The following is a 56528-nucleotide window of genomic DNA, read 5'->3' as shown; positions in this document are numbered from 1 at the left end:
GCGGCTATGGCAACAACGGCTACGGCAGCACCGGCTACGGCGGCGGCACCACCATCAGCGGTTACCCGGCGCAGCAGGGCTATCCGCAACAGGGTTACCCGCAGCAAGGCTATCCGCAGCAGGACTACCCGCAGTCTTCGTATCCGCAGCAGCCGTATCCCCAGCCGTCGTACCAGGACGGCAGCTATGGCAACGGCTACGGCAACCAGGCCTACGGCGTGCGCTACGGCTGGGTCGAGGGCATCGAGGTGGTGCCGGGCCAGCCGCCATCGACCAGCGGCGCGGGCGCCGTGGTCGGCGGCATCGTCGGCGGGCTGCTGGGCCACCAGGTGGGCGGCGGGCGCGGCAATACCGTGGCAACGATCGGCGGCGCCGTGGTGGGGGCGGTGGCCGGCAACGAGGTCGAGAAGCGCACCGGCAGCAGTGCCCCGGCCTACCGCGTGCGCGTGCGCACCAGCGACAACGCCTACCTGACGCTGACCCAGTCCAACGCCTACCAGATGCGCATCGGCGATCGCGTCAGGATCGAGAACGGCGTGGCCGTGCCGTACTGAAGGCGTCAGTCTCTGCTGAACAGCTGCGCGTATTCCTCGCGCAGCTGGCGCTTGAGCAACTTGCCCGCGGTATTGCGCGGCAGGTCCGCGACGAACACGATGCGCTTGGGCACCTTGAACGGCGCCAGCGCCTGGCGCGCATGCGCGATCAGTGCCTCCTCGGTTGCGTCGTCGTGGCCGCGCTTGCGCACCACGCACGCCGTCACCGCCTCGACCCACTTCGGGTGCGGCAGCGCGAACACCGCTGCCTCGGCCACCGCGCCATGGGTGTACAGGCACTCTTCCACTTCGCGGCTCGACACCAGCACGCCGCCCGAGTTGATCACGTCCTTGATCCGGTCCACCACATACAGGTAGCCCTCGGCATCCATGTAGCCGAGGTCGCCCGAATGGAACCAGCCGCCGGCGAAGGCTTCGGCGGTCTGCTCCGGCTTGTCCCAGTAGTGCGTCAGCAACTGCGGCGAGCGATGCACGATCTCGCCCAGCTCGCCGGGCGGCACGTCCTGCAGGGTTTCATCGACGATGCGGGTCTCGACATTCAATACCGGGCGCCCTGCCGAGGCCGGCCGTGCGGCGTGCTCGTCGGGTCCCAGCACCGTGGCCAGCGGCCCGATCTCGCTTTGCCCGTAGCAGTTGTAGAAGCGCAGCGCCGGCAGTTTCTCCTGCAGCTCCAGCAGCACCGGCACCGGCATGATCGAGGCACCGTAGTAGGCCTTGGTCAGCATACCCAGCCGGGCCGGTTCGAACTCCGCATGGCGCAGCAGCGCGATCCAGACCGTCGGCGGCGCAAAGAAGCTGGTGATGCGCTCGGCGTGGATGGTGCGCAGGCAATAGCCGGCTTCCGGGCTGTCGGCGATCAGCGTGGTGCCGCCGCACAGCAGCAGCGGCATCAGGAACACATGCATCTGCGCCGAGTGGTACAGCGGTAGCGCCGCCAGCGAATAGTCCGACGCGCGGATATCGCAGGCGGCGATGGTGCTGAAGTATTCGGCCAGCAGCGCGCGATGCGTCAGCACGGCACCCTTGGGCGCGGAGGTGGTGCCGGAGGTGTACAGGATCTGCGCGGGCGTGGACTCAGCGAGAGTGTCGGACACCGGCACCGTGGGGCCGTCGGCGGCCGCGGCGAGAATATCGGTGCGACGATCGCCGCCATGCAGCGTGCCGCGGACCTTGCACGGCAGGCCGTCGACGCGCTCGGCCAGCGCCGGGTCGGAAAAGATCGCGCTGGCGCCCGATTGCGTGACGATGTACTCGGCCTCGGCTCGCGTCATCGAGAAATTCACCGGCACATGGATCAGGCCGCTGCGCAGGCAGGCCAGCCACAACAGCACATAGGCGTCGGAGTTCTTGCCGAAGGCGGCGACGCGGTCGCCGGGACGCAGGCCCCACTGGGCCAGCGCGCCGGCTACGCGCGCGGTGGCGTCATCGAGCTGGCGAAAGCTCCAGGACCGCTCGCCGAAACGGATCGCGGTCTTGTCCGGGCTGCGCCGCACCGCGCGGGCCATGGCGTCGGGGATGGTGTTGCGCAGGGCGCGCTGCTGCTCTGACTGCATGGTGGTCTCCATTGTTATGGTTGGGGTCCAGCAAGTCTTGAAGCCAAGCGCCGAGGATAAGGTGTGCCGGCTCGCCATGGCAAGCCGGCGGTTCCTTGTGGCGGAGGGCAGACTACAACGAGGCCGACAGGAACACCAGCGCGCGCCCGTGCGCCAGGGCGGCGCTGGGCTGGTGGTAGGAGCCGCGCGCCCAGCAATTGAAGCCGTGGTCGGCCTGCGGGTAGACGTGGATCTCGGTGGCGGGTTTGCCGGCCATCGCGTCGCGCACGGCCTGCACGGCGTCGGGCGGGATATGCGCGTCGAGCGCGCCGTAGTGGAACTGCACCGGCACGCGGATGTTGGCGGCTTCCTGAAGCTGGTTCTGGATGCCGCCGCCGTAAAAGGGCACGGCCGCATCGACCAGTCCGCGCGCCGCGCTCAGGTACGACAGCAGCCCGCCGAAGCAGTAGCCCACCGCGGCCACCTTGCCGGCGCCGGTATGCTGGCGCAGCACCTGCACCGTGGCGGCGATATCGTCGAGTGCGGCGGCCACGTCCACCGCCTTGCGCAAGGCCATCGCGCGCGCCATGTCGTCGCCCTCGTAGCCGAGCTGCACGCGCGGCGCCTGGCGCCAGAACACGTCCGGCGCCAGCACGGCATAGCCGTCGGCGGCGTACTGGTCGGCCACCGCGCGGATATGCTCGTTCACGCCGAAGATTTCCTGCAGCAGCACGATGCCCGGCGCGCCGGGCTGCACGCCCGCCGGCGGCAGGCTCAGGTAGGCATCGAAGCTGCCCGCGGCGGTATCGACGCGGATCCACTGGCTGTCGGGAATGGCTGTCATGGCGAAGGGTTCTCCGGAAAGGACTTGGCAGGGTTGCCGCAATATCAGCCCGCCAGTGTGCCACCGCATGCCGCTTCGTGCAGGCGGGGGCCGCGCCGATGCCGCCTTCAGTACGCGCGCGACTGCCGGTAGCGCTTGTGCCAGTTGTCGGTATAGGCCTTGACCACCGCCGCGTCGCCGCGGATCAGCATGCCGTTCTCGGCGTTGCGCTCCTGCGCCGACTTGGTGAAGTTGAATGATCCCGTGAAGACCGCCTGGTCGTCGAACACCATCACCTTGTTATGGGCGATCGCGGGCTTGTTGTCGATCACCACCGGCACGCCGGCGTGCTTGAGGAAGGTGGCGCTGGTATAGCGCTCGCTCTGCTGGCTCTTGTCGAGGATCACGCGCACGTCGACGCCGCGCCGGTGCGCCTGCGCCACGGCCTCGGCAATCGGCGCGCTGGTGAACGAATAGGCCTGGATCAGCAGGCGCTGGCGCGTGCTGCGGATCGCATTGATCAGCAGCGCCTGGCAACTCGCGCCGTCGGGAACGAAGCACAGCGTGTAGCCGCTGCCATCGGCAAAGGGTTTGGTCGGCAGCGGCCTGGCATCGGGCGGCTGCGCCGGTTGCGCGGGCTTGCCGGTGCGGGAAGGGAAGTGATTGGCGATGGCCTCGTTGAAGGTCTCGCTGATGCTGTCGGCGATGGTCTCGGAGACCTGGTCGAAGGTCGATGCCGAACGGGCATGCGCCAGCAGCGCGAAGGGACTGAACGAGGTGAAGGCCGACAACACGGCGGCCAGGCCCAGGCCCAGCACGGCCCGGCGAAGGAAGCGATAAGTCACGGCGGATCTTGGCGTCGGTGAAGGACAGCGTGCGCGCGCCGCGCGCCGCACCTGTCCGGGGCGGGAACGCAGCGTAGCAGCCGCATACGCCACTGGCAAAGGGGGATTGTGTAACAGGATCTGTGGCGCGCACGGCGTTCCGCCGCGGCCTTGGGGCTATGCGCGGGCGGCGCCTATGATGGATGCAACCGCCTGCGGCGGCGGCCGCCAAGGAGAAACAATGACGAACCACACCTACAAGCTGGTCGAGATCGTCGGCTCTTCGCCCGACGGCTGCGACCAGGCCATCCAGAGCGCCATCGCCAAGGCCGGCGAAACCATCAAGAACATCGACTGGTTCGAAGTGGTGGAAACGCGCGGCCATATCCAGAATGGTAAGATCGCGCACTACCAGGTCACGTTGAAGGTGGGCTTCCGCGTGACCTGAGCCCTCGCGGCGTTCAGGCTGCGGCGACGGCTTCCGGCTGCGGCTGCGCGGTCTGCGCGGCTTGTGCGGCCTGGCGGGCATGCGGGTACAGGCGCTGCAGCGCCGGCTGCGGCGCGTCGCGCAGGAAGGCCAGCATCTTGTCGATGAAGGGCGCGGTGGCGGTCTGCGGCACCAGCCCGATCCATTGCTGCGCTTCAGCCTCGCGCCCTGCCAGCGCCAGCATGCGCGCATGGTTGAACTGGCCGCGGAAATCGCCGCCTTCGGCCGCCTGGCGGTAGTACGCGGCCGCGCGCACCGGGTCGGGTGCCACCTCCCAGCCGTCTTCATAAAAGCCGCCGACGATATTGAGCGACTTGGCATGGCCAAGCGCCGCGGCGCGCTGGTACCAGCCGAGCGCGGCGCGCCGGTCCGCGGCGATGCCCTGTCCCAGCACCAGCGCCGTGGCCAGGTTGTACATGCCCCAGTCCGAGCCGCGCTCGGCTGCCAGCGTGTACCAGTGCGCGGCGGCGCGCGCATCCGGTGCGGTGCCCCAGCCGTTCTCGTAGCATCGGCCCGCCAGGTTGGCCGCGCCCGCGTGGCCCGCGTGCGCCGCATGCTTGAACCAGGTGAAGGCGCGCACCGGGTCGCGCGTGACGCCATGGCCGGCCAGGAACCACTGGCCCAGCACCATCTGCGCGTCGAGGTGGCCCGCCACCGCGGCGCCGCCCAGCCAGGGCAGTGCCAGGTGGGGCGGGCCGGCCAGCTTGTCGCGCAGCGCGGCGGGACCGAGCTGGTCGAGTTCGACCGGCGTGGCAACGCGGAAGGGCAGGGTATCCATACGAAGGGCTTCGGTTGAATGGCAAAGCGGCACGCGGCCGCTGCCGGCCGCGTGCCGCGTGGTTTGGCCTTGCGGCCGCCGCGCTCAGTAGCGCAGGTTCAGGTTCAGCACCGCGGTGCGGCCCGGTGCCACCGTCGCATAGTGCGAGGTATAGGCCTGGCTGTAGTAGGTCTTGTCGGTCAGGTTCTGCACGTTCAGCTGCAGCGCCACGTTCTTGTTGATGCGGTATGCGGCCATCGCATCGAAGCGCCAGTACGGCGCCACCCACTTGTTGGTGCCCTGGTTGCCCCAGATCTTCGACACGTAGTACGCGCCGCCGCCGATGGTCAGGTTAGGCAGCAGCTGGTACGTGGTCCACAGGCTGAAGCTGTCTTCCGGCGTATTCGGGAACGCCTGGCCGTTGGTCTGGCCGAAGGCCGCGCCGGCGCCGCCGTTGTTGCGCAGCTCGCTCTTCAGGTGGGTGTAGCCGCCGAACATGGCCCACTTGTCGGTCAGGTTGCCGGAGAAGCCCAGCTCGAAGCCGTCCACGCGCTTGTTGCCGGCCATCGCCGCGGTGCCGTCCTGCTGCACGATGCGGGCGTTGGTGGTCTCGATGCGGAAGATCGCCGCGGTCAGTGCCAGGCGATTCTTCAGCACGTCCCACTTGGTGCCCAGTTCGAACGAGCGGTTCTTTTCCGGCGCCAGCTGGTCGCCGCGGTTGCCGCTGCGGTCCGGGGCCAGCCCGTTGGGATCCGAGCCCTGTGCCAGGAACGCGCCCGCGGGGGTCGACGAGGTGCCGTACGACATGTAGAAGCTGGCGTTTTCCACCGGTTTGTACACCACGCCCAGCTGGTAGTTGAACAGGTTGTCGTCGCGCGAGTATTCGGCACGCGAGCCGTTGGCCGCGCGCGCCGCGGTGAAGCTGGTGCGGTAGCTGTCGAAGCGCACGCCGCCGTTGACGATCCACTGCTTGTTCAGCTCGACCGAGTCGAACAGGTACACCGACGCCGTGTTGGTCTTGGCGTTGGTCGGGTTGTTGGTGCGCGCGATGCTGCCGCGCCACGGGTCGTTGGGGTTGGGGTTGAGCAGCGTGGTGCAGTTGTAGCCGCCGGCCGCGCCCGCGCCGTTCGGGCAGCTGCTGTTGCCGGTGTCGACGGTGTAGGTGTCGTTCTCGCTCTTCTCCTGCGAGAACTCGACGCCGAAGACGTACTTGTGCTTGATCGCGCCGGTCAGGAACTCGCCCGACAGGTCGGTCTGGTTGGCCACCGTGCGCGCGGTGGAATAGCGCGTGTTGACGCGGCGCCAGAGCAGGTCGTAATAGATGTTGCCCTTGCTGTCGTCAGGCTGCGTGTAGATGTAGTCCTGGTTGGTGCGCGAGAAGCGGGTCTGGTTGCGGAACTTCAGCGCCGGCGAAAAATCGTGCTCGAAGCGGATCGTGCCCATGTCGGCCTGGTCCTTGCGGAAGTCGCGGTCGAGCAGGCCGTAGTAGGTGCTGCGCGGCACGTTGACCGGCGAGCCGTCGCCGGTCTGGCGCGTGCGCGGACGGCCGTCGCGGCGCGCGGTGAAGGCGGGGTTGTTGTAGGGGATGCCGACATCGGGGATGTCGTCGGTCTGCATGTGGTAGTACGACAGCGTCAGGCGCGTGTCGGTGCCCAGCCCGAACGCCACCGACGGCGCCACGCCCCAGCGCTTCTGGTGCACGGCATCGCGGCCGGCGACGTCCTGGTCGTGGAACATCGCATTGAGGCGGAACGCCGCGTGGTCGGCGAACTGCCAGTTGCCGTCGGCGGTGCCGCGGACATATTGCGCATTGCCGACGCCGATATTGCCTTCGGCAAAGTTGGCCAGCTTCGGCGCCTTGCTGGTGATATTGATGCTGCCGCCGGCCGAGCCGCGCCCGTCGTAGGCGCCGGCCGGGCCCTTGGTCACTTCGACGTTCTCGACGTTGAACAGCTCGCGCGACTGCGCGCCGATATCGCGGAAACCGTCGAGGAAGGTGCTCGCCTGCGCGTCATAGCCGCGGATAAACGGACGGTCGCCAACCGGGTTGCCGCCCTCGCCCGCACCGAACGCAATGCCCGGCACCGTGCGCAGCACGTCGGTCAGCGTGGTCGAGCCGGTGCTCTGGATGATTTCCTGCGGAATCACCGTGATCGAGCGCGGCGTATCGCGCAGCGGCTCGGGATTCTTGATCGACGACGAGCTTTCCGCCTTGAAGCCGCTGTCGCCGGTGACCGTGACCTGCGGCAGCTCGACCGGCTTGGGCGCCTGCTGGGCGGCAACCGGCGCCGCTGCAACGGCTGCGCCGACCATGCTGGTCAAACGTGGAATGGCACCCGACTTCCCGTGGCTCTTTTTTGTTATGACTGCCGAATACTGCACTTTGCGCCTCTAATGTATTAGCAAAACGAAACAATAATGAGAAGGATTATCATTTGGTGATGGTTGACAGGTCAAGGCTGGCGTGCGGAGTCAGGGGCAGTTCCGCCCAAAGTGTTGCGAAATTGCGGCGCCGGCTGCGCTGCGGCCGGGATGTCGGCCCAAAAAAAATCGGCCGGCGCTGAACTGCCGCCGGCCGTGCAGGGAACCTTGGAAAAGCCAGGACTCAGTCGAACTGGTAGGAATAAATCATGTTGATGCGCGGCGAGCGGCGGCTGGCATTGGTCGGCTTGTCGCCGACCGGCTGCGCCAGCGACAGGTCCAGCGTGTAGTAGCGCCGGTCCGAGAAGCGCGCGCCGAGGGCCACCGACGACAGGCTGCGGTGCGACAGCGACACGCTGTTGGAATACACGCGCGCCACGTCGGCGGAGACATAAGGCTGGATCGTGCGCAGGTAGGTAAGGTCCGGCAGGAACAGCCGGCTGATTTCCGCCGACGCGCCCCAGCCCTTGTCGCCGGCAACTTCCCCGGCGGGATAGCCCAGGCCGAAGAAGCGTCCGCCAAAGCTGATCTGCTCGCCGGATGCCAGCCGGTCGCCGCTGTACTGGCCGGCCGCGGCCACGGTCAGGCCAAAGCCCGCGGGCAGGTCTTTCGATTGCGACAGCAGCAGCCGCGTGCGGAAGAAGCTCAGGTCGTTGCTGTTGTTCTGGCGGCTCGCGCCCATCGCATCGAAACCCTTGTACAGGCCCAGCGTGGCATTGCGGCTGACGCCTTCGCCGCGTTGCACGTAGGTCAGCTCGGCGGTGGCCACGCGCACATTGGTGCCGAGCGTGACGCGCGTGCCGGTCGCGGCATGGGTATAGCGCTCGAACTGGTCGGCACCGTAGACGCCGCCGGTCAGCGTGAGCGTATGCGCGTTGGACAGCAGCAGCGGATAGCTCAGGGTGCCGCCGATGCGCTTGGTGTCGTTGACATAGCGGGGGTTGAAGCCGATCGGCGGCAGCGTCGCGTTCTGCGGCACGCCGCGGTAGTGCGAGGCATTGAGCCGCGCCACCATGCCTTCGGTGCCGATCGGCTGCGCATAGCTGGCGGCGTAGTACTCCTCGCTGTCGCGGCCCTTCGGAAACAGCGCCGACACCGAGATCTGCTCGCCCAGCGGGGTCAGGCTGTTGGTGGTCGCCGTGGCGATGGCGCGCAGGCCCGGCGACATGTATTCGATGCCGGTGCCGAAGGTGAAGGGCTTGCGCTTGACCTCGAGCACCATCTCGCAGGCGCCGTCGGTGGTGGTCGGCGGCTGCACCGTGGCCGCCACCTGCAGGCCCGGCTGCAGCGCCAGCGCGTTGACGTAGTGCTCGAAGCGGTCCTGGCGCAGGGGGCGGTCCTGCTGCAGTTTCTCGGCGATGGCGCGCAGGCGGCGCTCGGCCGGGCCCGCCTTGCCGGTCACGGTCACCTTGGCCACGTAACCTTCGACCACCGTCACCAGCACATCGCCGTTGGCGAAGTCCTGCGCCGGCACGAAGGCGAACGACAGCGGGTAGCCGCGCTCCTTGTACATCTGCGTCACCGCATTGGCGGCTTCCAGCAGCTGCGCCACCGTGATCTCGCGGTTGGCCAGCGGCTTGAACTGCGCGGCCACTTCGTCGAACGGCAGCGTCTTGGCGCCCTCGATGCGAAAGCGCCGCGGCGTCAGGCGCGCGTTGAGCAGGTCCTGCATCGCGGGCTGCGGCCGCTCGACCTGCACGGTCACGCGGCTGTCGGGCCGGGCCGGTGCAATCTTGGGAAGCGTCTGGGTCGGATCGCCCTGGACCGGGCTGCGCGGATCGGCCTGGACCAGGCCGTGATGGAACGCGCCGACGCCGACCAGCAGCGCGGCAACGCGATGACGTGCACGCATGGCAAAACCCCTGTAAGAAACACTGCGGCTATTGACGTCGCGTGCCACCGGCGTGGGGATTGCCGCTACCCCCTGGCGCCTGCTGTCCGATGCTGCCGGTCCAGCGCGTGGCCGCTACGTTGAATCAGGTGAGCACCGCTGCCCGCGATCACGCGATCGCCGGGCAGCGGCCAAGGCAGGATTACTTCTGGCCGAGCGCGCCGCTCAGGCCGCCGAGCAAGCCGCCGACCAGGCCACCGACGGGGCCGGTGACCGAACCCTTGGTGGTGGTGCTGCCCGCGGTGGTGGTGGCGCCGCCGGTCACGGCGGAGACGACATTGGTGACCGGAGCCAGCGGGCTGGTGGTGCCGGTGCCGGCGGTTGCGCCGCCAACGCTGCCGACCACGCCACCGACGACGCCACCGACGACGCCATTCACCACGCCGCTCACCGCGCCGGTGACCGGTGCCAGCGGTGTGCTGGCCGTGGCGGAGGTCAGGCCGCCGGTGACGGCGCCGACCAGGCCGGTGACCGGCGCCAGCGGCGAAGCGCTGCTGCCGCCGGTGGTGCTGCCGAGGCCGCCCACCGCGCCGCTGACCAGCGTCGTGACCGGTGCCAGCGGCGTGTTGGCGGTGGCGGCAGTCAGGCCGCCGGTGACGCTGCCGACCAGGCCGGTGACAGGCGCCAGCGGCGAACCGGTGCCGCCAGCGCCCCCACCCCCCGTCAGCCCCCCGGCCAGCGAAGTTACCGGTGCCAGGACCGGGCTCAGCGCGCCCAGCCCGCCGCCGCCGGCCGGGCCGTTCACCGCGCCGCCGAGCGCGGCCACGGTGGTGCCGGTGGCATTCACCACGCCGCCGACGCCTGAAACCACCGGCGTGTTGGTCTGCTGCAGCTTGCTGCCCGCGGTGGCCAGCGCGCCGCCCACCGTCGCCAGCAGGCCGGCGGTCGGGGTGCCCAGCCCGGTCGCGGCGCCCAGCGATTGCGTGGTGCTGGTCAGCTGCGAGGTGATCGGCACGATCAGCTTGCTGGTGGTGATGGTGACCTGCTCGACCGCACCGCTCGACAGCACCGAGGTCAGCGTCCCGCCGGTGTTGCTCACGGTATTGCCCAGCGTGCCGACCACCGTGCCCAGCGGCGAAGTCAGCGGCGCCAGCGGTGCCAGCTGGCCGGTGCCCAGGCCGCTCACGGCCGTGCCGGCGCTCGACACCGCCTTGCCCAGTTCGGTCACCACGTTGCCGGTGCTGGCGACGGTGGTGCCGACCGGGTTAGTCGAATTGGGCATGCTGCCCAGGCCCGATTGCAGACCCGTGGCCAGCGCGCCGACGGCATCGCCGGTCGACGCCACCACGCCGCCCAGCCCGCTCTGGGTCTGGCCCGGCAGCAGCGGCAGGTTGGCGTTGCCAAGCTGGTTGCCGAGATCGCTGACGGTGCTGCCCGTATTGCCCAGCACCGTGCCGGCGTTGTTGATCACCGTGGCGGTCGGGGTCTTTGCGGCGGGCGTCTCGCCACCGCCGGTATTGCCTCCATTGCCACCGCCCGTGCCGCCGCTGCCGCCACCGGTCCCACCACCCGTGCCCCCGGTACCGCCACCGGCCACGTCAGTGCCACCCGTCCCACCGGTGCTGCCGGTGCCCCCGTTGGTGTCGCCATTGGTACCGCCGCTCGTACCGCCGTTGGTGCCGCCGTTGGTGCCGCCATTGGTCCCCGCGGTATCGCTGGTGCCCATCGACGTCGAACCGCTGCCGCTGGCGCAGCCACCCAGGGCCAGCAGGGTTGCGAGGAGTGCCGTGATGGCGAGTTGTTGTTTGCGCATGATCTGTTCCTTCATTCCCGTCGTTTCAATCGCTCGGCCGCGCAACGCGTTCGTCTTCTGCGTGCTGCGGTGACGGTGATGGCGCAATCGGTATGCCAGCGTTTCAGCGCGCTACCGCACAGACCCCGCCGAAGTCGGGTATGGCCCCCGCAAAGCCTTGCGGCATGCGGCCTGCACGCCGGTCGGGGAAAACGCCGCGAGCGTTGCGCGAGCGTTTGCGTAAAGGGGTTGGCGCGTTACGCGTTACGTAACGTGTGTCGTGGGCGGGGAACAAAACAGCGTGGGCGATGGGGTGCGTCGGCGGCCGGCGCGCGCTGCCCGCGCCGCCACTGCGTGTTCCCGCCTGCGCGGAACACGTTACGTAGCACGTAACACGTTCTGACCCGGCCGCGGCGCCGCCAGCGTGGGTGGCGCCGCTACCCCGATTCGCCTTGCAACCCGCGCCGCGCAAGGCATGCAACCGCCCGCCCGGTCTGCGCGCCAGCGCACCTTGCAGCGCTGGCACGCGCCTTGCCATTTGCTATCCCGACGCGCCGACGATTTCGCGTTCCACCGTGTTGCCATGACTGATGGGGATGGCAGGCAGGTGGAACAAAGCGGGACAACCGGGGGGGCTCGTCGGCATTCCATGCGGTTCACAAGAAAAGACGGCCCGGCAGCGCCGTGGCCAACCAGACAGGAGAAGGACAATGAAGACCAAGCATCCCGCACCGCTTTCCATGACCTCGCTGGCCGCGGCCGGCATGGCCGCCCTTGCCTTGCTGATGTCGGGCTGCTCGTCGAGCGGCGGCGGCAGCGGCGCCAATCCGCAGCCCAGCGGCGGCGGCTCCGACACGCCGGTCACGCCGCCGCCGCCGGCCGCCGCGCAAACCACGCCGACCGCCAAGGTCGCCGAAGGCGCCGGCAATACCGTGGTGGCAGCGGGCAATGCCGTCAGCGAGATCGGCAAGTCGATCCAGGACGCGCCGCTGCCGCTGCTGCCCACCGACGCGCGCAAGGGCGCGGGCGGGGTGGTGGTCAATGCGGGCGAAGCGGTCGGCGCGCTCGGCGCCGGCGTGCGCGACGGGCTCGGGCAGATGGGCTCGGTCGATAACCCGCTCGGCGTGACCGTGTCCAGCACCGGCAACGTCGTGCGCGAAGTGGGCGATGCCGTGGTCAGCGGCGGTGCGCTGGTGAAGGGCCTGGGCACCGAGAAGCTGGCGCCGCTGGCACCGCTGACCACGCCGGTGGGCGGCCTGGTCACAAAGGTCGGCACGGTGGTGCAAGGCGGCGGCGACAAGCTGCAGACGGTGCTGTCCGATGGCGCCGTCGCGCAGGTCACCAACTCGCTCAGCAAGGTCATCGTGCCGCTGACCAGCAAGGTCACCGACGGCACGCAGACGCTGGGCGCGGCCACGCGCCTGGGCGGACCGGTCGACGGCCTGCTCTACAAGGTGGGCAATACGGTGGCCACCGGCGGCAGCATGCTCAGCCACACGCAGGCACCGGTGGTCGCGCCGCTCGGCGGCGTGGTGACCGAGGCCGGCAAGACCGTTGCCGCGGTCGGCGTGCTGGTCAACGGCAACGGCCAGACCGGCGGCAACCCGCTGGGCGGCCTGTTGAACAACCTGCCGCTGGCCGGTGCCGGCAACGGCCACGGCGGCGATGGCGGCCACGGCGGCAATGCGCTCGGCGGGCTGCTCGGCAACCTGCCGCTGGTCAAGCCGGGCAGCGGCGACGGCGGTGCCAGCGGCGGCGGTGCACTGGGTCCGGTCGGCGCGCTGCTGGCACCGGTCACCGGCCTGGTCGGCGGCATCAAGAGCGGCGTCGGCGGCAGCGCCGGGGGCGGCTCGGGCGGCGGCGACAGCAAGCCGCAACTGCCGATCCTGGGCGGACTGCTTCACCACTGAAATGTCTCAACCCGCATAGGTGTTTTCACGGTGCGCTGTCGCTCATCACCCCGTCGCAGCGCATCTTTTTATTCCACCTGGCCGCGCGGCTGAAAAGCCTGCATGGCCAGGCTGCGGGCCGGCTTGCGCCGGCCCGCCTGCTCTTTAACAAGCTATGAGCCGGCGCGTGCCGGTCGTTTCAAACGGGTGCATTAACCCCTTCGGGTCATTACTATCACCCGAGGGAGGGGTATGGTTGAGACATACCATGTCTTATAAAAAAAGCGCAGCAAGCGTGAAAAGTCGATAAAAGAGCGGGCCGTCAGAGCACCGTGATAATCGAACGGGGGAAAGCGTGATCGCGGCATCAGATCACCTTGGGAGTGTCAAATCATGAAACGACTCATTGCACGCTTTATCAAAGATGAGCGCGGGGCGACGGCTATTGAATATGGGCTGATCGTGGGGCTCGTCGCTTTAGCTATTACCGTTGGCGCCGGAAAGCTTGGCACTGAGCTCGACGCGAGCTTTGAGCGGCTCTCCGTCAAGGTCAAGGGCTGGTTCACTACATAATGAGAAACCGGCTTCTCCAACGAGACTAGTGTGATTGCCGCGCTCCTCTGCGCGGCGACCCTCTACACAGACTTCGCTTACCGGCGGGTTCCGAACCTCCTGCTGGCGATCGCCGTGCTGGCCCTCGGGCTGGCGCTGGTTGCCGGACAGGCCGCGGAGCCGCCGCTGGCCGCGCGCCTGATCGGCGCGGGGCTGGGTCTTGCCGTCACCTTGCCGGTCTACGCCCTCGGGCGCATGGCCGCGGGCGACGTCAAGTTCCTGACGGTGGCGGGGTTGTTCACCGGTCCGCAAGGGCTGGTGGTGGCATGGGTCGTCGGCAGCCTGCTCGGGCTGGTGCACGCGCTGCTGGCGCTGGCACTGGCACGCCGCACGCCGGCCGCGGATCACGCTTTGCATTCCCAGGACCCAACACTTCCTACGGCGCAGTTTTCGCTGGCGCGCGGCATCCCGTATGCGGCGTACCTGGCCGTGGGCGTGCTGGCCTGGATGGCTGCGGGCCGATAGCCGGAAAGGCTTGACGCCAGCAGGCCGCGCCGCCGGTCGGCGCGGCAGGACACCAAGAGACCGGGGTTTCGGATGTTGCTGCACGCAAGGGTCAACAGGACAATCAGCCGGCGCCGCCACGGTGCCGGCAGCGCCGCGATCGAGTTCGCGATCGTGGCGCCGGTGCTGATCACCATCGTGATCGGCATCGTCTATTACGGCGTGATGCTGGCGCTGCAGCAGGTGCTGACGCTGGCCGCCGAAGAAGGCGCGCGCGCCGCGCTGCGCTATCCCGCAGGAGTTTCCGGCACCGGCCTCGCGGCTACGCAGCAGGCCCGTGTCAATGCCGCCGCCGCGATGGCGCGCGGCACCCTTCCCGCATCCCTGCGTGACCTGATTCCCGCCGCCGGCGTTGCCGCGGCGGTGCCATGCGCGACCGGCTCGACCGACGTCTGCGTACAGGTCACGCTGTCCCTGCCCACGACCAGCATCATGCCCGCGGTACCGATGGTGCCGCTGCCGGCGGCGCTGTCGGGCTCCGCCATGGTCCAGCTCTCTCCTGACATCTGATGCGCATGACCAACCGCCCCATGCCCGAACCAAGGATTTCCGCATGACCAGCAAGCAGATCCGATTACTGGCCATAGTGCTGCTTGGCCTGGCCATGCTGCTGGCGCTGCTGGCGTGGCAGGTGGGACGCCAGCCGGCCCAGCCCGCGGCATCGGCGGGCGCGAGGCCGCTGCATCCGGTGGTGGTGACCACGCGCCCGGCCGAAGCCGGCAAGCCGCTCGATGCCGACGCGCTCAAGGTCGAGATGCTGCCGATCGATCCCGCCGGCGCCTACCGCGAGGTGGCGCGCGTGACCGGGCAGGTGCCGCTGGTGGCGCTCGGCGCCAACGTGCCGGTGCTGGAAAGCCAGTTGCTGTCCGGCCTGGCCGCGCAAGTGCCGGATGGCGAGCGCGCAGTCGCGGTGTCGGTCGATGAAGTCATCGGCGTCGGCAACCAGGTGCAGCCGGGCGACTATGTCGATGTGTTCCTGGTGCTGCGGCGCGACCAGCAGGAAATCCCCGACAGCCAGGCGCGCATGCTGCTGTCGCGCCTGCGTGTGCTGGCCTATGGCGTGGCCTCGGTCAACCGGCCGCACGCGGCCAAGCCGGAACAGATGATGGCGCGCCAGGAAGGCGCCAAGACCGCGGTGCTGTCGGTGCCGCTGGAACAGGTCAGCCGGCTGGCGATGGCGCAGCACTCCGGGCGCCTGATGCTGGCGCTGCGCAATCCGCAGGATGAGGCCATGCCGAGCGACGGCATGTTTGCCGAGCCTCCGCCCGCGCTGGCCGCACGCGCCGGCGTGCCCGCCGATGCACCGCGCGCCGCCACCGACAAGGCCACGGCCGGCGTGCTGTTGTCCGGACTGGCCGCCACCAACGGCGCGCCAGCTGCGCGCGCACCGGCGGCAGCGCCGGCGCCGCGGCCGCTGCAGGTCGCAGTGCCACCGGCGCCGGCACAACTGAGAGAACGCGCTGGCGTGGAAGTGATCCGCGCCGGCAAGCGCGACATCGAATAAGAACGTGGGCGCCCATCGCATGCCAATCCAGAACACATCCGCCCATGCCGTGACGCTGCGCCGCCGGCTGATGCAGCTCACGCTTGCCGCCATGCTGGCCACCACCGCATGGTGCGCGCTGGCGCCCCGTGCGCAGGCGCAGGACGCCGCCACCGCGCGGCAGTTGCGCCTGATGGCCGGCGCACAGAAAGAGCTGCGCAGCGCGCAGCCGGTGGAGCGCGTCGCCGTGGGCAACCCCGCGGTCGCCGATGCGCTGATCCTGCGCACCCGCGGCGCGCCCAGCGTGCTGCTGGTGGCCAAGCAGCCCGGCGTGACCGACGTGATGGTGTGGACCCGCGGCGGCGCCGAGCCGCAGACCTACAGCGTGCAGGTGGATGCCATCGCGCCCGATGCCAACGGCGCGCAGCTGGGCTACTCGGCAGCCGGCGCCACCATCACCGGGCAGTCGCCCGACGCCTATGGCGCCGCGCGCGCGCAAGCTGCGGCGCGCGCGGCCACGGCCGGCAGGACCGACGGCAAGCCGGGCCTGGTGGTGGACCGTTCCACCGTGCCGCTGTCCGGCACCGTGCAGGTCGATGTCAAGGTGGTGGAAATCAGCAAGACCGTGCTCAAGGAAGTCGGCATCAACTTCTTCCGCAACAACTCGGGCTTTGCCTTCGGAACGTTTTCGCCGTCGACGCTGAACAAGTTCACCTTCACGCCGGGCAGCGGCGGCGCGCCCGGCAGCTTCAGCGCCGACATTGCGCAGCCGATGAGCAATGCCTTCAACCTGGTGGCCGCGTCGCTCACGCACGGCATCTTCGCCAACATCAGCCTGCTCGAGGCCAACGGCCTGGCGCGCGTGCTGGCCGAGCCCAGCCTGGTGGCGCTGTCGGGCCAGAGCGCCAGCTTCCTGGCCGGCGGCGAGATCCCGATCCCGGTGCCGCAGGCGCTGGGCACCACCACGATCCAGTTCAAGCCGTTCGGCATCGGGCTGACGGTGTCGCCCACGGTGCTGTCGGCCGACCGCATTGCGCTCAAGGTGGCGCCCGAGGCGAGCGATCTGGACCCGTCGCGCGGCATCTCGATCAACGGCGCGGTGGTGCCGGCCATCGTCACGCGGCGCGCCGACACCACGGTCGAGCTGGGCGACGGCGAGAGCTTCGTGATCGGCGGGCTGGTCAGCCGCAACACCGTCAGCAACGTCAACAAGGTGCCGGTGCTGGGCGACCTGCCGGTGATCGGCGTGTTCTTCAAGAACCTGAACTTCCACCAGGAAGACCGCGAGCTGATGATCGTCGTCACGCCGCGCCTGGTGAAGCCGATGGCCAGGAACTCGCCGGCGGCGCAGGCCGTCGGCGCCGACGGCCGGACCAGTGCCAGCCCCAATGTGTGGGGGTGGTACATGCTGGGTGAATACGCGGACCCGACTTTGCCGGGTTTCTCGAAATAGCCGCCGGCCATGCCGGCTGGCATGGCCAACAGCTTTGAGGCGGAGAGATGGATTATTTTCTGTTGCACGCAACGCAGGGCGAAGTCAGGGACTGGCTGGGCCGGGTCATTGGCGCGCTGGGCACGCTGGTGGCCGATGGCGGCGCCCAGGAAGGCTTTATCGAGCGCGTCTCCGAGCTGCGCCCGGGCCTGGTGTTCCTGCATTTTTCGGAGGAACTCGCGGCGCCGTCGGCGCGGCTGGCCGAGCAGCTGCAGCGGCTGTTCCCCGGCCTGCCGCTGGTGGCCGTGGGCCAGGCCGGCGAGCCCGGCGTGATGCTGGCCGCGCTGCGCGCAGGCGTAAAGGACTTCATCGATCTGCGCGATGCGCCGGCCGAGGCCGAGGCCGTGGTCAAGCGCCTGGCCGTGCCGAGCGAACAGGTGCGCCCGGCCGAGGCCGCGCGCCAGGGCAGGATCGTGGCGCTGCTCGGTGCGCGCGCGGGCGTGGGCGTGACCAGCCTGGCGGTGAACCTGGCCGCGGCGGCGCGACGCCACCTGCCGCGCCACGCCAAGACCGATGCCCGCGCCGAAGTGCTGCTGACCGACCTGGGCCTGCCGGCGCGCGACGGCGCGCTCTACCTGAACCTGAGCCCGGGCTTCCATTTCGTCGAGGCGGTGCGCAACCTGCGCCGCTTCGACCAGGTCTTCGTGCAGACCGCGCTGACGCGCCACGCCAACGGCGTGTGCGTGCTGCCGCTGCCGGCCGCGCTGAGCGAGCTGCGCGACATCTCGTACGCCGATGCGATCGGCCTGCTCGAGCGCCTGCGCGCGTTCTTCGACCTGCAGATCGTCGACCTGGGCGGTTTCGGCAATGCCGAATTCACCGCGCAGATCGTCAAGGCGGCCGACAGCGTGGTGCTGGTGGCGGACCAGAGCGTGGGCGCGATCGTCTCCGCGGCGGAGCTGGTGCATGAACTGCGCGCGCGCGAGGTGGAGCGCGACGACCTGCACCTGCTGGTGTCGCGCTTCGATGCGCGGCTGGGCGTGGATGCCGCGCAGATCGCGCGGCGCGTGGGCGTGGAGTCGGTGGCGACGCTGCCGGACAGCCGCGAGGCGTTGGTGCTGGCGATGAACCGCGGCGCGGTGCTGGCCGACGATGACCCGCACTGCCCCTATGTGCGCGCGCTGGCCGAGCTGCTGGGTCGGCTGGGCTATCGCACCGCCGCCGCCCGGGACACCACGCTGCTGGCGCGGATCAAGGACAAACTGCCCGGCGCGCTGCGCTCGGCGCTGGTAGCGCGCGGCGTGCGCGCGGCACGCACTGGAAGCTGACATGACGCAAGCGATCGAATTCTCGGACAACGCCCCCGCACCGTTCCCGGTGTCGCAGGAGTTCCACAACATCAAGGAAGCCGCGCACGAGCACCTGCTGACGCGCATCGAAGAGCTGGGCGCCGAGTTCGGGCGCTGGTCGCGCACCGCGATCCAGCGCTTTGTCGACCTCGAGCTCGAGAGCTTTACGCGGCTGCGGCGCATTCCCATCAACGAGGCCGAGCTGCGCCAGATTGCCGAGGCGCTGACCAAGGAGCTGGCCGGCTTCGGCCCGATCGAGGACCTGCTCAACGATCCCGCGGTCGAAGACATCCTGGTCAACGGCCACCTCGACGTGTACGTGTCGCGCCATGGCGTGCTCGAGCGCATCCCGGTGCGCTTTGCCGACAGCGGCCACCTGCTGCGCATCGTGCGCCGCATCCTGGCGCCGATCGGCCGGCGCCTGGACGAGTCCAACCCGATGGTCGACGCGCGCCTGCCCGACGGCGGCCGCATCAACGTGGTGATCCCGCCGCTGGCACTGGAAGGCCCGGTGGTGTCGATCCGCAAGTTCCGCAAGGACCCGATGACGCCCGCCGACCTGCAGGCGCTGGGCACCATGAGCCCCGAGATCTGCGACCTGCTGCAGGCCGCGGTGCAGGCGCGTTGCAATATCCTGGTGAGCGGCGGCACCAGCTCCGGCAAGACCTCGCTGCTCAATGCGCTGGCCACCTTCGTGCCGCCCACCGAGCGCGTCATCACCATCGAGGATACCGCCGAGCTGGCGCTGAACCACCCGCATGTGGTGCGGCTGGAAAGCCGCCCTGGCGGCTTCGAGGGCACCGGCGTGGTGTCGATCCGCGACCTGCTGCGCAACAGCCTGCGCATGCGCCCGGACCGCATCATCGTCGGCGAAGTGCGCGGCGGCGAGGTGCTGGAGATGCTGCAGGCCATGAGCACCGGCCACGACGGCTCGATGGGCACCATCCACGCCAGCAGCCCGCGCGAGTGCCTGTACCGGCTGGAGATGCTGGCCGGCTTCGCCGGCTTCCAGGGCAGCGAGATGAGCCTGCGCCGCCAGATCGCCAACGCGATCGACTTCATCGTGCAGATCGCGCGGCTGTCCAACGGCAAGCGCCGCATCGTGTCGATCACCGAGGTCACCGGCCTGGGCGACAACATCATCTCGACCCAGGAGCTGTACCGGCACGAGCCGTTCGTGAACCCCGACGGCACCGAGACCGACCGCTGGCTGTCGCTGGGCCTGCTGCCGCATTCGCCCAAGCTGGCACGCATGCGTGGCCCGGGCTTCATGCTGGACGACCGCTTCGATGTCTAGCGCCACGCTGCTGCTTGCCGCGCTCGCCCTGGTCATCACCGGGCTGGGGCTGCTGCTGCTCGCCGGCGCGCAGGCACGCGCGCGCCGCGAACAGCAGCAGGCCTTCCTGCAGGCGCAGACCGAGCAGGTGCGGATGCGCTACACGCAGGCGCCGGACCCGTCGCTGCAGCTGCCCGCGCGCGACCTGCGCCGCCGCTGGGACGACTTCCTGCGCCGCGCCGACCTGGCGCCGACGCGCCGCACCGCGCTGGTCTGGCTGTCTCCGCTGGTGCTGTGCACGCTGGCCGGCGCGGCCGCGGGGCAATGGCTGGGCGCGGTGTCGGCGCTGGTGGTGGCGCTGGCGGTGACGGCGTGCGCGGCCTGGCACCGGGTGCGTCGGCTGCACAAGAAGCTGCTGTCGCAATTGCCCGGCTTCCTCGATGGCGTGGTGCGGCTGATGACCATCGGCAGCAGCGTGCCCGCCGCATTCCAGAATTCCATCGCCAATACCGAGGCGCCGCTGCGCCAGTGCCTGGTGCAGGCGGTGCACCTGCAGCGCGCCGGCAAGGAGCTGGACCAGGCGGTGCTGCAGGTGGGGCGCGCCTACAAGGTCGAGGAACTGGTGCTGGTGGCTTCCGTGCTGCGCCTGTCGGTGCGCTACGGCGGCCGCGCCGACGTGGTGATGGAGCGCACCGCCGCCTTCATGCGCGACCGCGAGCAGGCGCAGCGCGAGCTGATGGCGCTGTCGGCCGAGACCCGGCTGTCGGCATGGGTGCTGGGCCTGCTGCCGCTGGTGGTGGCCGGCGGCCTGTTCACGCTGAATGCGGGCTACATCCTGATGATGTGGAAAGACCCCACCGGCAAGACCATGCTGCTGTCGGCCGCGGCGCTGGAAGTCGCCGGCGCGCTGATGCTGTACCGGCTGGCCAAGTCGATCTGAAGGCAACCATGACATCGCCACCATGGACCGCCTGACGCTGATCTCGCTGAGCCTGCTGCTCGCCGCATGCGGCGTCGGCGTACTGGCGTTGCCGCTGCTGCGCGACTGGCGCCAGCGCCGGCTGTCGGCACGCACCATCGACGCCGCGCTGGCGCGCCAGCAGCGCACGACGGAAGTGGCGCAGGCAGCCAGGGCCGCGCCCGCTGCCGCGCCGGGCGTGCCCGGTACGCCGGGTGCGCGCCCCGCGAGCAACGCTGCGGCCGGCGCGGCAACGTCAGGCGTCGCCACCGCGCTCGGCGCCCAGCTGGGTGCGCGCGTGGGCGAGCGCTTCGATGCCCACTGGCTGGAATCGCGCCTCGGCCGCGCGGTGGTGACGCCGGAAGACCAGCAGTTGCTCGAGCAATGCGGCTGGTATGGCGTGCAGGCGCGCGTGGTGTTCGGCGTGCTGCGGCTGGGCCTGCCGCTGGCCTTGTCGGTGCTGGCGATGCTGTGGCATCTCGGCGCCAGTGCCTTCATGGTGATGGCATGGGGCTTCGGCACCTTCGCCGTGGCCTACCTGGCGCCCAAGTGGTTCCTGCGCAGGCGCGCCGCCGCGCGCCTGCGCCTGGTCGACGACGAGCTGCCGGTGCTGATCGACATGCTGCGGCTGCTGCAGGGCGTGGGCTTGTCGATCGACCAGAGCCTGCAGGTGATCGTGGCCGAGTTCGGCAGCATGCTGCGCGTGCTCGGGCCGGAGCTGGCGCGCGCCAACCAGCAGTTCGCGTCGGGCCGCTCGCGCGAGCAGACGCTGCTGCGCATTGGCCGGCTGTTCGACAGCGAAGACCTGAAGAGCCTGATCACGCTGCTGACGCAGGTCGACAAGCATGGCGGCGCGGTGCAGGAGCCGCTGCGCCAGTTCGGGCTGCGCCTGCAGGAGGCGCGCAAGTCGCGCATGAAGGACGAGATCGGCCGCCTCACGGTCAAGATGACCGCGGTGATGGTGGTCAGCCTGTTGCCGGTGCTGCTGATCCTGACCGCGGGCCCCGGCTTTCTCGGGGTGATCCGCATGCTGGCAAACATGGGAGGAACGCGATGATGGGTTTCATGGCGCACGCAGCCGCGGTGGCGACGGGCCGGATCCGGGCCGCGGCCGCGTGCGCGCTGGTGGCCGCACTGTCGGGCTGCGCCGCCGGCAACAATGGCGCCTCGGCCATGCGCGAGCAGGCCGAGGCCCAGGTGGAACTGGCCAAGCTGCGCGACAAGACCGCGCGCGCGGAATACAGCGAGCAGGCGGTCTACCTGGGCCTGATCCGCAAGATGCAGCAGGACGGGCTCTACTTTGCCTCGCTCGCGCATATCGAGGTCTATGTGCAGCGCTTCGGCGCCGGCCCCGAGATCCAGGTCATGCGCGCCGATGCCTTGCGCGAAACCGGGCAGGACCAGGCCGCGATCGAGGCGTACCAGACGCTGGCCGCCACCGCGAAGGGCGCGGAGGCCGCGCATGCGCACCACGGCCTTGGCCTGCTGGCGGGGCGCCAGGATGACTTTGCGCGCGCGGTCACGGAACTGCGCGCCGCCGCCGCGCTGGACCCGGTCAACGCGCGCATCGCCAGCGACCTGGGCTATGCGCTGATGCGCGCCGGCGCGCTGCAGGACGCGCGCGTGCCGGTGATGCAGGCGCTCGAACTGGACGCGCGCAATCCGCGCGTGATCAGCAATGCCGTGGTGTGGCTGATGGCCGATGGCAAGCGCGCCCAGGCCAACGCCATGATGCAGAAGGCCGCATTGCCCGAGCCCACCCGCAGCGCGATCCGCAAGGAAGCCGACCGCATTGCCCGCGCCGCCTCGGCGCGTGACCGCGCTACGGCGCGCCAGGGCCAGAAACCGATCTCCGCGCCCGCTGCCGCCGTGGCGGTCGTGGCCAAGCCAATCGCCATCGCCGCGCAAACCGGCGCTACACCATGACAGCCAAGCTACTTGTTGCGATCCCAAAGCGCGCCGCATGCGTGGCGCTCGGCCTGTGTGCGCTGGCCCCGCTCGCGCACGCACAAGGCGACGCTGCGATGCCGGACGCGGTCGCCGCATCCGCCGGCATGCCGGCGGCGCGGGCCGCGCAGCGCGAGATCGGCGCCGACACGCGCGCGATCCTGGCGATCCAGCGCGAGGGCACGCAGGCCGGGCCGATGCTGCCGATGCACGGCGAGCAGGCCGCGCTGGGCTATGAGCGCTACCTGAACAGCTTCCGCTTTGCGCTGCCCGAGTTTTACACGGGCCAGGCCAACGCCAGTACCGCGCGCGCCGGCTCGGCCGGGCAGACGCTGGGCGGCAAATGAGCCTGCGCCAGCCGCCGGTGCACCGCACCCGTCGAACCGCGCGCGGCGCCGTCAGCGTGATGGCGGCGCTGCTGCTCGCCACCGTGGCGATCGCCGCGCTGGTGTCGATCGACGTCGGCCATGTGTTCATGCGCCAGCGGCAGCTGCAGAACATGGTGGACCTGGCGGCGATGTCGGCGGCGCAGCAGCTCAAGCGGGCGGATAGTCCAACCACGGCTACCCCCGACCAGACGCAACTGAACAATGCAGTACTCGGTACCGTTGCCAACATCAGTGCGAAGAACGGATACCCCTCGGGCAGCGCGTTGGGTTGCAGCGAAGCCACGGGTGGCAAGGCCGATGCAATGACGGCTTGCCTGGGCATGTGGGATCCGGCTGCCAATGCCGCACCTCGTTATTTCACTGCGACCTACGCCCCCGAAAAAGAGTCGCCCAACGCTGTGCGGGTGCAGGCTACACAGACGGTGCCAATATTGTTTGTGTTACCAGGCGGTGCCGGGCGACAGTTGTATGCCGAAGCCGTCGCCAGTGGCAGCCCGCCGGTGGCCTCATTTACGCTCGGCTCCGGTGTGCTGACTGCCGACACGGCGAAGAGCCTGCTGGCCCCACTGTTAGGCAATGCCCTAGCTGCAAGTATCGATTGGAATGGGTTGCTGAATACGACGGTGACGGTAGACCAATTGCGGCTCCAGGCTAAGGCTGGCACCGTTCAGGGTCTGCTTGGCATGACCATGGCATTGGGTGATTTTTATGCCTTGGTTCTTGACGCAGCGAGCCGGAATCGAGTCCTGGACGCGTGGGTGCAAGGTGTGCCGGCGGCGCTCGGCGTTTCTGCTGCCACGGCGACTGTGAGGCTTAACCAGCTGCTTGACTTGGATCTTCTAGCGCCGACGGGTTCATCCGCCGCGCAAGTCGGTCTGAATGTGGCACAGCTGATTCTTGCGGGCGCACAAGTTGCCAGTGCAAATGCCGCACTATCTGCCGCGGTGCCCATACCGGCGTTACCGCTCGGGCTGGGCGGCGCCACGGCCAGCCTGAAGGTAATCTCGCCGCCCGTGACCGCGGTTGGGCCTGCACGACAGCTTTCCGACGGATCCTGGCAAACGTCTGCACAAACCTCGCAAGTCAGCCTGAAGGTGAGTGCGGAGATCAATGTCGGAGCGCTTGCGCCGCTAGCCAATATCAAGCTGACCTTGCCCTTGCATATCAGCGTAGGCAAAGCGCGAGCCAATCTGAAAGCGTTGCAGTGCGCTGCCAGGCCCGAGGACCGCCTGGCAATCCTGGAGGTCAAGCCCAGCGTGCTCACCGTTTGCCTGACCGATCAATGCACCGCTTCCAAGGTTTCTATCGGTCATGCCTCGGCGCTGACCTTACCGTTGCTCGACCTCGTCGTCGTTGATGATCCCCAGACGCGCAGTATTGGCCAGGAAGTAAAGGATGTTGCACTGGCGCCAGGCGGACACAAACCGCTGCAGTCGGACACGCCGCTCACGGGAATACTAACGCAGGTGCTGGCACTGAAAGTCGCTCCAGAGGTAATGGGGATGCAAGTGTTGCCGACGATGGACTTCAGTGCGATTCTCCTGCCCGTCATCGCTCCGCTAGACACGCTGCTGACTTCGTTGTTGTTGAGCCTCGGCATCCAGCTCGGCACCGCCGACCTCTGGCTCCACAGCATCGATTGCAACAACGCTGAACTGGTGTACTGAGCCATGATCGCGCCAAACCGCCTGATGGCAGAAACAGAATGAAGACAGACCGCTGGGCCTACGAAAACCTTGAAGTGTACGTGTGGGAAGGCAAGTACGAGATTGCCGACCGCGTCACGCGTTTCCTCGCGCCGCTGGGCGTGGACGTGATTCGGGCCGGCGCGCTCGAGGCCTTGCCGGCCGAGCCGCGCCTGAAGCCGTGCATCGCGGTGATCAGCGTGTCGGTGATCGGCGCCGCGCGCTTTTCGCTGGACTGGGAGGCCGCGCATGGCATGCCGGTGATCTGGGTGGCGGGACCGGGGCGCGAGACCGATCCCGGACGCTTCCCGCCGGAGTACGCGCATATCCTGGCGGATGACTTTACCGGCGCCGACCTGCGCAGCCAGATCGGCAAGCTGCTGCCGCAGCTGCTCGCGGCCGACGCGCCAGGCGAGCGCGAGGCTGACCTGGTGGCTGGCTCCGCGGCGATGCGCCAGCTGCTGCAGCATGTGGAAACCTTTGCCGACTTCGGCAGCAACGTGATGCTGTACGGCGAAACCGGTGCCGGCAAGGAGCGCATCGCGCGCCTGTTCCATGAGCGCAACAGCACCTACGGCAAGGGCCCGTTCGTCGCGGTCAACTGCGGCGCGATTCCCGACGGACTGTTCGAGTCACAGTTCTTCGGCCACGCCAAGGGCGCGTTCACGGGCGCTTCGTTCGCGCATCGCGGGTATTTCGAGCAGGCCAACGGCGGCACGCTGTTTCTCGATGAAATCGGCGACCTGCCGCTGTTCCAGCAGGTCAAGCTGCTGCGCGTGCTGGAAGAGAACGTGATCACCCGGCTGGGCTCGACGCTGGCGGTCAAGCTGGATTTCCGGCTGGTCGCGGCGACCAACAAGGACTTGCGCGACGCGGTGCGGCAGGGGCGCTTCCGCGCCGACCTGTTCTTCCGCCTGGCGGTGATCGAGATGCGCATTCCCAGCCTGGAAGAGCGTGGTCCGGCCGACAAGGTGGCGCTGCTGCAGTCGTTCCTGCGCCATATGTTGGGCGCGTCCGGTTATGACGCGTTGCCGCCGATGCCGGACTGGCTCAAGGGCGCGGTCGGCACCGCCTACTTCACCGGCAACGTGCGCGAGCTGCGCAACCTCGCCGAGCGCGTCGGCATCACCGTGCAGCAGACCGGGCATTGGGACGAGGAGCGGATCCGGCCGCTGTTCCGCGCGCTGCATCCGGGCGCGTTCGATGGCGGCGAGCGCGCCGACCTGCGCGGCGACATGGAAGAACGCCGCCGCATCCTGGCCGCGCTCGACGCCAACGGCTGGCGGCGGCAGGACACGGCGGCCAGCCTGGGCATCAGCCGCAAGGTGCTGTGGGAAAAAATGCGCAAATACCAGATCGCCGACAGCGAGGCCGAGCCGGTCTGAGCGCCATCGTTATCAGGGCCGTGCCCGCCTGAACCGGTGCTGGACCGGCGCCGGGGCTGCGACGCATTATGATGCGGGTTTCGCCGATTCTCCAACGGACCCCGGATTGCGTTTCCTCCACACCGCCGACTGGCATCTTGGCCGCCTCTTCCATGCGCGCAGCCTGCTGGAAGACCAGGCCCATCTCCTCGACCAGTTTGTCGCACTGGTCCGCACCGAGCGCCCGGATGCGGTGCTGATTGCCGGCGACGTCTATGACCGCGCCGTGCCGCCGCCCGAGGCGGTGGCCTTGCTCGACGACGTGCTCGGCCGCATCGTGGTCGACGCCGGCGTGCCGGTGGTGATGATCGCCGGCAACCACGACAGCGCGCAGCGGCTGGAATTCGGCGCACGCCTGATGCGCGCGCAGGGGCTGCACGTGGCCGGCCGCACGCTGCCCGAGGCCAGTTGCGTGCACCTGCACGATGCCCACGGCGAAGTCCGCGTCTATGCGCTGCCGTATGCCGAGCCCGCGGTGGTGCGCGATGCGATCGGCGCCGACATGCCATCGCATGAAGCCGCCTTGCGCGCGCAGCTCGATGCCATCCGCGCGGTGCATCCGCCGGGCGTGCGCGCGGTGGTGGTGGGCCATGCCTTCGTGGTGGGCGGCGCGGCCAGCGAATCCGAACGGCCGCTGTCGGTCGGTGGCAGCGGCGCCGTGGCCGCGGAGCTGTTCGCCGGCTTCGACCTGGTCGCGCTGGGCCACCTGCACCGGCCCCAGACGCTGGGCGGCGGACGCATCTACTATGCGGGCTCGCTGCTGAAATACTCGCTGTCGGAATGCGCGCACCAGAAGTCGGTGTCGTGCATCGAACTGGATGCGGACGGGGCCGTCACCATCACGCCGTTGACGCTGCAGCCGCTGCGCGACGTGCGCGTGCTCGAGGGCGAACTGGCACAGTTGCTGGCCGCCGGCGCCGACGACCCGCAATGCGACGACTACATCCACGCGCGCCTCACGGATACCGGCGCGCTGCTGGATCCGATGGCGCGGCTGCGCCAGGTCTATCCCAACGCGCTGGCGATCGAGCGCACGGTGCTGGCGCGCAGTGGCATCGCGTCCGAGGCGGGCCGCAAGCTGCGGCAACTGGGCACGGGCGAGCTGTTCGCCAGCTTCTTCCGCGAAGTGGCCGATGCCGAGCTGGACCCGGACCAGCGCGCCGCGCTCGACCAGGTGCTGGCCGGCATCGCCGCGGCCGAGCGGGAGTCGGCATGAGACCGCTGCATCTGACGCTGCAGGCGTTCGGCCCCTTTGCCGCGACCGAGGCGATCGACTTCACGCGGCTGGGCGAGCAGGCCTTCGTGCTGATCCATGGCCCCACCGGCGCGGGCAAGACCACGCTGCTCGATGCCATCTGCTTCGCGCTGTATGGCGATACCTCCGGCGGCGAGCGCAGCGCGCAGGCCATGCGCAGCGCCAATGCCGCCGCGGGTTTGCGCACCGAGGTGACGCTGGAATTCAGCCTTGGCGCGCAGCGCTGGCGCGTGGTGCGCTCGCCCATGCAGGACCGGCCCAAACAGCGCGGCGAGGGCTGGGTGACCGAGCCTGCCAGGGCGCAGCTGGATCTGCACGACGGCGATGGCTGGGTCAGCAAGGCCAGCCAGCCGGGCAAGGTCACCGATGCCGTGCGTGACCTGCTGGGGTTCGACAGCGCGCAGTTCCGGCAGGTGATCGTGTTGCCGCAGGGGCGCTTCCGCGAACTGCTGACCGCCAGCTCGCAGGCGCGGCAGGCGATCCTGGAGCGGCTGTTCCGCACCGAGCTGTACCGCCGCGTGGAAGAGCTGCTGAAGACCGAGGCCGCGGGCATCCGGCGCGGCGCCGAGCGCATCGCCATCCAGCGCGAGGAAGCGTTGCGGCAGGCCGGGGTGGAGTCGGCACAAGCGTTGTCGGACAGCATCGCGACCATGCAGGCCGAACTGCAGGCGCTGCAAGGCCAGGAGCAAGGCGCACGCGCCGCGCAAGCCGCCGCGCAGGCGGCGCTGGCGGCCGGCGAGCAGGTGGCGGCGCGCTTGCAGGAGCGCGCGCAGGCGCAGGCCGCCCATGCCGCGCTGCTGGCGCGGCAGGCCGCCATGGATGACCAGCGCAGCCGCTTGCATGCGGCCCAGCGCGCCGCGCGCGTGATGCCGGTGGTGCTGGCCGCACAGGCCGCGCAGCGCGATCACAGCGCTGGTGCGGCGGCATTGGCGCAGGCGACCGAGCACGCCGCGCATGCCGGGCAACGGGCCACGCTGGCTGCCGCGGCCTTGCAGGCGCAGGTGCAGCAGGCCGACGCACGCCAGGCCGCGCAGCGCCGCGTAGCGCAACTCGAGGCGATGCTGCCGCGCGCGCAGCGGATGGGTGCCTTGCATCGCGCGTTGCAGGAGGCCGAAGCCAGGCAGGCCGCCGCCGCCGCCGCGCGCGATCGCGCCGCGGCGCAGCTGGACACCAGCCGTGCTGCCGCGGTGGCCGCCGAATCGGCACTGGCGCAGGCGCAGCTCGCCGCGGCGCAGGCACAGACCACTGCCTTGCAGCTGGCCGCGCTGCAGGATCGCGCGCGGCAATTCGAACGGTACCGGCAAGCGGCGCGTTCGCTGGACGCCGCGAATACGCACGCCGCCGGGCATGTGCAAGCCGAACAGCAGGCGTTGCATCAGCGCGACCGCTGCCGCACCGCGCTGGCCGAAGCTGAAGCCGCGTGGCGCGCCGGCCAGGCCGCCCGCCTGGCGCAGAGCCTGGCGGCCGGCGATGCCTGCCCGGTCTGCGGCAGCACCGCGCATCCCGAGCCGGCCCGGCACGTGGCGCAGCCGCTGTCGGACGTGGCGCTGGAGGCCGCGCGTCACGCCCTGCTGGAAGCGGAAGCCGAAGCGGTGCGCTGTACCGCCCAGCACCAGGCCGCGCAGCTGGCGATCGCGCAGGCACGCGAGCGGGTGGAAGAACTGGCCGCGGAACTGGGCGATGCCAGCGAGGAGGCGGCCGCCAGCCTTAACGCCGAGATCCAGTCGCGGCAAGCGGCACTCGCGCAGCAGCGGCAGGCGTCGGCCAGCCTGGCGCAGCGCGAGGCCGCGATCGCGACCGCGCGCGCGGCGCGCGACAGCGCCGAAGCCGCGCACCGCGATGCCGTTGCGCTGGCCGATGCCGCCGCGCAGGCGCTGGCGCATCGCCGCGGCGAATGGCAAGCCGAAAGCGCGCAAATGCCTGAGGATTCGCGCGATCCGGTGGCCCTGGGCGAGGCACTGCGCCAGGCGCAGGTCGCGCTGGCCGGGCTTGAGCAAGCGCTGGCGACGGCGCAGGCGGCCGAGCGGCAGGCCGCTGCAGAAGCTGCCGCTGCGCAGGCCGCGCTGGTGTCGGCACGGCAGGCCCAGGCGCAGACCGCTGAACGCCTGGCCAACGCCGACGCGGCATTGGCGCAGGCGCTCGTCCAGCACGGTTTTGGCGATGCCCGCGCGCATGCCGAGGCGTGTCTCGATGACGACGCGATGCAGGCGCTCGACGCCACGCTGCGCACGTTCGACAGCCAACTGGCCGCCGCCGCGGACCGGCGCGAACGCGCCGAAGCTGCCGCGCAAGCGCTCGATGCGCCCGACCTCGACGGGCTGCGCGCAGCGCTGGGGGCTGCCGCGGCGAAGGTGGAGGACCTGGTGCGGCAACAGGCCGAGCGCGGCCGTTCGCGCGACGCGCTGGTGCAATGCCAGCAGCGGCTGCAGCAGCTGGACCAGGAAGGCCGCGACATCGAAGCCCGCTTTGCCGTGCTGGGCCGGCTGGCCGAAGTGGCCAACGGCAACAACCCGCGCCGCATGACGTTCCAGCGCTTCGTGCTGGCCACGCTGCTCGACGAGGTGCTGGAAGCCGCGTCCATGCGCCTGCTGGCGATGAGCCGCGGCCGTTATGTGCTGCAGCGCGTGCGCGAGCAGGCCGACCAGCGCAGCGCCGGCGGGCTCGATATCGAAGTGTTCGACCATGATACCGGCGCGGCGCGGCCGGCCAATACGCTCTCGGGCGGCGAAGGCTTTCTCGCGTCGCTATCGTTGGCGCTGGGCCTGGCCGACGTGGTGCAGTCGCGCTCGGGCGGCATCCAGCTCGACACGCTGTTCGTCGACGAAGGCTTCGGCACGCTCGATCCCGAAAGCCTGGACTTCGCCCTGCGCACCTTGCTCGACCTGCAGCAGGCCGGGCGCCTGGTCGGCATCATCTCGCACGTGACCGAGCTGCGCGAACGTATCGATGTACGGCTGGAAGTGCGCCCCGGCACGGGCGGCAGCCGCGTGCTGCTGACTGGTGTGCCGGTAGCGGCCTAGGCGGGGGCGGAAAGGGTCAGGCGACGACGGCCTGGCGGCAGCGGATCGCCATCACCTGCGCCTCGAAGGCGCGGGCGGCCGAGCGGGCCAGGCGGGCGCGGCGCGAAAGCGCCGGCGTGGCTTGCAGCGGGTGATTGTCCATCGCCCAGGCATGGCGGGTGACATGCAGGATGCGGGCGAGCGCTGCTGCATGGGGTGTGGAAGAAAACGGGACGTTGGCGGTGGCCATGATGACGGGCTCCTCGTTCTTGTGTGTTGCCAGGCAGGCCTGCTGAGCCGGGTGGTCCGGTGGCTGCTGTACGGCGCTGCCTTGTTCTGTTTCAACGATAGGCCTGGCCGGCATCGCGCCCTATCCCGTGCGAGCCGATTGTGATGTCGGCTCTGTCCTACACACGGGCTGTGCGCGTCACCCGTGCGCGGTGATCGCACAAACCGGTTGGCCGACCGCCCGGTCGGCTTGACCGTCGGCGACGCCGGGGTGTAATCTGTTCATTCTGCGAATTCAAGTTCGTATATCGAACATTTCGGTATATCCCGGTTTTTTCCCGGCTTGTCCGAAGGTTCGATCGACGAGTGCCTGGTCCACTTCAACCAAAGCAGAGCACGCGCAGACTGCTGGACTCGTTCACCGGGCAGGCCACGCCGCCCGCCGCAACGAACATCCTTCCGGCAGGATTACCGGAGACCGTCTTTCATGCGCCGCGGCTTGCGGCCCGCTCCGGTAGCCTGTCGGATCTTCCGACCTGGAACGCAAGTGATCAACAAGCTATACGACTCGGTGGAAGCGGCGGTTGCCGGCATCCACGACGGCGCCACCATCCTGACCGGCGGCTTCGGCCTGGCAGGCATGCCCGCGGAACTGATCGACGCGCTGATCGCGCAGGGCGCGCGCGACCTCACCATCGTCAACAACAACGCCGGCAACGGCGACACCGGGCTGGCCGCGCTGCTCAAGACCAGGCGCGTGCGCAAGATCATCTGCTCGTTCCCGCGCCAGGCGGATTCCTACGTGTTCGATTCGCTCTACCACGCCGGCGAGATCGAGCTGGAGCTGGTGCCGCAGGGCAACCTGGCCGAGCGCATCCGCGCCGCCGGCGCCGGCATCGGCGGCTTCTTCACCCGCACCGCCTACGGCACGCCGCTGGCCGAGGGCAAGGAAACCCGCATCATCGACGGCCAGGGCTATGTGTTCGAAACCCCGATCCACGCCGACTTTGCGCTGATCAAGGCCGACACCGCCGACCGCTGGGGCAACCTGACCTACCGCAAGACCGCGCGCAACTTCGGCCCGATCATGGCGATGGCCGCCAAATGCGCGATCGTGCAGGTCACCCGCGTGGTCGAGCTGGGCGAGATGGATCCCGAGCACATCGTCACGCCGGGCCTGTTCGTCAAGCGTGTCGTCAAGGTCGCCTGAGCGCGAATACAGGAGAAACAGCATGCAACGCCTGACCCGCGATCAGATGGCCGCCCGCGTGGCCAAAGACATTCCCGACGGTGCCGTGGTCAACCTCGGCATCGGCCTGCCCACCCTGGTCGGCAACCACCTGCCGGCGGACAAGGAAATCCTGCTGCACAGCGAGAACGGCCTGCTCGGCATGGGCCCGGCGCCCGCGCCCGGCGAGGAAGACGGCGACCTGATCAACGCCGGCAAGCAGCCGGTGACGATCAAGCCGGGTGGCTCGTACTTCCACCACGCCGATTCGTTCGCGATGATGCGTGGCGGCCATCTCGACTTCTGCGTGCTGGGCGCGTTCCAGGTGTCGCAGCAGGGCGACCTGGCCAACTGGCACACCGGCGCACCGGGCGCCATCCCCGCCGTGGGCGGCGCGATGGACCTGGCGATCGGCGCCAAGCAGGTGTTCGTGATGATGGAGCACCTGACCAAGCAGGGCGAAAGCAAGATCGTGGCGCAATGCACCTATCCGCTCACCGGCATCGGCTGCGTGACGCGCATCTACACTGACCTTGCCACGCTCGACGTCACCGCCGACGGCCTGGTTGCGCGCGACCTGGTGGAGGGCCTGAGCTTTGACGAACTGCAGCGCCTGACCGGCGTGCCCCTGAAGCAGGCCTGAGCGCCCGCATCGATATCCATCACAACGAGAGAGACGCACCATGACCGAAGCCTTTATCTGCGACGCCATCCGCACCCCCATCGGCCGCTACGGCGGCAGCCTGTCCGCGGTGCGCGCGGACGACCTCGGCGCGGTGCCGCTGAAGGCGCTGATGGCCCGCAATGCCAACGTCGACTGGAAGGCCATCGATGACGTGATCTACGGCAACGCCAACCAGGCCGGCGAAGACAACCGCAACGTGGCGCGCATGTCGTCGCTGCTGGCGGGCCTGCCGCAGGACGTGCCGGGCGCCACCATCAACCGCCTGTGCGGTTCCGGCATGGACGCCACCGGCACCGCCGCGCGCGCGATCAAGGCGGGCGAAGCCCACCTGATGATCGCCGGCGGCGTGGAAAGCATGAGCCGCGCCCCGTTCGTGATGGGCAAGGCCACCAGCGCGTTCTCGCGCGATGCGCAGATCTTCGATACCACCATCGGCTGGCGCTTCATCAATCCGGCGATGCGCGCCGCCTACGGCGTGGACTCGATGCCCGAGACCGCCGAGAACGTCGCCACCGACTACAAGATCAGCCGCGAAGACCAGGACCTGATGGCGCTGCGCAGCCAGGAAAAGGCCTCGCGCGCGCAGGCCGACGGCACGCTCGCGCAGGAAATCACCGCCGTCACGATCCCGCAGAAGAAGGGCGATGCCATCGTGGTCGAGCGCGACGAGCACCCGCGCGCCACCAGCATGGAAGCGCTGGCCAAGCTGCGCGGCGTGGTCCGTCCTGACGGCACCGTGACCGCCGGCAATGCCTCGGGCGTGAATGACGGCGCCTGCGCGCTGCTGCTGGCGAGCGAAGCCGGCATCAAGCAACACGGCCTGACCCCGCGCGCGCGCATCGTCGGCATGGCCACCGCCGGCGTGGCGCCGCGCGTGATGGGCATCGGCCCGGCGCCGGCGACGCAGAAGCTGCTCAAGCAACTCGGCATGACGCTGGACCAGATCGACGTGATCGAGCTGAACGAAGCGTTTGCCGCACAGGGCCTGGCCGTGCTGCGCGAACTCGGCGTTGCCGACGACGACCAGCGTGTCAACCCCAACGGCGGCGCGATCGCGCTGGGCCACCCGCTCGGCATGAGCGGCGCGCGCCTGGTGACCACCGCGATGTACCAGCTGCACCGCACCGGCGGCCGCTTCGCGCTGTGCACGATGTGCATCGGCGTGGGGCAGGGCATTGCGATGGTGATCGAGCGGGTTTGAGCGCGGCTGTCAGTACTACCGCTTGTTTGCTCCCTCTCCCGCTTGCGGGAGAGGGTTGGGGTGAGGGCGAGCGCATCAACGAAGTCAGTCGCTCTGGTATGCAAGGTCCTGCCCTCACCCCCGGCCCCTCTCCCGCACGCGGGAGAGGGGAGCAAGACCGCAGTCCGCAGTCGTTTTGAAAGTGAGTCCAAAGATGTCCCTCCCCCCAGCCACCCTCGTCACCGGCGGCAGTTCCGGCATCGGCCGCGCCATCTGTGAAATGCTGCTGGCCGATGGCGTGACCCAGGTGGTCAATGTCGACTATGCCGAGCCGGCGTGGTCGCATCCCAACATGACCTTCTTCCAGGCCGACCTGACCGACGCCGAGGCCACCCGCGCCGTGGCGGAGCAGGTCACGTCGCGTTTTGCCGTCACGCGCCTGGTGAACAATGCCGGTGCCACGCGCCCCGGCACCGCCACCAGCGCCACCGTCGCCGATTTGGACTACGTGACCGGTCTGCACCTGCAGGCGCCGCTGTTGCTGCTGCAAGCCTGCCTGCCCGCGATGCGCGCCGCAGGCTTCGGCCGCATCGTCAACATGGCCTCGCGCGCGGCGCTGGGCAAGCCCGAGCGCGTGGTGTACTCCGCCACCAAGGCCGGCCTGATCGGCATGACGCGCACGCTGGCGATGGAGCTGGGCGGCGACGGCATCACCGTCAACGCGGTGGCGCCGGGCCCGATCGCCACCGAGCTGTTCCGCAAGAGCAATCCGGAAGGCGCCGAGCAGACCAAGCGCATCCTCGCCAGCATCACCGTCAAGCGCATGGGCACGCCCGAAGACGTCGCGCGCGCTGCGATGTTCTTCCTGTCGCCCGACAACGGCTTCGTCACCGGCCAGGTGCTGTACGTGTGCGGCGGCACCACGCTGGGCGTTGCGCCGGTGTAAAGACCGGCCGGCCTGCGCGACTCAAGCATTCAACAAGAAGAGACGTTAACCAAGCGTCACGCATGGCGGCCCTTAAGCGTTAAGCGCGGGTCGCCCACCGGAAGCGCGCGTGTGCGCGCTCCGTTCGGGAACGGCAATCACGCCATTCAGCACAACCTCCCGCGGTACCCGATCACCGCCGGAACGACATAGCACCGGAGCATTACCGATGAGACAAGATTCCCAAACCTCCACCACGCGCCGCCGCCTGCTTGCCGCCGGCGTGGCGCTGGCCACCACCATCGCCGGCTTTGCCGGCGCGGCCCATGCACAGGGCGGCTATCCGACCAAGCCGATCACGCTGATCGTGCCGTTCTCGGCCGGCGGCACCACCGACATCCTGGCGCGCATCGTCGGCCTGCAGCTGGGCAAGGCGCTCGGCCAGCCGGTGGTGATCGACAACCGTCCGGGCGCGGGCGGCAACATCGGCGCCTCGCTCGCCGCCAAGGCTCCGGGCGACGGCTACACGCTGTTCATGGGCACCATCGGCACGCACGCGATCAACCAGTCGCTGTACTCCAAGCTGCCGTACGACCCGGTCAAGGACTTCGCCCCGATCAGCCGCGTGGCGATGGTGCCGAACCTGGTGGTGGCCAACCCCAAGGTGCCGGTCAACAACATCAAGGAGCTGATCGCCTACGTCAAGGCCAACCCGGACAAGCTGTCGTACGGCTCGTCGGGCAGCGGCTCGTCGATGCACCTGTCGGGTGAGCTGTTCAACTCGATGACCGGCCTGCATATCCAGCACATCCCCTACAAGGGCAGCGCGCCGGCCGTGAACGACCTGCTGGGCAACCAGATCGGCCTGATGTTCGACAACATGCCGTCGTCGTACCCGCACGTGAAGGCGGGCAAGCTGCGCGCGCTGGCCGTGACCTCGGCCAAGCGCTCGCCGGCGCTGCCCAACGTGCCGACCGTGGCCGAATCCGGCGTGCCGGGCTATGAAGCCACCTCGTGGTTCGCGCTGTACGCCACCGGCGGCACGCCGCAGGCCATCGTCGACCGCCTCAACGCCGAGCTGGTGAAGATCCTGGCCATGCCCGACGTGAAGAAGCAGATGGCCGACCAGGGCGCCGAACCCAACCCGGAAAAGCCGGCGCAGCTGGCTGCGTTCATGAAGTCGGAAACGGCCAAGTGGGCGAAGGTGGTGAAGGCGTCGGGGGCGACGGTGGATTGAGTATCCGCCAGGCTCTTGCTGCAGTATCGAACCGGCCCGTTGGGCCGGTTTTTTTTTTTCTTCGCCACGCGCGGCTAAGGATTGGCCAGTTCCTGCCGTAAGACAGGACTGCGATCCGTGTACCCGCCGCGCCAACCCGTTGATCCAGATTGACTGTCCGTCACCGGACACGGTGTAGCATGGCGCGCCGCGGGCCGCCATGGTGCGCCCGGACCATGGCATCCGCTCAATCACAACAGGGAGAAGACCAAGTGAAGACCATGAAATCGTGCTGCCTGCTCGCCGCCGCCGCCGCCGCCGCGCTGCTGCTGGCAGGCTGCGCTACCGAGACCTCGACCGCCTTGCCGGTACAGAAGGTGGAGAGCGCCAGCCGGCCCTACCAGGGCGTGCGCACGCCGATTGCCGTCGGCAAGTTCGACAACCGTTCCAACTACATGCGCGGGGTGTTTTCGGACGGCATCGACCGCCTGAGCGGCCAGGCCAAGACCAGCCTCGTGACCCATCTGCAGCAGACCAACCGCTTCAATGTGCTGGAGCGCGAGAACCTGGCGGAAATCAAGCGCGAGGCGGCGATCAAGAACCAGGCGCAACGCCTCAAGGGCGCCGACTATGTGGTGACCGGCGACATTACCGAGTTCGGCCGCAAGGAAGTCGGCGACGTGCAGTTGTTCGGCATTCTCGGCCGCGGCCGCGAGCAGGTGGCCTATGCCAAGGTCAATCTCAACATCGTCAACATCAACACCTCGGAAGTGGTCTATGCCACGCAAGGCGCGGGCGAATACAAGCTGTCGAACCGCGAGGTGATCGGTTTTGGCGGCACGGCCAGTTATGACTCGACCCTCAACGGCAAGGTCATGGACCTGGCCATGCGCGAGGCCGTGAACAACCTGGTCAGCGCCATCGAGACGGGCGCCTGGAAGCCGGCCCAGCAATAAGCGCCCGGTCACGGCGCTGAGTCCAACGCAACGAGAACAACAATGATGAACACGGTCATGCTGCATCGCGCAGCAATATTGTCGGCCGCCGGCAGCATCCTGCTTGCCGGTTGCGCGGCGCCCAAGCCCATGTACCAGTGGGAGGGGTATCAGACGCAGGTCTACGAGTATTTCAAGGGCGAATCGAAGGAAGCCCAGATCACGGCCCTGGAAAGCGGGCTGCAGAAGATCCAGGCGCAGAGCGGGTCGGTGCCGCCGGGCTATCACGCCCAGCTTGGCTTGCTGTACCTGAACATCGGCAAGGGCGACCAGATGATCAAGGAATTCCAGACCGAAAAGACGCTGTTTCCGGAATCGACGCAATATATGGATTTCCTGCTCCGGAACGTGAAGAGCGACACCCGCACCGAGATCAAGACCGGCGCCGCCGCAAGCAAGGACGCCGGTACCGCCAGCACCGCAGGGAGCCCCCAATGATGCGCCGCCTCCTCACCTATGTCGCAGGCGTGGCCATGGCCATGCTGTTCGCTGGCTGTGCCGTGCCGACCAAGCAGGTCGATTACTCCGCCTTCAAGGCCAGCCGGCCGCGCTCGATCGTGGTATTGCCGCCGCAGAACACCTCGCCGGACATCAAGGCCACCTATGCCATGCTGTCGCAAGCCACCTTCCCGCTGGCGGAATCGGGCTACTACGTGCTGCCCGTGGCCGTGGTCGACGAAACCTTCCGGCAGAACGGCCTGACGGTGCCGGACGAGATCCATGCCCTGCCACTGGCCAAGCTGCACGAGATCTTTGGCGCGGATGCGGCGCTGTATGTCACCGTGACCGAGTATGGCTCCCGCTACCAGATCCTCAGCAGCGTGACGCGGGTGGCGGCAAACGCCAAGCTGGTCGACCTGAAGAAGGGCGATGTCTTGTGGTCCGGCACCGCCGTAGCCGCCACCGACAGCTCGAGCAGCGGCGGCGGGCTGATCGGCATGCTGATAAGTGCGGCCATCACGCAGGCGATGAACCACACCATGGACGCCAGCTACACCGTTGCCGGCAGCACCAGCTACCGGCTGCTGGCAGCGGGCCAGCCCGGCGGCCTGCTGTATGGGCCGCGCTCGCCGAAGTACCAGTCGGACTGAGCAGCAACGACCCGGTGCGCGTCAGCGGACGACGGCGGCGTCGATGTCCCGCCGCAGACGCGCAAACCACCGCCGCAAGCGGCCGTTCGACAGCACCGCCGGCAGCGAACCGGCAAGGATCCGGTAAACCGCGCTGCGCGGCAGCCTGGACGCCTTTGCCGGATCCAGCCAGTCGTCGTTGCGGACCAGGCGCAGCAAGGTCTCCATGCCGATCAGCACCGGCCAAAGGCACGCCAGCCGCAGCCTGACGAAGCGCGTGGGGATGGCCAGCGTGTACGCCAGCGCCTCGTCGAAGTGTTCCAGCGTCTTGCGCACCAGCTCGAACATCAGGGGCCGCGCCAACGCCGAGGCGTCCGGGCCCAGCAGGTCCGCCGCGCGCAAGCCGTGCCGCTCCAGCATCGTCTGAGGCAGGTAGCAGCGGCCGATGCTCAGGTCCTTGCCGCAGTCGCGCAGCACGTTGGTCATTTGCAGGGCCTTGCCGAAGCGAACGCCGCGGCGCAGCATGGCCCCGCTGTCGCCGATCGCAGCCGGCACCCGGGCGCTGGTCATGCGCGTCCAGAATTCGCCCACGCATCCGGCGACCATGTAGGTATAGCGGTCCAGCGCGTCGCAGTCGCTCAGCGCGGCCACGCGGCCGGAACCTTCGTCTGGAAACGTGCGCAGGTCAAATTCCATGCCTTCGGTCAGCGTCGACACGATCTGCCGTACCGCTTGCCGGTCGGCCGCGCCAAGCTGCGTCAGCACCGCCAGCGCAGGCTCCAGCGATGCAAGCAGCAGGCGCTCGTCCGACTGCTCCTGGTGCCCGGCCACTTCCGCCGCGATATCGATGGCAGGGGTCGCGCCTCCGGCGGTGCCGTTGACCTGCTCGCGCAGCGACAGCAGCAACGTCAGCCGCCGCGCCGGCGGGATCAGCGCGGTATCGGCAATCGTATCGGCCGCACGCGCCAGCAGGTAAGCCAGCCCCGCCGGTTCGCGCATGCCGGCGGGCAGCACGCGCAGTGTGAGATAGAACGAACGCGAGACGCCTTTGAGCAGCGGACCGAGAAGGAAAGCACGGCTGGTGTTGCCCATGGCTGGTGTCCTGTTCCTGAAAGCGGTTTGCAGAGTGACGGGTCTGGCTGGCCATGGTGCCAGGCAGGGGCATTGTACCTTCGTCCGGCTTGGCAAAGGCTGGGTCCGCAAGCGGGCTTGCCGTTGAGAGCCCTCTGAATTTCACGGTCTGGATATTGATGGCGCTAAGCCCATACTGAAAATGTCCAGGATCCCTGCTTCCGCTGGTTTCCCGGCGCTTGCCGCATGGCTAACGTATCGCCGTCGAATGCTGATTACCTGTCGTGGTTGGCTGACCTGAAAACAAGAGTCGAGCAAGCGCGCCGACGTGCTGCCCTTTCCGTCAATCGGGAACTGGTCGTCCTCTACTGGCAGATCGGAAGCGATATTCTCGATCGCCAGAAACGCCAGGGCTGGGGTGCAAGGACCATTGACCGCCTTGCGCACGATCTCCGCAAGACGTTTCCAGACATGAAAGGATTTTCGCCACGCAACCTGAAATACATGCGTGCTTTGGCGCAAGCTTGGCCGAGTGGGGAATTTGTGCAGCAGGCTGCTGCACAATTGCCCTGGTTCCATTGGTGCACGCTGCTAGACAAGGTCAAGAAGCGTGAGGCACGCGAGTGGTATGCCATTCAGGCAGCGGAACACGGCTGGTCGCGCAACGTGCTGGTTTTTCAGATCGAGACGCGCTTGCATGACCGGCAAGGTGGCGCAGTCAGCAATTTTGCGGAACGGCTGCCGCCCGCACATTCGGACCTGGCCAGGGACGCGCTAAAGGATCCATACATCTTCGACTTCCTGGGCCTGGCCGCCGACGCGCGCGAACGTGACATTGAGCGCGCGCTCACGCAACACATCACGCGCTTCCTGCTGGAGCTCGGCGCGGGCTTTGCCTTTTTGGGGCAGCAGTACCGACTCGAAGTTGGCGGCGAAGAGTTCTATATTGATTTGCTGTTCTACCATCTGAAGTTACGCTGCTATGTGGCAGTCGAACTGAAGACAACGCCTTTCAGACCAGAGTTCGCCGGCCAGTTGAACTTCTATTTGTCGGCCATCGATAGCCAACTCAAGGCGCCGGATGACCGCCCGTCGATCGGCTTGCTGCTGTGCAAGGAGCGCAATCGATTGGTTGCCGAATATGCGCTGCGAGGCCTCGCCAAGCCAATGGGCGTAGCCGAATATCAGCTCTTACGGGAAATTCCTGATCTGCTGACTTCTGACTTGCCTTCTATCGAGCAGATCGAGTCCGAATTGGAATCGGAAGCCAACGGTGCCCGGCCATCCCGCAAGCCATAGTGGAGTGGTATACGCCCCGTGACCACTTCGCGCAGGTGGGCTTGACCAGCCCGCCCCAAGCGACAAGAATTCGTCATCGCGGCGCCTCTCCCCGCGCCCGAGTCGCTCTCCGTCGCCCCACCCATGATCCCACCCGTCAGCACCCTCCACGGCCGCCTGAAGATGCAGCACCTGCGGCTGCTGCTGGCGGTGGAAGAGCGCGGCTCGCTGCGCCAGGCGGCAGAGGCGCTGACGCTGACGCAGCCCGCGGTCAGCAAGATGCTGCAGGACATGGAAGACCTGCTCGGCGTGCCGTTGTATGAGCGCCATGCGCGCGGCCTGCGGCCGACGCGCTTCGGGCTGGCGGCGACGCGCTACGCGCGGCTGGTGTTTGCGGATATGGGCGGCTTGCGCGACGAGCTGGTGGCGCTGGAATCCGGCAAGATCGGCCGGGTGCGCATCGGCGCGGTGATGGCGCCGACGCCGGGGCTGCTGGCCGATGTGATCCGGCAGCTCAACCGCGATCACCCGCGGCTGGAGGTGGCGGTGCATGTGGAGACCAGCGATGTGCTGATGCCGCAGCTGGAGCGCGACCAGCTCGATATCGTGCTCGGGCGCGTGCCCGATGGCTGGGACAGCAGTGGTCTCGAGTTCGAGCAGCTCGGCGACGAGGGCCTCACCATCGTAGTTGGGCCGCAGCATCCGCTGGCGCGGCGCCGCAAGCTGTCGTTCGCGGAGCTGACCCGCTATCCGTGGATCATGCAGCCGCGCCCCAGCCCGATGCGGGCGCTGATCGACCGCTCGTTCGAGGATGCCGGCGTGCCGGCACCGCCGTCGACCATCGAGACCGCGGCGGTGCTGATGACGACCTCGTTGCTGGCGGACAGCGAGCTGATCGCGGTGTTGCCGGAATCGGTGGCGGCCTACTATGGCCGGCTTGGCGCGCTGGCGGTGCTGCCGTTGCCGCTGCCGCGCAAGCTGGGGCCCTACGGCATCGTCACGCGGCGGGGCCGCCCGCCGACGGCATCGATGAGCCTGCTGATCGATGCCTTGCGGGCATTGTCGCGCTAGGGCTCAGCCGGCGCTGCCAGGCAGCTTGCCGTCGACGCGCCAGGCGTGGCGCTGCGCGCTGTCCGGACGCAGCGATGCGGGCAGCAGCCCGGCCGGCATGTCCTGGTAGCTGACCGGGCGCAGGAAGCGCGCGATGGCCAGGCTGCCGACCGAGGTGCTGCGGCCGTCAGAGGTGGCCGGCCACGGCCCGCCATGCACCATCGCGTGGCCAACCTCGACGCCGGTGCCGAAGCCATTGACCAGGATGCGTCCCGCCAGCCGTTCCAGCGCGGGCAGGAACGGGCGTGCGGCGTCGTGGTCGGCCTCGTCGAGATGCAGCGCGGCAGTCAGCTGGCCTTCCAGCGCATCGATGATGCTTCGCATCTCGGCAAGATCGCGACAGCGCACCACCAGTGCGGCGGCGCCGAAGACTTCGTGGCGCAGCGCCGGTTCGGCGAGGAAGGCCGCGGCGTCGGTGGCAAACAGCGCCGCCTGGCCCTGCGTGGCCGATCCCGACGGGCCGCGCGCGATGGTCTGTACCTGCGCATGACCGGAGAGCGACGCGACGCCGGCGCAATAGGCGCGATGAATGCCGGGCGTCAGCATGGTCGCCGCGGGCAGCGTGGCCAGCCGTGCCGAAGCGACCTGCAGAAAGCGGTCCAGATCGTCCCCTGCCACGGCCAATACCAGGCCGGGATTGGTGCAGAACTGCCCGGCGCCCAGCGTCAGCGAATCGGCGAAAGCGGTGCCAATGGCTTCGGCGCGGCGGGCCAGTGCCTGCGGGAACAGCAGCACCGGGTTGATGCTGCTCATCTCGGCATAGACCGGGATCGGTTCGGCGCGGGCGGCCGCGATCGCCATCAGCGCCATGCCGCCGGCGCGCGAGCCGGTGAAGCCGACCGCCTTGATGCGTGAATCTGCTACTAGGCCCTGGCCGACTTCCAGACCAGCGTCGAACAGCAGCGAGAAAGTGCCCTCGGGCAGATCCAGGTCATCAACGGCCTGGCGGACCGCTCGGCCGACCAGTTCCGATGTGCCGGGATGCGCGGCATGCGCCTTGACGATGACCGGGCAGCCGGCGGCCAGCGCCGATGCGGTATCGCCGCCCGCCACCGAGAATGCCAGCGGGAAATTGCTGGCGCCGAATACCGCCACCGGACCCAGCGGGATATGGCGCAGGCGCAGGTCCGGGCGCGGCAGCGGCTTGCGTTCGGGCTGGGCCGGGTCCACGCGCAGTTCCAGGAAATCGCCTTGTCGCAGCACGTTGGCGAACAGGCGCAACTGGCCCACGGTGCGGCCGCGCTCGCCTTCGATGCGGGCGCGCGGCAGGCCGGACTCGGTGACGCAGCGGTCGACCAGCGCATCGCCCAGCGCCAGGATGTTGGCGGCGATGGCCTCGAGGAAATCGGCGCGGCGCTCGGGCGCGGTTTCGCGGTAGGCATCGAACGCCTGCCAGGCGAGGGCGCAGGCGTGGTCGAGTTGCTGGGGCGTGGCGCCGCCGAAGATGGGTTCCAGCGTGGCGCCGGTGGCGGCGTCGATGGCGTGGAGGCTGCCATGGGTGCCGCGTGGGGTCTGGCGGCCGATCATGAGGTTGCCGGTGAGGGTCATGGGTGGGTTTTTGAAGGGTGGGGATGTTGTTGGCATCTGCGATGGGGGGAGGCATCGTTAGTGGTAGCGCTTCGTGGACGCGCCGGCCCTCACCCCCGCCCCTCTCCCGCGAGCGGGAGAGGGGAGCAAACCGGCGGGCGTTGCCAATGCCTTCTGTGTGCTCCCTCTCCCGCTTGCGGGAGAGGGTTGGGGTGAGGGCCGGCGCCTCTCGATGCGAGGCGCCAGCACATCATTGCCGTGCGCTCACCGCCCCCACCGCAACACCATCGGATCCAGCCGCCGCGCAATCCGCATCAGTCCTTCGCGCGTGGCCGGGTGCATCGGCTGCAGCGGATGCCGCACCGCGTCCGAGGCGATCACGCCGCCTTCCTGCATCAGCACCTTGCTGGTCGCCAGCCAGCCCTGGCGGTTCTCGTAGTTGATCAGCGGCAGCCACTGCTGGTAGCGCTGCGCGGCCAGTTCGGCGTCGCCGGCCTGCCAGGCATCGAGGATCTGGCGGATGCCATCGGGAAAGCCCGCGCCGGTCATGGCGCCGGTGGCGCCCGCTTCCAGGTCGGCCATCAGCGTGATGGCCTCTTCGCCGTCCCACGGGCCGACGATGGCGTCGCCGCCCAGTTCGATCAGCTCGCGCAGCTTGGCCGCGGCCTGCGGCACCTCGATCTTGAAGTACGAGACATTGCCGATCTCGCGCGCCATGCGCGCCAGGAACGGCGCGCTCAGCGTGGTGCCGCTGACCGGCGCGTCCTGGATCATGATGGGGATGTCGATGGCGTCCGAGACCGTGGCGAAGAATTCGTAGATGCTGCGCTCGGGCATGCGGATGGTGGCGCCATGGTAGGGCGGCATCACCATCACCATGGCGGCGCCGGCATCCTGCGCCGCGCGGCTGCGCTCGGCGCACAGGCGCGAGCTGAAATGCGTGGTGGTGACGATCACCGGCACGCGCCCGTCCACATGTTCCAGCACGGTCTTCATCAGCACGTTGCGCTCGTCGTCGCTCAACACGAACTGCTCGGAGAAATTGGCCAGGATGCACAGGCCGTGCGAGCCGGCATCGATCATGAAGTCGATGCAGCGGCGCTGGCCGTCGAGGTCGAGCCCGCCTTGCGCGTCGAAGATGGTGGGCGCCACCGGGAATACGCCGCGGTAGACGGTGGGGGTGGGGCTGCGGGTCATGGTCTCGCTCCGGCTGTCGGTCAATGGGTCGGGCCAATATACGAGCCGTGCGGCGCGCTGTATATTGAAACCTTTCCATCTGGTGATCGCTTTTGCGACTCACCGAGCTGTCATGAAATCCACCCTGGAAACCCTCATGGGCCGCCTGCGCGTGAAGCAGCTGCAGCTGCTGATCGCGCTGGACGAACAGGCCTCGCTGCACCAGGCCGCTGCGGCCATGGCGATGACCCAGTCCGCGGCCAGCAAGTCGCTGCACGAGCTGGAAAGCATGCTCGAGGCCCCGCTGTTCGAGCGCTCCCGGCGCGGCATGCGGCCCAACGCCTTCGGCCACTGCGTGATCCGGCATGCACGGCAACTGGTGGCGGACCTGGGCGCAATGTGCGACGAGGTGGCGGGCATCCGCGCCGGCAGCGGCGGCCGCGTGGCGGTGGGCACGATCATGGGCGCGGTGCCCGACGTGCTGGTGCCGGCGCTGGCGCAGTTGCGGCAGGCGCACCCGGAGCTGGCGCTGGAAGTCATCGAAGACACCAGCCGCCGCCTGCTGGAACTGCTCGATGACGGGCACCTGGACCTGGTGATCGGCCGCTCGCTGGTCAGCGACGAGCCGGCCCGCTACCACTATCACCCGCTGGGCGACGAGCAGGTGGCGGTGGTGGTGGGCCGTTCGCATCCCGCGCCGCGCGCGGCCGCGATGGGGTTTGCCGACCTCGCGGGCTATCGCTGGATCACGTATGCCGGCCATATGCCGATGCATGCGCTGCTGCAGCGTGAACTGGACCTCGCCGGCATCGGCTTTCCGGCCAATGCGGTGTCGACCTCGTCGGCGTTCGTCACGGTGGCGATGCTGCAGGACGACCCCGGCCTGGTGTCGCTGCTGCCGGCGGGCGTGGCCGCCATGTTCGCGCGCCAGAAGATGCTGCGCATCCTGCCGGTGCGGCTGCAGTCGCGCCAGCAGACCTTCGGTATCGTCACGCGCCGCGGCGGTGGCCTGTCGGCCGCGGCGCGGCAGCTGGTCGCTATCCTGAAAGCGGGTCCGCGCCGGCGCGGTGGCGCGCACGCCGAGGTATAACGTCAGGTGATCGCCAGTTCAAAAAACGTCAGTAGTAGCGAATCGCTGATGCTCCTATAGTCTGGCCATCCGCGCCACAGAGCCGGACAGCAAACGACGGAGACAGCAATGAAGACATGGATCGCCGGCGCACTCGCCGGCCTCGCCACGGTGGCCGCGGCGGTCGGGGTAACGACGGGCGTGGCATGGGCCCAGGACACCCGCCCGCTGCGGCTGATGGTCGGTGCCGCGCCGGGCGGCGGCACCGACGTGATGGCGCGCATCGTCTCCGACAAGCTTGCCGCGCAACTGAAGCAGCCGGTGGTGGTCGACAACCGCCCCGGCGCATCCAACACCATTGCCGCGGACCTCACCGTCAAGGCGCCGGCGGACGGCAATACGCTGCTGATGGGCGTGGTCACCTCGCAGGCGATCGCGCCGCACCTGCTCAAGCTGCAGTTCGACCCGCTCAAGGACCTGGTCCCGGTGGCGCTGGTATCGACCGTGCCCAATGTGCTGGTGGTCAACAACCAGGTGCCGGCGCGCGACGTCAAGGCGCTGGTGGCGCAGATCCAGGCCAATCCGGACAAGTTTCGCTACAGCTCGTCGGGGGTCGGCAGCACCCAGCACCTGGCCGGCGCCGCCTTTGCGCGCCAGATCAAGGGCAAGCTGCTGCATGTGCCGTACAAGAGCAGCAGCAGCGCGCTGGTGGACCTGATGGGCGGGCAGGTGGATCTGAGCTTCGAGACCATGCCGTCGGTCATCAGCCATATCAAGGCCGGCAAGCTGCGCGCGCTGGCGGTGACCGCCGACCAGCGCTCGGCGCTGCTGCCCAATGTGCCCACGCTGGCTGAAGCGGGCGTGCCGGGGATCCAGATGAGTGCGTGGTACGGTGTCTATGCACCGGCCGGCACGCCGCCGGCGACGCTGCAGAAGCTGGGCAGCGCGCTCGCCACGGTGATCAAGGATCCCGACACGGTGCGCCGGCTGGCCGACGTCGGTGCCGTGCCCGGCACGCTGACCGCCGCGCAGTTCGATGCGTTCTCGCGCGCCGAATATGCGCGCTACGGCAAGCTGATCGCCGAACTGGGCGTCAAGCTCGACCAATAATCCTTCGGAAGCCTCATGAATTCCCGTCCAAGAATCGCCATGGTGCTGGGCGACCCCGCCGGCATCGGCCCTGAACTGATCGCGCGGCTGCTGGCCGACGCCGGCACGGCCGCGCAGGCAGAGATCCTGCTGATCGCCGACCGTGCCGAATGGCGCCATGGCATGCGCATCGCAGGCGTTGAACTGGCGCTGGCCGAGACCGACGAGCCCGTCTTTGCCACCGACGGCAAGCCTCGTCTGTACCACTGGCAGCTGCCCGAAAGCCCCGCCTATGCGCGTGGCGTGGCCAGCGCCGAAGGCGGGCGCTACAGCCTGGGCACGCTGAAGCTGGCGCTGCAGCTGGCGCAGGGCGGGCAGGCCGATACCATCCTGTTCGGGCCGCTCAACAAGAGCTCGCTGCACGCCGCCGGCATGGCCCACAGCGACGAGCTGCACTGGTTTGCCGAGCAGCTTGGCTACCACGGCAATTTCTGCGAGTTCAACGTGCTGGACGGGCTGTGGACCTCGCGCGTGACCTCGCATGTCGCGCTCAAGGACGTGCCCGCGCTGATCACGCCCGAACGCGTCGGCGGCGCGATCGATTTGATCGACCAGGCGCTGCGCCGCGCCGGCATGGCCAGCCCGCGCATCGCGGTGTGCGGCCTGAACCCGCACAACGGCGACAACGGTGCCTTCGGCCGCGAAGAGATCGACGTGATTGCGCCGGCCGTCGCCGCGGCGCGCGAGCGCGGCGTCAATGCCGACGGCCCGTTCCCGGCCGACACTATCTTCCTGAAGGTGCAGGGCGGGCCAGCGCAGCGCCAGTTCGACGCCATCGTCACCATGTACCACGACCAGGGGCAGATCGGCATCAAGCTGATGGGCTTCTCGCGCGGCGTGACGGTGCAGGGCGGGCTGCCGGTGCCGATCACCACGCCGGCGCACGGCACTGCCTTCGATATCACGCAGCAGGGCCGCGCCGATCCGGGCGCCACGCTGCAGGCGTTCCAGCTTGCCTGCCGCATGGGTGCGCAACGGCGCGCCGCCGCGCAAGCCTAACCAACCCGTCAATCCATACCGCAACACGCAAGACCGCCCCCCGGCGCGGCCGGGGCGCGTTCGCGCCAACGCATTGCCATCATCAGGAGCTGAACATGAAGATCACCAACGTCCGCGCCCGCGTCTTCGAATGGAAGGGCAAGACCGTGCCGCCGCAGGCGCATTTCTGCACCAACGCCACCGATATCCTGTTCGAGCGCGGCGACGCCATGGGCTCGTTCCGTTTCCACGGCTGGATGGTGGTCGAGATCGAGACCGATAGCGGCCTGGTCGGCATCGGCAACTGCGCGCTGGCGCCGCGCGTGGCCAAGCAGATTGTCGACCAGTACCTGGCGCCGGTGGTGCTGGGCCAGGACCCGTTCGACAACGAATACCTGTGGCAGAAGATGTACCGCCGCACCCACGCCTGGGGCCGCAAGGGCATCGGCATGGCGGCGATCTCGGCGGTCGATATCGCGCTGTGGGACCTGATGGGCAAGGCCGTCGGCAAGCCGGTGTTCAAGCTGCTGGGCGGGCGCACCAAGGAAAAGATCTGGTGCTACGCCTCCAAGCTCTACAACAACGACGACCGCGATGCCTTCCTCGCCGAAGCGCAGGGCTACCTCGACCAGGGCTTCACCGCGATGAAGATGCGCTTCGGCTATGGCCCCAAGGATGGCCCCGCCGGCATGCAGAAGAATATCGAGCAGGTACGGCTGCTGCGCGAGCTGGTCGGCGACGGCGTCGACCTCATGCTGGAGTGCTACATGGGCTGGACCCTGGAATACGCGCGTCGCATGCTGCCGCGCCTGGCCGAGTTCAACCCGCGCTGGCTGGAAGAGCCGGTGATCGCCGATGATATCGAGGGCTATGTCGAGTTGAAGAAAGCGAGCCCGTTCCCGATCTCCGGCGGCGAGCACGAGTTCACCTCGTACGGCTTCAAGGACCTGCTGGAGCGCCGCGCGGTCGACGTGATCCAGTACGATACCAACCGTGTCGGCGGCATCACCGCGGCGCAGAAGATCAACGCCATGGCCGAGGCCTGGTCGGTGCCGGTGATCCCGCACGCCGGGCAGATGCACAACTACCACCTGACCATGGCGTCGACCGCGTCGCCGATGGCCGAGTACTTCCCGGTACACGATGTCGAGGTCGGCAACGAGCTGTTCTACTACATCTTCAAGGGCGACCCGGCGCCGGACAATGGCTACCTGCAGCTTGACGACCACCTGCCGGGGCTGGGGCTGGAACTGAACGAAGCGTATTTCGACCAGTTCGACATCCTCGGCTGACGCCGGCAACCCGCAAGCCGGCTTGCGTCGATCGCTTACGCCGGCGCTTGCCCGCCATAAATGGCCTGCGCGGCCTCGCGCAGCGCCTCCGCAACCAGCAGCGCGCCGGGCGACATCAGCCGGTCGGTCGGCGTGATCAGGCCGAAGTCGTCCATATGGCAGGGCATGGCCATCGGCAGAATCTCCACCATGCCGAACGCGGCGTAGTACTGCGCCACGTCGGCGGTCAGCACCGCGATCATGTCTGACTGCGTCACCATGCGCGTCAGGAACAGCAGCGCGGCGGTCTCGACCACATTGACCGGCGGCGCCAGGCTAGCGCGCTGGAACATCAGCTCGAAGCGGTGGCGCAGCACCGTGCCGGCCGGCGGGATCAGCCAGGCGGCATCGGCGGTGTCGGCCAGCGCCAGCGCGGGCGCCGCCAGCATCGGGTGGCCGGGCCGCACTACGGCGCAGACCGGCTCTTGCGCCATCGGCTCGTAGCGCAGCCGGCCCTTGTCGTGCTCGGGAAACAGCCGAGCGACCACCATGTCGAGCTTTTCCTGCCCGAGCCGGTCGAGCAGCACATTGCTGTTATCGATCTCCACCGAGACCCGTAGCCCCGGATAACGCGCCTTCACGCTTGCAATCGCCGGCGGCAGCAGCCGCACGCCGGGCGAGGTGATCGCGCCGATCGCCACATGGCCGAGCCGGCCCGCCTTCAGCGCCAGCACTTCCTCGCGCGCCTGGTTCAGGCTGCCGATCACCGCGCGCGCGTGCCGGATCATGGCGCGGCCATAGTCGGTCGGCGCCATGCCGCGCGGCAGGCGCTCGAACAGCGGTACCGACAGCATCTCTTCCAGCTCGCGCAGCAGCTTGGAAGCGGCCGGCTGCGTCATCGCCAGCCGTTCCGCCGCGCGGTGGATGCTGCCTTCGTCGGCGACGGCCAGCAGTAGCAGCAGCTGGCGCGTCTTGAGGCGGGTGTGGCTGTGCCAGGCGGGCGGCGCGTGGACCGCGCCAGCCGTGTCAGAAAAGATTGGGGCTTCCATAGGGTTAATACCAATGCCGATATCGATATGGCAAATGCCGAACTCTTCATTAGTAGCATATCGGCCGGCTGCATACACTCCGTCCGACCAAACCACAACGACCGGAGACAGCGTGGCGCCCGCCATGACGCCATGTCCGCCAAGCCGCTGGATCCGTCGTCCCTGCCATTCCCGCTGCCTTCGCGGGCAGCCCTCGCATCAGGAACAACATGTCGGATTCCAAGGACAAGCAACGCAAGCCGCTGCGCTCGACGGCGTGGTTCGGCACCGCCGACAAGAACGGCTTCATGTATCGCAGCTGGATGAAGAACCAGGGCATTCCCGACCACGCCTTCGACGGGCGTCCCGTAATCGGCATCTGCAACACGTGGTCGGAACTCACCCCCTGCAACGCGCATTTCCGCAAGCTGGCCGAGCACGTCAAGCGCGGCGTGTATGAAGCCGGCGGCTTCCCGGTCGAATTCCCGGTGTTCTCCAACGGCGAATCCAACCTGCGCCCGACCGCCATGCTGACGCGCAACCTGGCCGCGATGGACGTGGAAGAAGCGATCCGCGGCAACCCGATCGATGCGGTGGTGCTGCTGACCGGCTGCGACAAGACCACGCCGGCGCTGCTGATGGGCGCGGCCAGCTGCGACGTGCCGGCCATCGTCGTCACCGGCGGGCCGATGCTCAACGGCAAGCTCGACGGCAAGGACATCGGCTCGGGCACCGCGGTGTGGCAGCTGCATGAATCGCTGAAGGCGGGCGAGATCAACCTGCACCAGTTCCTGTCGGTCGAAGCCGGCATGTCGCGCTCGGCCGGCACCTGCAACACCATGGGCACGGCGTCGACCATGGCCTGCATGGCCGAAGCGCTGGGCACCTCGCTGCCGCACAACGCGGCGATTCCTGCGGTCGATTCGCGCCGCTATGTGCTGGCACACATGTCCGGCATCCGCATCGTCGAGATGGCACGCGAAGACCTGACACTGTCGAAGATCCTGACCCGCCAGGCGTTCGAGAACGCGATCCGCGTCAACGCGGCGATCGGCGGCTCGACCAACGCCGTGATCCACCTGAAGGCGATCGCCGGGCGCATCGGCGTGCCGCTGGAACTGGAAGACTGGAGCAACGTGGGGCGCGCCACGCCGACCATCGTCGACCTGATGCCGTCGGGCCGCTTCCTGATGGAAGAGTTCTACTACGCCGGCGGCCTGCCCGCGGTGCTGCGCCGGATGGGCGAGGCCGGCCTGCTGCCGCATCCGGGCGCGCTGACCGTCAACGGCAAGGCGATCTGGGACAACGTCAGGGATGCGCCGATCAGCAACGACGAAGTCATCCGCCCGCTGGACCGGCCGCTGATCCGCGACGGCAGCATCCGCATCCTGCGCGGCAACCTGTCGCCGCGCGGCGCCGTGCTCAAGCCGTCGGCGGCGACGCCGAAGCTGCTGCGCCACCGCGGCCGCGCGGTGGTGTTCGAGAACCTGGAGCATTACAAAGAACGCATCGTCGACGAGTCGCTCGACGTCGACGAGAACTCGGTGCTGGTCCTCAAGCGCTGCGGCCCGCGCGGCTATCCCGGCATGGCCGAGGTCGGCAATATGGGCCTGCCGCCCAAGCTGCTGCGCCAGGGCATCAAGGACATGGTGCGCATCTCCGATGCGCGCATGAGCGGCACCGCTTACGGCACCGTGGTGCTGCATGTGGCACCGGAAGCTGCCGCCGGCGGGCCGCTGGCGATCGTGCGCGACGGCGACTGGATCGAGCTCGACTGCGAGGCCGGACGCCTGCATCTCGATATCGACGATGCCGAGTTTGCGCGCCGCATGGCCGACGTGCAGCCGCTGCAGGCCCCCGCCGACGGCGGCTATCGCAAGCTCTACGTCAACCACGTGCTGCAGGCGGACGAGGGCTGCGACCTCGACTTCCTGGTCGGCTGCCGCGGCCGCGAGGTGCCGCGCCACTCGCACTGATCCACCCGGCTGCATTGAACCCGCGCGGCCCCCTCGGCGCGCGCGCGAACCCTTACAAGAACAGAGGAGACTTGCCATGCAAGGCACACAGACCGCGCCGCTGGCGCGCGCCGTCCCAGGACAGGAAACCGGCGCGCAGGCGCAGGAAGAGACCCGCATCATCGGCATGCTGGTGCGCCGGCTGATCCCGTTCCTGGCGCTGATCTACGTGGTGGCGTATATCGACCGCTCGGTGGTCGGCTTCGCCAAGCTGCACATGAACGCGGCGATCGGCATCAGCGATGCGGCGTACGGCCTGGGCGCGGGCCTGTTCTTCGTCGGCTATTTCCTGTGCGAAGTGCCGAGCAACCTGGCGCTGGAACGCTTCGGCGCACGCCGCTGGTTTGCGCGCATCCTGTTCACCTGGGGCGTGATCACCATGGCGATGGCCTTCACGCAGGGCGCGCACAGCTTCTACGTGCTGCGCTTCCTGCTGGGCGCGGCCGAGGCCGGCCTGTATCCGGGCATCCTCTACTTCCTGACCAAGTGGTTCCCGATGCGGCACCGCGCGCGCATCATCGGCCTGCTGGTGCTGGCCCAGCCGATCGCGCTGATCATCACCGGACCGATCGCCGGGCTGGTGCTGTCGACCCACGGCCTGTTCGGCATGAGCAACTGGCAGACGCTGTTCGTGCTCAGCGGCCTGCCCGCGGTGCTGCTGTGCCTGCCGACGCTGAAGCTGCTGCCCGAGTCGCCGGCTAGCGCCGCGTGGCTGGCGCCGGCGGACCGCGCCTGGATCGAGCGCGAACTCGCCGCCGACCAGGCTGCCTATGCGCTGAAAGCGCATGGCAATCCGCTGCGCGCCCTCAAGGACAAGCGCGTGCTGCTGCTGTCGCTGCTGTTCCTGCCGTTCCCGCTGAGCATCTACGGGCTGTCGCTGTGGCTGCCGACCATCATCAAGCAGTTCGGCGTCACCGATGCCATGACCGGCGTGCTGTCGGCGGTGCCCTACCTGTTTGCCGTGGTCGGGCTCTGCGTGGTGCCGCGCCATTCGGACCGCAAGCGCGAGCGTTACGGCCATATCGTGGTGGTGTCAGGCATGGCAGCGATCACCATGGCGCTGAGCGCATGGGTGCAGTCGCCGGTGCTGCAGTTCCTGCTGATCTGCCTGACCGCGTTCTCGATCTATTCGATCCAGGCGGTGGTGTGGGCGCTGCCCGGCGAGTTCCTGACCGGCGCCAGCGCCGCGGTGGGCATTGCCACCATCAATTCGCTGGCCAATCTGGGCGGCTACTTCGGGCCGTATGGCATCGGCGTGATCAAGGACGCCACCGGCAGCCTGGCGGCCGGGCTGTATTTCCTGGCGGCGATGCTGCTGTTTGCGGTGCTGATGGCCTTCGTCGTGCGCGCGGCGCTGCGGCCCGCAGCAGCGCGCGCCTGAGCGCGCCGCAACAAACGGATCAGGGCCGCCGCTTCTTCCACTCGTAGTCGGGCGGCGGATCGGCCGCGCCGGCGCGGCCGACCGAGTCGGGATTCTCCGAGCACAGCGTGACAAAGCTGACCGGCTCGCCCGCATGCTGGCGCTGGCGCAGCGCTTCGGTGAAACGCAGCGCCTCGCGCATCGCTTCGCTGGGGAAAGATTGCGCATGCGGCGTCAGTCCGGTGCCGTGTGCTTCGGACCAGTAGACCATGTACATAAGGCTTCCTTTTGCTTGCGCGGGAGTGTCCGGGTTGCTGCAACCTTCGTTCCCGCTGCCGCGGCTGTGCGCAAGGGAATGCCGGGTGTGCCGGGGCCCCCGATTGCAAACCCTTCCTGCGCCTTTTGCAAGCTTTGGCATGTCGCGGGCACAATGGGCGCTTGCCGCGCGCCACTGGCCTACCATTGCCGGCATGCCAACCGGAGAACACCCGCCATGACGCCATCGATCGCCCGCCCGCAGCCCATCCGTCCGCATCTGGCGCGCGCCCTGGCCGCCGCCCTCGCGGTGCTGGGCGGCTGCGCCGGTACGCCGGCAGCGCCGCCCGTCGCGGGCAAGCCCGCCGCGCCCTCGGCGGCCACGCCGCAGTGGCAGCGCGTGCATCTTGGCGCCGGCTATGACTTCCCCGTCTATGCCAACCACCGGCTCGACGGCGACCTGTCAAGCATCCGCGAAGTCGTGCTGGTCCAGCATGGCTTGCAGCGCAACGGCGATGATTACTATGCCGCCGGCGCGGCACTGCTGAAGGCCAGCGGCCGCAACCCGGACGAGGTGCTGCTGGTTGCGCCGAATTTTCCCGGCACGCCGGACCGGAACAAGGGCTTTGCCGGCATGCCGCACTGGTCGGTGCAGGGCTGGCTCAGCGGCGAGGACGCGGTTGAGGGTCCGGCTCGCGTCAGCTCATTGCAGGTGCTGGACGACCTGCTCGCGGTCTTCACCGACAAGGCGCGGCTGCCCCAGTTGCGCAAGGTGACGGTGGCCGGCCACTCCGGCGGCGCGCAGATCGTGCACCGCTATGCGGTGCTCAACAATGTCGACGAGCGCATCCGCGCCGGCGGCATCGACCTGCGCTATGTCGTGGCCAATCCGTCGTCGTATCTGTATTTCACGCCGGTGCGGCCGGCTGGCGCCGACGGCAAGTCGTTCGCGCCGTATGACCAGGCCCGCTGCCCGGACTACGACAAATACCGCTACGGCATGCAGGACATGGTGCCGTATGCCAAAGGCGCCGACGGCATGGCGCTGTACCGGCGCTATGCCGGGCGCGAGGTGACCTATCTGGCCGGCACCGAAGACAACGATCCCAACCACCGCGTGCTAGACAAATCCTGCGGCGCCGAGGCCGAGGGCCCGACGCGGCTGCAGCGTGCGCGTGGCTATCTGCGCTACGAGCGCTACCTCGCCAGCCCGGGCCTGGTGATCCGCCACCAGGCGTATGAAGTCGTGGGCGTCGGGCACGACCAGGCGCGCATGTTTGGTTCGCAGTGCGGGGCGCTGGCCGTGTTCGGCACGCCTGCGGCGGCTAATGGCGGCGGTGCGGCCTGCCGTGCGCCGCAGCTTTGACGCGGGCGCGACCCAGCCGGAAGGCCAAAGAAAAAAACCCGCGAAGCTCGCGGGTTCAAGTCCCTGCCCGCAGGATCGGGCTCGGAGGAGACAACCACAGGAAAACAGTGGCGTTGCGCAATCAGCGCAGGTTGTATTTGACCACCTGTTCTTCGACGCCGACAAAACGTACCAGCTGGCGCAGGCCGCTGGGATATTCCTTGATATGGTGCCCGTCAGGCGTATCGGGCAGCCGGTAATAAACTGGGGCCTTGTCGTGCACTGGCGCCAGCAGGCCGAGCGGACGCGCGTCGGCTTCCCAGGCCACGTCGCGGTCTTCGGCTAGCAGTATTCTTCCGGTCATGGACACACTCCAAAGTTCTGCATGGTGCGGCCGGGGGCGGATCGTTTTTGCTCGCACAGTTTCAATGTATGGAATGTATGGCATGCAGGCCGGAAATGCCATTCAGCTTTTTTTAATTCTGTCTGGCGAGAAATTTCCTAACTGACAAAATCGACGAATATATCGTTGCCCGTCATATCGCGCGGCGCCTTTCGGGGACTGATCCGGCATTGCGCTACCATAGCGCCAGTTTTTGAAAGTGCGGTGACCGGCGCGCCTGCCGGCACGCTGTGCTGTCTGAATCCACTTCCCATAACGCCCGCGCCCAGCAGACGCATGTCGACCCAGCACGCCTTGTTGATCTCCCTGATCGAAAAGCCCTCGTCCGGCTACGACCTGGCGCGGCGCTTTGACCGCTCCATCGGTTATTTCTGGCATGCCACGCACCAGCAGATCTACCGCGAACTGGGCCGCATGGCGGACAACGGCTGGATTGCCGCCGACGAAAGCGACGCGGCCGAAGGCGAGGGCGGCGCCGACCGGCGCAACCGCAAGAAGGTCTATCGGGTGCTGCCGGCCGGCCGTGACGAACTGGCGCGCTGGGTGCTGGCGCCGGGCGCGGGCCTGGACCAGCGCGAGGAGATCCTGGTCAAGCTGCGCGCCGATGCGGTGATCGGCCCGCTCGGCCTGGGCGACGAGATGCGGCGGCTGATCGCGCTGCACCGCGCCCGCCTCGAGACCTACCTGGCCATCGAGCGGCGCGATTTCTCGGCGCCGGACATGGACCGCGCGCAGCGGTTGCGCTATGCGCTGCTGCAGCGCGGCATCCGCTTCGAAAACGACTGGGTCGCCTGGGGCGAAGCCCTGCTGCCGCTGCTGTAGCGGCAGCAGGCTTCGCGGTCAGGCCAGGTCGACGGCCCGCGTGGCGGCCGGGCTGGCTTCGCCCAGTCCCAGGCGGCGGCGCGCCAGCGCATACTCTTCGGCAAAACGGCGCACCAGTTCGGCGGCCGGCACCACGCGCTTGATCGCGCCGACGCCCTGGCCGGCGCCCCAGATATCCTTCCACGCCTTCACGCTGGTCGAGCCGAAATTCATCTTCGACGGGTCCGATTCCGGCAGCGCGTTCGGGTCCAGGCCGGCGCGCTCGATGCTGCCGCGCAGGTAGTTGCCGTGCACGCCGGTGAACAGGTTGGAATACACGATGTCGTTGGCGTTGCTGTCGACGATCATCTGCTTGTAGCCGTCCTGCGCGTTGGCTTCCTGCGTGGCGATGAAGGCCGAGCCGATATAGGCCAGGTCGGCGCCGGCAGCCTGCGCGGCCAGGATGGCGTCGCCGCTGGAGATCGCGCCCGACAGCAGCAGCGGGCCATCGAACCATTCGCGAATCTCGTGCAGCAGCGCGAACGGCGACAGCGTGCCGGCATGGCCGCCCGCGCCGGCGGCCACCGCCACCAGGCCGTCCGCGCCTTTTTCGATGGCCTTGCGCGCGAAGGTATTGTTGATGACGTCATGCAGCACGATGCCGCCGTACGAGTGGACCGCGTCGTTGACTTCCTTGCGCGCGCCCAGCGACGTGATCACGATCGGCACCTTGTAGCGCACGCACAGTTCCAGGTCATGCTCGAGCCGGTCGTTGGACTTGTGCACGATCTGGTTGACCGCGAACGGCGCCGACGGGCGCTCCGGATGCTTCGCGTCGTGTTCCGCCAGCTCGGTGGTGATGCGGTCGAGCCATTCTTCCAGCTTGGGCGCGGGGCGCGCGTTCAGCGCGGGGAACGAGCCGACCACGCCGGCCTTGCACTG

General features: G+C 68.6%; 51 protein-coding genes (2 of these 51 running past the window's edge). 36 read left to right on the top strand and 15 right to left on the bottom strand.

What is annotated here, in order from left to right; genetic code table 11:
• A protein-coding gene (locus LIN44_RS23050; protein WP_227314593.1) for a glycine zipper 2TM domain-containing protein crosses the window boundary here: on the top strand, window positions 1–554 show its 3' portion. Its footprint begins 118 nt before the window's first position; 554 of the gene's 672 nt are visible here — the last part of the coding sequence; its start codon lies off the left edge, out of view; the stop codon is at window positions 552–554.
• A 5-nt stretch (window positions 555–559) separates the two neighbouring features.
• Here the strand turns inward: LIN44_RS23050 and LIN44_RS23045 are convergent, their stop codons facing one another.
• From LIN44_RS23045 to LIN44_RS23035, 3 genes are all read right to left on the bottom strand, one after another.
• Window positions 560–2107 carry an acyl-CoA synthetase gene (locus LIN44_RS23045; protein ID WP_227314592.1) on the bottom strand — a complete coding sequence of 516 codons (1548 nt, stop codon included), beginning with the start codon at window positions 2105–2107 and terminating at the stop codon, window positions 560–562.
• A 112-nt stretch (window positions 2108–2219) separates the two neighbouring features.
• Complete coding sequence (locus tag LIN44_RS23040) at window positions 2220–2930, bottom strand: dienelactone hydrolase family protein (RefSeq protein WP_227314591.1); 711 nt, start codon at window positions 2928–2930, stop codon at window positions 2220–2222.
• Window positions 2931–3037: 107 nt separating this feature from the next.
• Window positions 3038–3754, bottom strand: a complete 717-nt coding sequence (locus LIN44_RS23035) for a phospholipase D family protein (RefSeq protein ID WP_227314590.1) — start codon at window positions 3752–3754, stop codon at window positions 3038–3040.
• A gap of 220 nt (window positions 3755–3974) precedes the next feature.
• Here LIN44_RS23035 and LIN44_RS23030 point away from each other — a divergent pair, with 220 nt between their 5' ends.
• Complete coding sequence (locus LIN44_RS23030; protein WP_018004776.1) at window positions 3975–4181, top strand: dodecin; 207 nt, start codon at window positions 3975–3977, stop codon at window positions 4179–4181.
• 13 nt (window positions 4182–4194) lie between these two features.
• Here the strand turns inward: LIN44_RS23030 and LIN44_RS23025 are convergent, their stop codons facing one another.
• The 4 genes from LIN44_RS23025 to LIN44_RS23010 all read right to left on the bottom strand — a co-directional run bounded on the left by LIN44_RS23025 (window position 4195) and on the right by LIN44_RS23010 (window position 11042).
• A complete protein-coding gene (locus LIN44_RS23025; protein WP_227314589.1) occupies window positions 4195–4998 on the bottom strand; it encodes a tetratricopeptide repeat protein in 804 nt (267 codons plus the stop codon).
• Window positions 4999–5082: 84 nt separating this feature from the next.
• Window positions 5083–7290, bottom strand: a complete 2208-nt coding sequence (locus LIN44_RS23020; protein WP_227314588.1) for a TonB-dependent siderophore receptor — start codon at window positions 7288–7290, stop codon at window positions 5083–5085.
• A 292-nt stretch (window positions 7291–7582) separates the two neighbouring features.
• Window positions 7583–9250 (bottom strand): ShlB/FhaC/HecB family hemolysin secretion/activation protein, encoded by a 1668-nt coding sequence (locus LIN44_RS23015; protein WP_227314587.1) that lies wholly within the window; start codon window positions 9248–9250, stop codon window positions 7583–7585.
• 181 nt (window positions 9251–9431) lie between these two features.
• Window positions 9432–11042 (bottom strand): collagen-like triple helix repeat-containing protein, encoded by a 1611-nt coding sequence (locus LIN44_RS23010; protein ID WP_227314586.1) that lies wholly within the window; start codon window positions 11040–11042, stop codon window positions 9432–9434.
• A 689-nt stretch (window positions 11043–11731) separates the two neighbouring features.
• On the opposite strand from LIN44_RS23010, the gene LIN44_RS23005 reads away from it, so the two are divergent.
• The 16 genes from LIN44_RS23005 (at window position 11732) to LIN44_RS22930 (ending at window position 30244) form a co-directional block, all read left to right on the top strand.
• Window positions 11732–12931 carry a collagen-like triple helix repeat-containing protein gene (locus LIN44_RS23005; RefSeq protein ID WP_227314585.1) on the top strand — a complete coding sequence of 400 codons (1200 nt, stop codon included), beginning with the start codon at window positions 11732–11734 and terminating at the stop codon, window positions 12929–12931.
• Window positions 12932–13303: 372 nt separating this feature from the next.
• On the top strand, window positions 13304–13483 hold the full coding sequence (locus LIN44_RS23000) for a Flp family type IVb pilin (protein WP_115682200.1): 180 nt from the start codon (window positions 13304–13306) through the stop codon (window positions 13481–13483).
• Window positions 13484–13513: 30 nt separating this feature from the next.
• Window positions 13514–13987, top strand: coding sequence for a prepilin peptidase (locus LIN44_RS22995; RefSeq protein ID WP_227314584.1), 474 nt, complete (start codon window positions 13514–13516; stop codon window positions 13985–13987).
• A 72-nt stretch (window positions 13988–14059) separates the two neighbouring features.
• Complete coding sequence (locus LIN44_RS22990) at window positions 14060–14536, top strand: TadE/TadG family type IV pilus assembly protein (protein WP_227314583.1); 477 nt, start codon at window positions 14060–14062, stop codon at window positions 14534–14536.
• A gap of 43 nt (window positions 14537–14579) precedes the next feature.
• Window positions 14580–15530, top strand: coding sequence for a Flp pilus assembly protein CpaB (gene cpaB, locus LIN44_RS22985; RefSeq protein WP_227314582.1), 951 nt, complete (start codon window positions 14580–14582; stop codon window positions 15528–15530).
• A 19-nt stretch (window positions 15531–15549) separates the two neighbouring features.
• Window positions 15550–16962, top strand: coding sequence for a type II and III secretion system protein family protein (locus LIN44_RS22980; RefSeq protein WP_227314581.1), 1413 nt, complete (start codon window positions 15550–15552; stop codon window positions 16960–16962).
• A 47-nt stretch (window positions 16963–17009) separates the two neighbouring features.
• On the top strand, window positions 17010–18269 hold the full coding sequence (locus LIN44_RS22975; protein ID WP_227314580.1) for a pilus assembly protein: 1260 nt from the start codon (window positions 17010–17012) through the stop codon (window positions 18267–18269).
• A 1-nt stretch (window position 18270) separates the two neighbouring features.
• Entirely contained in the window at window positions 18271–19587 is a 1317-nt protein-coding gene (locus LIN44_RS22970; protein WP_012355050.1) for a CpaF family protein, read from the top strand.
• Window positions 19580–20506, top strand: a complete 927-nt coding sequence (locus tag LIN44_RS22965) for a type II secretion system F family protein (protein WP_227314579.1) — start codon at window positions 19580–19582, stop codon at window positions 20504–20506. Before LIN44_RS22970 ends, LIN44_RS22965 begins: the two co-directional genes overlap by 8 nt.
• Before the next feature lie 22 nt (window positions 20507–20528).
• Entirely contained in the window at window positions 20529–21581 is a 1053-nt protein-coding gene (locus tag LIN44_RS22960) for a type II secretion system F family protein (RefSeq protein ID WP_227314578.1), read from the top strand.
• Window positions 21582–21589: 8 nt separating this feature from the next.
• Window positions 21590–22450, top strand: coding sequence for a pilus assembly protein TadD (locus tag LIN44_RS22955; RefSeq protein ID WP_227314577.1), 861 nt, complete (start codon window positions 21590–21592; stop codon window positions 22448–22450).
• A complete protein-coding gene (locus LIN44_RS22950; RefSeq protein ID WP_227314576.1) occupies window positions 22447–22818 on the top strand; it encodes a DUF3613 domain-containing protein in 372 nt (123 codons plus the stop codon). The genes LIN44_RS22955 and LIN44_RS22950 overlap by 4 nt, the downstream gene beginning before the upstream one ends.
• Window positions 22815–24527, top strand: coding sequence for a TadG family pilus assembly protein (locus LIN44_RS22945; protein ID WP_227314575.1), 1713 nt, complete (start codon window positions 22815–22817; stop codon window positions 24525–24527). Before LIN44_RS22950 ends, LIN44_RS22945 begins: the two co-directional genes overlap by 4 nt.
• A gap of 38 nt (window positions 24528–24565) precedes the next feature.
• Window positions 24566–25930, top strand: coding sequence for a sigma 54-interacting transcriptional regulator (locus tag LIN44_RS22940; RefSeq protein WP_227314574.1), 1365 nt, complete (start codon window positions 24566–24568; stop codon window positions 25928–25930).
• A 106-nt stretch (window positions 25931–26036) separates the two neighbouring features.
• Window positions 26037–27185 carry an exonuclease SbcCD subunit D gene (locus LIN44_RS22935; protein WP_227314573.1) on the top strand — a complete coding sequence of 383 codons (1149 nt, stop codon included), beginning with the start codon at window positions 26037–26039 and terminating at the stop codon, window positions 27183–27185.
• Window positions 27182–30244, top strand: coding sequence for an AAA family ATPase (locus LIN44_RS22930; protein ID WP_227314572.1), 3063 nt, complete (start codon window positions 27182–27184; stop codon window positions 30242–30244). The genes LIN44_RS22935 and LIN44_RS22930 overlap by 4 nt, the downstream gene beginning before the upstream one ends.
• A 16-nt stretch (window positions 30245–30260) precedes the next feature.
• On the opposite strand, the gene LIN44_RS22925 is transcribed toward LIN44_RS22930, so the two are convergent.
• Window positions 30261–30473, bottom strand: a complete 213-nt coding sequence (locus LIN44_RS22925; RefSeq protein WP_227314571.1) for a hypothetical protein — start codon at window positions 30471–30473, stop codon at window positions 30261–30263.
• Between the two features lie 525 nt (window positions 30474–30998).
• On the opposite strand from LIN44_RS22925, the gene LIN44_RS22920 reads away from it, so the two are divergent.
• The 8 genes from LIN44_RS22920 (at window position 30999) to LIN44_RS22885 (ending at window position 37771) form a co-directional block, all read left to right on the top strand.
• Complete coding sequence (locus LIN44_RS22920) at window positions 30999–31661, top strand: 3-oxoacid CoA-transferase subunit A (RefSeq protein ID WP_227314570.1); 663 nt, start codon at window positions 30999–31001, stop codon at window positions 31659–31661.
• A 22-nt stretch (window positions 31662–31683) separates the two neighbouring features.
• A complete protein-coding gene (locus LIN44_RS22915; RefSeq protein WP_227314569.1) occupies window positions 31684–32322 on the top strand; it encodes a CoA transferase subunit B in 639 nt (212 codons plus the stop codon).
• Between the two features lie 40 nt (window positions 32323–32362).
• Entirely contained in the window at window positions 32363–33565 is a 1203-nt protein-coding gene (pcaF, locus tag LIN44_RS22910) for a 3-oxoadipyl-CoA thiolase (protein ID WP_227314568.1), read from the top strand.
• A gap of 193 nt (window positions 33566–33758) precedes the next feature.
• Window positions 33759–34490, top strand: coding sequence for an SDR family NAD(P)-dependent oxidoreductase (locus tag LIN44_RS22905; RefSeq protein ID WP_227314567.1), 732 nt, complete (start codon window positions 33759–33761; stop codon window positions 34488–34490).
• A 208-nt stretch (window positions 34491–34698) separates the two neighbouring features.
• Window positions 34699–35706 carry a tripartite tricarboxylate transporter substrate binding protein gene (locus tag LIN44_RS22900; protein WP_227314566.1) on the top strand — a complete coding sequence of 336 codons (1008 nt, stop codon included), beginning with the start codon at window positions 34699–34701 and terminating at the stop codon, window positions 35704–35706.
• 260 nt (window positions 35707–35966) lie between these two features.
• Entirely contained in the window at window positions 35967–36641 is a 675-nt protein-coding gene (locus LIN44_RS22895) for a CsgG/HfaB family protein (protein WP_227316406.1), read from the top strand.
• A 42-nt stretch (window positions 36642–36683) separates the two neighbouring features.
• Window positions 36684–37118 (top strand): DUF4810 domain-containing protein, encoded by a 435-nt coding sequence (locus tag LIN44_RS22890; protein ID WP_227314565.1) that lies wholly within the window; start codon window positions 36684–36686, stop codon window positions 37116–37118.
• Window positions 37115–37771 (top strand): DUF799 domain-containing protein, encoded by a 657-nt coding sequence (locus tag LIN44_RS22885; protein ID WP_227314564.1) that lies wholly within the window; start codon window positions 37115–37117, stop codon window positions 37769–37771. Before LIN44_RS22890 ends, LIN44_RS22885 begins: the two co-directional genes overlap by 4 nt.
• 21 nt (window positions 37772–37792) lie before the next feature.
• Here LIN44_RS22885 and LIN44_RS22880 read toward each other — a convergent pair whose 3' ends face one another.
• Complete coding sequence (locus tag LIN44_RS22880) at window positions 37793–38842, bottom strand: phytoene/squalene synthase family protein (protein WP_227314563.1); 1050 nt, start codon at window positions 38840–38842, stop codon at window positions 37793–37795.
• Between the two features lie 225 nt (window positions 38843–39067).
• On the opposite strand from LIN44_RS22880, the gene LIN44_RS22875 reads away from it, so the two are divergent.
• Window positions 39068–40120, top strand: a complete 1053-nt coding sequence (locus LIN44_RS22875) for a YhcG family protein (protein WP_227314562.1) — start codon at window positions 39068–39070, stop codon at window positions 40118–40120.
• 123 nt (window positions 40121–40243) lie between these two features.
• Window positions 40244–41170 (top strand): LysR family transcriptional regulator, encoded by a 927-nt coding sequence (locus LIN44_RS22870; RefSeq protein ID WP_227314561.1) that lies wholly within the window; start codon window positions 40244–40246, stop codon window positions 41168–41170.
• A gap of 3 nt (window positions 41171–41173) precedes the next feature.
• Here the strand turns inward: LIN44_RS22870 and LIN44_RS22865 are convergent, their stop codons facing one another.
• Together LIN44_RS22865 and LIN44_RS22860 are read right to left on the bottom strand one after the other, a co-directional pair.
• On the bottom strand, window positions 41174–42757 hold the full coding sequence (locus LIN44_RS22865; protein WP_227314560.1) for an aldehyde dehydrogenase (NADP(+)): 1584 nt from the start codon (window positions 42755–42757) through the stop codon (window positions 41174–41176).
• Window positions 42758–43000: 243 nt separating this feature from the next.
• The gene (locus LIN44_RS22860; RefSeq protein WP_092316161.1) at window positions 43001–43933 is read right to left on the bottom strand and encodes a dihydrodipicolinate synthase family protein; all 933 of its coding nucleotides are present in this window, start codon (window positions 43931–43933) and stop codon (window positions 43001–43003) included.
• 112 nt (window positions 43934–44045) lie between these two features.
• On the opposite strand from LIN44_RS22860, the gene LIN44_RS22855 reads away from it, so the two are divergent.
• The 4 genes from LIN44_RS22855 to LIN44_RS22840 all read left to right on the top strand — a co-directional run bounded on the left by LIN44_RS22855 (window position 44046) and on the right by LIN44_RS22840 (window position 48400).
• A complete protein-coding gene (locus LIN44_RS22855; protein ID WP_227314559.1) occupies window positions 44046–45002 on the top strand; it encodes a LysR substrate-binding domain-containing protein in 957 nt (318 codons plus the stop codon).
• 108 nt (window positions 45003–45110) lie between these two features.
• A complete protein-coding gene (locus tag LIN44_RS22850) occupies window positions 45111–46091 on the top strand; it encodes a tripartite tricarboxylate transporter substrate binding protein (protein WP_227314558.1) in 981 nt (326 codons plus the stop codon).
• A gap of 15 nt (window positions 46092–46106) precedes the next feature.
• Window positions 46107–47129, top strand: a complete 1023-nt coding sequence (locus LIN44_RS22845; RefSeq protein ID WP_227314557.1) for a 4-hydroxythreonine-4-phosphate dehydrogenase PdxA — start codon at window positions 46107–46109, stop codon at window positions 47127–47129.
• 95 nt (window positions 47130–47224) lie between these two features.
• Window positions 47225–48400: an L-rhamnonate dehydratase gene (locus tag LIN44_RS22840; RefSeq protein ID WP_227314556.1), complete on the top strand. Its 1176-nt coding sequence runs from the start codon at window positions 47225–47227 to the stop codon at window positions 48398–48400.
• Between the two features lie 35 nt (window positions 48401–48435).
• Here the strand turns inward: LIN44_RS22840 and LIN44_RS22835 are convergent, their stop codons facing one another.
• On the bottom strand, window positions 48436–49428 hold the full coding sequence (locus tag LIN44_RS22835) for a LysR family transcriptional regulator (protein WP_227314555.1): 993 nt from the start codon (window positions 49426–49428) through the stop codon (window positions 48436–48438).
• A 209-nt stretch (window positions 49429–49637) separates the two neighbouring features.
• On the opposite strand from LIN44_RS22835, the gene LIN44_RS22830 reads away from it, so the two are divergent.
• The gene (locus LIN44_RS22830; protein ID WP_227314554.1) at window positions 49638–51383 is read left to right on the top strand and encodes an IlvD/Edd family dehydratase; all 1746 of its coding nucleotides are present in this window, start codon (window positions 49638–49640) and stop codon (window positions 51381–51383) included.
• 76 nt (window positions 51384–51459) lie between these two features.
• On the top strand, window positions 51460–52803 hold the full coding sequence (locus LIN44_RS22825) for an MFS transporter (protein ID WP_304524188.1): 1344 nt from the start codon (window positions 51460–51462) through the stop codon (window positions 52801–52803).
• Window positions 52804–52822: 19 nt separating this feature from the next.
• Here the strand turns inward: LIN44_RS22825 and LIN44_RS22820 are convergent, their stop codons facing one another.
• Window positions 52823–53059, bottom strand: coding sequence for a hypothetical protein (locus LIN44_RS22820; protein ID WP_227314553.1), 237 nt, complete (start codon window positions 53057–53059; stop codon window positions 52823–52825).
• Window positions 53060–53275: 216 nt separating this feature from the next.
• Here LIN44_RS22820 and LIN44_RS22815 point away from each other — a divergent pair, with 216 nt between their 5' ends.
• Window positions 53276–54403, top strand: a complete 1128-nt coding sequence (locus LIN44_RS22815; RefSeq protein ID WP_227314552.1) for a hypothetical protein — start codon at window positions 53276–53278, stop codon at window positions 54401–54403.
• 121 nt (window positions 54404–54524) lie between these two features.
• On the opposite strand, the gene LIN44_RS22810 is transcribed toward LIN44_RS22815, so the two are convergent.
• Window positions 54525–54746 carry a hypothetical protein gene (locus tag LIN44_RS22810; protein ID WP_227314551.1) on the bottom strand — a complete coding sequence of 74 codons (222 nt, stop codon included), beginning with the start codon at window positions 54744–54746 and terminating at the stop codon, window positions 54525–54527.
• A 315-nt stretch (window positions 54747–55061) separates the two neighbouring features.
• On the opposite strand from LIN44_RS22810, the gene LIN44_RS22805 reads away from it, so the two are divergent.
• The gene (locus LIN44_RS22805; protein WP_227314550.1) at window positions 55062–55607 is read left to right on the top strand and encodes a PadR family transcriptional regulator; all 546 of its coding nucleotides are present in this window, start codon (window positions 55062–55064) and stop codon (window positions 55605–55607) included.
• Window positions 55608–55625: 18 nt separating this feature from the next.
• Here the strand turns inward: LIN44_RS22805 and LIN44_RS22800 are convergent, their stop codons facing one another.
• Window positions 55626–56528 carry the 3' portion of a nitronate monooxygenase family protein gene (locus tag LIN44_RS22800; protein ID WP_227314549.1) on the bottom strand. Its footprint extends 93 nt past the window's final position, so 903 of the gene's 996 nt are visible here — the last part of the coding sequence; the start codon falls outside the window, past its right edge; the stop codon is at window positions 55626–55628.

Source organism: Cupriavidus sp. MP-37 (assembly GCF_020618415.1).
Classification (GTDB): domain Bacteria; phylum Pseudomonadota; class Gammaproteobacteria; order Burkholderiales; family Burkholderiaceae; genus Cupriavidus.
The sequence above is the reverse complement of the archived record's forward strand: the minus strand, read 5'-3'. Positions and strand labels throughout refer to the sequence as shown.

Bases quoted from the DNA above. Each gene is read 5' to 3' on its own strand.
- LIN44_RS23045 (WP_227314592.1), bottom strand. From the start codon at position 2,107: ATGCAGTCAGAGCAGCAGCGCGCCCTGCGCAACACCATCCCCGACGCC.
- LIN44_RS23040 (WP_227314591.1), bottom strand. From the start codon at position 2,930: ATGACAGCCATTCCCGACAGCCAGTGGATCCGCGTCGATACCGCCGCG.
- LIN44_RS23030 (WP_018004776.1), top strand. From the start codon at position 3,975: ATGACGAACCACACCTACAAGCTGGTCGAGATCGTCGGCTCTTCGCCC.
- LIN44_RS23025 (WP_227314589.1), bottom strand. From the start codon at position 4,998: ATGGATACCCTGCCCTTCCGCGTTGCCACGCCGGTCGAACTCGACCAG.
- LIN44_RS23020 (WP_227314588.1), bottom strand. From the start codon at position 7,290: ATGGTCGGCGCAGCCGTTGCAGCGGCGCCGGTTGCCGCCCAGCAGGCG.
- LIN44_RS23015 (WP_227314587.1), bottom strand. From the start codon at position 9,250: ATGCGTGCACGTCATCGCGTTGCCGCGCTGCTGGTCGGCGTCGGCGCG.
- LIN44_RS23010 (WP_227314586.1), bottom strand. From the start codon at position 11,042: ATGCGCAAACAACAACTCGCCATCACGGCACTCCTCGCAACCCTGCTG.
- LIN44_RS23005 (WP_227314585.1), top strand. From the start codon at position 11,732: ATGAAGACCAAGCATCCCGCACCGCTTTCCATGACCTCGCTGGCCGCG.
- LIN44_RS23000 (WP_115682200.1), top strand. From the start codon at position 13,304: ATGAAACGACTCATTGCACGCTTTATCAAAGATGAGCGCGGGGCGACG.
- LIN44_RS22990 (WP_227314583.1), top strand. From the start codon at position 14,060: ATGTTGCTGCACGCAAGGGTCAACAGGACAATCAGCCGGCGCCGCCAC.
- cpaB (WP_227314582.1), top strand. From the start codon at position 14,580: ATGACCAGCAAGCAGATCCGATTACTGGCCATAGTGCTGCTTGGCCTG.
- LIN44_RS22980 (WP_227314581.1), top strand. From the start codon at position 15,550: ATGCCAATCCAGAACACATCCGCCCATGCCGTGACGCTGCGCCGCCGG.
- LIN44_RS22975 (WP_227314580.1), top strand. From the start codon at position 17,010: ATGGATTATTTTCTGTTGCACGCAACGCAGGGCGAAGTCAGGGACTGG.
- LIN44_RS22970 (WP_012355050.1), top strand. From the start codon at position 18,271: ATGACGCAAGCGATCGAATTCTCGGACAACGCCCCCGCACCGTTCCCG.
- LIN44_RS22965 (WP_227314579.1), top strand. From the start codon at position 19,580: ATGTCTAGCGCCACGCTGCTGCTTGCCGCGCTCGCCCTGGTCATCACC.
- LIN44_RS22960 (WP_227314578.1), top strand. From the start codon at position 20,529: ATGGACCGCCTGACGCTGATCTCGCTGAGCCTGCTGCTCGCCGCATGC.
- LIN44_RS22955 (WP_227314577.1), top strand. From the start codon at position 21,590: ATGGCGCACGCAGCCGCGGTGGCGACGGGCCGGATCCGGGCCGCGGCC.
- LIN44_RS22950 (WP_227314576.1), top strand. From the start codon at position 22,447: ATGACAGCCAAGCTACTTGTTGCGATCCCAAAGCGCGCCGCATGCGTG.
- LIN44_RS22945 (WP_227314575.1), top strand. From the start codon at position 22,815: ATGAGCCTGCGCCAGCCGCCGGTGCACCGCACCCGTCGAACCGCGCGC.
- LIN44_RS22940 (WP_227314574.1), top strand. From the start codon at position 24,566: ATGAAGACAGACCGCTGGGCCTACGAAAACCTTGAAGTGTACGTGTGG.
- LIN44_RS22930 (WP_227314572.1), top strand. From the start codon at position 27,182: ATGAGACCGCTGCATCTGACGCTGCAGGCGTTCGGCCCCTTTGCCGCG.
- LIN44_RS22925 (WP_227314571.1), bottom strand. From the start codon at position 30,473: ATGGCCACCGCCAACGTCCCGTTTTCTTCCACACCCCATGCAGCAGCG.
- LIN44_RS22915 (WP_227314569.1), top strand. From the start codon at position 31,684: ATGCAACGCCTGACCCGCGATCAGATGGCCGCCCGCGTGGCCAAAGAC.
- pcaF (WP_227314568.1), top strand. From the start codon at position 32,363: ATGACCGAAGCCTTTATCTGCGACGCCATCCGCACCCCCATCGGCCGC.
- LIN44_RS22905 (WP_227314567.1), top strand. From the start codon at position 33,759: ATGTCCCTCCCCCCAGCCACCCTCGTCACCGGCGGCAGTTCCGGCATC.
- LIN44_RS22900 (WP_227314566.1), top strand. From the start codon at position 34,699: ATGAGACAAGATTCCCAAACCTCCACCACGCGCCGCCGCCTGCTTGCC.
- LIN44_RS22895 (WP_227316406.1), top strand. From the start codon at position 35,967: ATGAAATCGTGCTGCCTGCTCGCCGCCGCCGCCGCCGCCGCGCTGCTG.
- LIN44_RS22890 (WP_227314565.1), top strand. From the start codon at position 36,684: ATGATGAACACGGTCATGCTGCATCGCGCAGCAATATTGTCGGCCGCC.
- LIN44_RS22885 (WP_227314564.1), top strand. From the start codon at position 37,115: ATGATGCGCCGCCTCCTCACCTATGTCGCAGGCGTGGCCATGGCCATG.
- LIN44_RS22880 (WP_227314563.1), bottom strand. From the start codon at position 38,842: ATGGGCAACACCAGCCGTGCTTTCCTTCTCGGTCCGCTGCTCAAAGGC.
- LIN44_RS22875 (WP_227314562.1), top strand. From the start codon at position 39,068: ATGGCTAACGTATCGCCGTCGAATGCTGATTACCTGTCGTGGTTGGCT.
- LIN44_RS22870 (WP_227314561.1), top strand. From the start codon at position 40,244: ATGATCCCACCCGTCAGCACCCTCCACGGCCGCCTGAAGATGCAGCAC.
- LIN44_RS22865 (WP_227314560.1), bottom strand. From the start codon at position 42,757: ATGACCCTCACCGGCAACCTCATGATCGGCCGCCAGACCCCACGCGGC.
- LIN44_RS22860 (WP_092316161.1), bottom strand. From the start codon at position 43,933: ATGACCCGCAGCCCCACCCCCACCGTCTACCGCGGCGTATTCCCGGTG.
- LIN44_RS22855 (WP_227314559.1), top strand. From the start codon at position 44,046: ATGAAATCCACCCTGGAAACCCTCATGGGCCGCCTGCGCGTGAAGCAG.
- LIN44_RS22850 (WP_227314558.1), top strand. From the start codon at position 45,111: ATGAAGACATGGATCGCCGGCGCACTCGCCGGCCTCGCCACGGTGGCC.
- LIN44_RS22845 (WP_227314557.1), top strand. From the start codon at position 46,107: ATGAATTCCCGTCCAAGAATCGCCATGGTGCTGGGCGACCCCGCCGGC.
- LIN44_RS22840 (WP_227314556.1), top strand. From the start codon at position 47,225: ATGAAGATCACCAACGTCCGCGCCCGCGTCTTCGAATGGAAGGGCAAG.
- LIN44_RS22835 (WP_227314555.1), bottom strand. From the start codon at position 49,428: ATGGAAGCCCCAATCTTTTCTGACACGGCTGGCGCGGTCCACGCGCCG.
- LIN44_RS22830 (WP_227314554.1), top strand. From the start codon at position 49,638: ATGTCGGATTCCAAGGACAAGCAACGCAAGCCGCTGCGCTCGACGGCG.
- LIN44_RS22825 (WP_304524188.1), top strand. From the start codon at position 51,460: ATGCAAGGCACACAGACCGCGCCGCTGGCGCGCGCCGTCCCAGGACAG.
- LIN44_RS22820 (WP_227314553.1), bottom strand. From the start codon at position 53,059: ATGTACATGGTCTACTGGTCCGAAGCACACGGCACCGGACTGACGCCG.
- LIN44_RS22815 (WP_227314552.1), top strand. From the start codon at position 53,276: ATGACGCCATCGATCGCCCGCCCGCAGCCCATCCGTCCGCATCTGGCG.
- LIN44_RS22810 (WP_227314551.1), bottom strand. From the start codon at position 54,746: ATGACCGGAAGAATACTGCTAGCCGAAGACCGCGACGTGGCCTGGGAA.
- LIN44_RS22805 (WP_227314550.1), top strand. From the start codon at position 55,062: ATGTCGACCCAGCACGCCTTGTTGATCTCCCTGATCGAAAAGCCCTCG.